Origin of the sequence: Mesorhizobium captivum (genome assembly GCF_033977165.1) — a bacterium.
Classification (GTDB): domain Bacteria; phylum Pseudomonadota; class Alphaproteobacteria; order Rhizobiales; family Rhizobiaceae; genus Mesorhizobium; species Mesorhizobium captivum.
Map to the genome: position 1 here is coordinate 1 of NZ_JAVIJB010000037.1, position 57,671 is coordinate 57,671.

At 60.5% G+C, this 57,671-nt stretch carries 50 protein-coding genes and 3 pseudogenes; 22 read left to right on the plus strand and 31 right to left on the minus strand.

Annotation, left to right across the window (positions count from 1 at the left end; all coding sequences use genetic code 11):
- Window positions 1-201: 201 nt before the first annotated feature.
- Both RFM40_RS25540 and RFM40_RS25545 read right to left on the minus strand, forming a co-directional pair.
- Complete coding sequence (locus tag RFM40_RS25540) at window positions 202-1,536, minus strand: aspartate aminotransferase family protein (RefSeq protein WP_320229067.1); 1,335 nt, start codon at window positions 1,534-1,536, stop codon at window positions 202-204.
- Complete coding sequence (locus RFM40_RS25545; protein ID WP_320229068.1) at window positions 1,533-2,423, minus strand: MurR/RpiR family transcriptional regulator; 891 nt, start codon at window positions 2,421-2,423, stop codon at window positions 1,533-1,535. The genes RFM40_RS25540 and RFM40_RS25545 overlap by 4 nt, the downstream gene beginning before the upstream one ends.
- A 79-nt stretch (window positions 2,424-2,502) precedes the next feature.
- On the opposite strand from RFM40_RS25545, the gene RFM40_RS25550 reads away from it, so the two are divergent.
- From RFM40_RS25550 to RFM40_RS25590, 9 genes are all read left to right on the plus strand, one after another.
- Window positions 2,503-3,330 carry a beta-keto acid cleavage family enzyme gene (locus RFM40_RS25550; RefSeq protein ID WP_320278540.1) on the plus strand — a complete coding sequence of 276 codons (828 nt, stop codon included), beginning with the start codon at window positions 2,503-2,505 and terminating at the stop codon, window positions 3,328-3,330.
- Window positions 3,331-3,491: 161 nt separating this feature from the next.
- The gene (glnH, locus tag RFM40_RS25555) at window positions 3,492-4,244 is read left to right on the plus strand and encodes a glutamine ABC transporter substrate-binding protein GlnH (RefSeq protein WP_320229069.1); all 753 of its coding nucleotides are present in this window, start codon (window positions 3,492-3,494) and stop codon (window positions 4,242-4,244) included.
- A 71-nt stretch (window positions 4,245-4,315) separates the two neighbouring features.
- The gene (gene glnP / locus RFM40_RS25560) at window positions 4,316-4,972 is read left to right on the plus strand and encodes a glutamine ABC transporter permease GlnP (protein WP_320229070.1); all 657 of its coding nucleotides are present in this window, start codon (window positions 4,316-4,318) and stop codon (window positions 4,970-4,972) included.
- A complete protein-coding gene (gene glnQ / locus RFM40_RS25565) occupies window positions 4,969-5,697 on the plus strand; it encodes a glutamine ABC transporter ATP-binding protein GlnQ (protein WP_320229071.1) in 729 nt (242 codons plus the stop codon). The genes glnP and glnQ overlap by 4 nt, the downstream gene beginning before the upstream one ends.
- Window positions 5,687-6,745, plus strand: a complete 1,059-nt coding sequence (locus RFM40_RS25570; protein ID WP_320229072.1) for a C45 family peptidase — start codon at window positions 5,687-5,689, stop codon at window positions 6,743-6,745. Before glnQ ends, RFM40_RS25570 begins: the two co-directional genes overlap by 11 nt.
- A 9-nt stretch (window positions 6,746-6,754) precedes the next feature.
- Window positions 6,755-7,672, plus strand: a complete 918-nt coding sequence (locus RFM40_RS25575) for a MurR/RpiR family transcriptional regulator (protein ID WP_320229073.1) — start codon at window positions 6,755-6,757, stop codon at window positions 7,670-7,672.
- Between the two features lie 498 nt (window positions 7,673-8,170).
- Complete coding sequence (locus tag RFM40_RS25580; RefSeq protein WP_320278541.1) at window positions 8,171-9,913, plus strand: adenylate/guanylate cyclase domain-containing protein; 1,743 nt, start codon at window positions 8,171-8,173, stop codon at window positions 9,911-9,913.
- A gap of 372 nt (window positions 9,914-10,285) precedes the next feature.
- Window positions 10,286-11,641: an FAD-binding oxidoreductase gene (locus RFM40_RS25585; protein ID WP_320229075.1), complete on the plus strand. Its 1,356-nt coding sequence runs from the start codon at window positions 10,286-10,288 to the stop codon at window positions 11,639-11,641.
- A 920-nt stretch (window positions 11,642-12,561) separates the two neighbouring features.
- Complete coding sequence (locus tag RFM40_RS25590) at window positions 12,562-13,068, plus strand: cupin domain-containing protein (RefSeq protein WP_320229076.1); 507 nt, start codon at window positions 12,562-12,564, stop codon at window positions 13,066-13,068.
- A 688-nt stretch (window positions 13,069-13,756) separates the two neighbouring features.
- Here RFM40_RS25590 and RFM40_RS25595 read toward each other — a convergent pair.
- The 11 genes from RFM40_RS25595 to RFM40_RS25645 all read right to left on the minus strand — a co-directional run bounded on the left by RFM40_RS25595 (window position 13,757) and on the right by RFM40_RS25645 (window position 26,373).
- On the minus strand, window positions 13,757-14,050 hold the full coding sequence (locus RFM40_RS25595) for a hypothetical protein (protein WP_320229077.1): 294 nt from the start codon (window positions 14,048-14,050) through the stop codon (window positions 13,757-13,759).
- A 549-nt stretch (window positions 14,051-14,599) separates the two neighbouring features.
- Window positions 14,600-15,055, minus strand: coding sequence for a Ros/MucR family transcriptional regulator (locus RFM40_RS25600; protein WP_320229078.1), 456 nt, complete (start codon window positions 15,053-15,055; stop codon window positions 14,600-14,602).
- A 425-nt stretch (window positions 15,056-15,480) separates the two neighbouring features.
- On the minus strand, window positions 15,481-16,455 hold the full coding sequence (locus tag RFM40_RS25605) for a branched-chain amino acid ABC transporter permease (RefSeq protein ID WP_320229079.1): 975 nt from the start codon (window positions 16,453-16,455) through the stop codon (window positions 15,481-15,483).
- The gene (locus tag RFM40_RS25610; RefSeq protein ID WP_320229080.1) at window positions 16,452-17,330 is read right to left on the minus strand and encodes a branched-chain amino acid ABC transporter permease; all 879 of its coding nucleotides are present in this window, start codon (window positions 17,328-17,330) and stop codon (window positions 16,452-16,454) included. Before RFM40_RS25610 ends, RFM40_RS25605 begins: the two co-directional genes overlap by 4 nt.
- A 3-nt stretch (window positions 17,331-17,333) precedes the next feature.
- Window positions 17,334-18,044 (minus strand): ABC transporter ATP-binding protein, encoded by a 711-nt coding sequence (locus RFM40_RS25615; RefSeq protein ID WP_320229081.1) that lies wholly within the window; start codon window positions 18,042-18,044, stop codon window positions 17,334-17,336.
- Window positions 18,037-18,837: an ABC transporter ATP-binding protein gene (locus tag RFM40_RS25620; RefSeq protein ID WP_320229082.1), complete on the minus strand. Its 801-nt coding sequence runs from the start codon at window positions 18,835-18,837 to the stop codon at window positions 18,037-18,039. The genes RFM40_RS25615 and RFM40_RS25620 overlap by 8 nt, the downstream gene beginning before the upstream one ends.
- Window positions 18,838-18,841: 4 nt before the next feature.
- Window positions 18,842-20,179, minus strand: a complete 1,338-nt coding sequence (locus RFM40_RS25625) for an ABC transporter substrate-binding protein (protein WP_320229083.1) — start codon at window positions 20,177-20,179, stop codon at window positions 18,842-18,844.
- A gap of 41 nt (window positions 20,180-20,220) precedes the next feature.
- Entirely contained in the window at window positions 20,221-21,321 is a 1,101-nt protein-coding gene (locus tag RFM40_RS25630) for a class II histone deacetylase (protein WP_320278542.1), read from the minus strand.
- Between the two features lie 107 nt (window positions 21,322-21,428).
- Complete coding sequence (locus RFM40_RS25635) at window positions 21,429-24,098, minus strand: winged helix-turn-helix domain-containing protein (RefSeq protein WP_320229085.1); 2,670 nt, start codon at window positions 24,096-24,098, stop codon at window positions 21,429-21,431.
- Between the two features lie 803 nt (window positions 24,099-24,901).
- Window positions 24,902-25,036 carry a MucR family transcriptional regulator gene (locus RFM40_RS25640; RefSeq protein ID WP_320229086.1) on the minus strand — a complete coding sequence of 45 codons (135 nt, stop codon included), beginning with the start codon at window positions 25,034-25,036 and terminating at the stop codon, window positions 24,902-24,904.
- A gap of 401 nt (window positions 25,037-25,437) precedes the next feature.
- Complete coding sequence (locus RFM40_RS25645) at window positions 25,438-26,373, minus strand: GNAT family N-acetyltransferase (RefSeq protein ID WP_320229087.1); 936 nt, start codon at window positions 26,371-26,373, stop codon at window positions 25,438-25,440.
- A 391-nt stretch (window positions 26,374-26,764) separates the two neighbouring features.
- On the opposite strand from RFM40_RS25645, the pseudogene RFM40_RS33770 reads away from it, so the two are divergent.
- Window positions 26,765-27,014, plus strand: a pseudogene (locus RFM40_RS33770) (IS110 family transposase); the annotation flags it as partial.
- 704 nt (window positions 27,015-27,718) lie between these two features.
- Window positions 27,719-27,961, plus strand: coding sequence for a hypothetical protein (locus tag RFM40_RS25655; protein ID WP_320229088.1), 243 nt, complete (start codon window positions 27,719-27,721; stop codon window positions 27,959-27,961).
- On the opposite strand, the gene RFM40_RS25660 is transcribed toward RFM40_RS25655, so the two are convergent.
- The 5 genes from RFM40_RS25660 to folE form a co-directional block, all read right to left on the minus strand.
- Window positions 27,958-28,821: a GNAT family N-acetyltransferase gene (locus RFM40_RS25660; protein ID WP_320229089.1), complete on the minus strand. Its 864-nt coding sequence runs from the start codon at window positions 28,819-28,821 to the stop codon at window positions 27,958-27,960. The genes RFM40_RS25655 and RFM40_RS25660 overlap by 4 nt on opposite strands.
- A 59-nt stretch (window positions 28,822-28,880) precedes the next feature.
- Complete coding sequence (locus RFM40_RS25665) at window positions 28,881-30,596, minus strand: ABC transporter ATP-binding protein (RefSeq protein WP_320229090.1); 1,716 nt, start codon at window positions 30,594-30,596, stop codon at window positions 28,881-28,883.
- Window positions 30,597-30,623: 27 nt separating this feature from the next.
- Window positions 30,624-30,791 carry a hypothetical protein gene (locus RFM40_RS25670; protein WP_320229091.1) on the minus strand — a complete coding sequence of 56 codons (168 nt, stop codon included), beginning with the start codon at window positions 30,789-30,791 and terminating at the stop codon, window positions 30,624-30,626.
- 315 nt (window positions 30,792-31,106) lie between these two features.
- Entirely contained in the window at window positions 31,107-31,604 is a 498-nt protein-coding gene (gene hisI, locus RFM40_RS25675; RefSeq protein ID WP_320229092.1) for a phosphoribosyl-AMP cyclohydrolase, read from the minus strand.
- Window positions 31,601-32,245, minus strand: coding sequence for a GTP cyclohydrolase I FolE (gene folE / locus RFM40_RS25680; RefSeq protein WP_320229093.1), 645 nt, complete (start codon window positions 32,243-32,245; stop codon window positions 31,601-31,603). The genes hisI and folE overlap by 4 nt, the downstream gene beginning before the upstream one ends.
- Before the next feature lie 96 nt (window positions 32,246-32,341).
- Here folE and RFM40_RS25685 point away from each other — a divergent pair, with 96 nt between their 5' ends.
- From RFM40_RS25685 to RFM40_RS25695, 3 genes are all read left to right on the plus strand, one after another.
- Window positions 32,342-32,854, plus strand: coding sequence for a Fur family transcriptional regulator (locus tag RFM40_RS25685; RefSeq protein ID WP_320229094.1), 513 nt, complete (start codon window positions 32,342-32,344; stop codon window positions 32,852-32,854).
- Window positions 32,855-32,934: 80 nt separating this feature from the next.
- The gene (locus RFM40_RS25690) at window positions 32,935-33,906 is read left to right on the plus strand and encodes a CobW family GTP-binding protein (RefSeq protein WP_320229095.1); all 972 of its coding nucleotides are present in this window, start codon (window positions 32,935-32,937) and stop codon (window positions 33,904-33,906) included.
- A gap of 206 nt (window positions 33,907-34,112) precedes the next feature.
- The gene (locus RFM40_RS25695; RefSeq protein ID WP_320229096.1) at window positions 34,113-34,625 is read left to right on the plus strand and encodes a GNAT family N-acetyltransferase; all 513 of its coding nucleotides are present in this window, start codon (window positions 34,113-34,115) and stop codon (window positions 34,623-34,625) included.
- 448 nt (window positions 34,626-35,073) lie between these two features.
- On the opposite strand, the gene RFM40_RS25700 is transcribed toward RFM40_RS25695, so the two are convergent.
- From RFM40_RS25700 to RFM40_RS25710, 3 genes and pseudogenes are all read right to left on the minus strand, one after another.
- Window positions 35,074-35,856, minus strand: a complete 783-nt coding sequence (locus RFM40_RS25700; RefSeq protein ID WP_320229097.1) for a restriction endonuclease — start codon at window positions 35,854-35,856, stop codon at window positions 35,074-35,076.
- A 189-nt stretch (window positions 35,857-36,045) separates the two neighbouring features.
- Window positions 36,046-37,146, minus strand: coding sequence for a hypothetical protein (locus tag RFM40_RS25705; RefSeq protein ID WP_320229098.1), 1,101 nt, complete (start codon window positions 37,144-37,146; stop codon window positions 36,046-36,048).
- Window positions 37,147-37,293: 147 nt separating this feature from the next.
- Window positions 37,294-37,748 (minus strand): annotated as a pseudogene (locus RFM40_RS25710) (Ros/MucR family transcriptional regulator).
- Between the two features lie 292 nt (window positions 37,749-38,040).
- Between RFM40_RS25710 and RFM40_RS25715 the strand changes: the two are divergent.
- Entirely contained in the window at window positions 38,041-38,940 is a 900-nt protein-coding gene (locus tag RFM40_RS25715) for a DNA methyltransferase (protein WP_320229099.1), read from the plus strand.
- A 12-nt stretch (window positions 38,941-38,952) separates the two neighbouring features.
- Window positions 38,953-39,777 carry a DNA methyltransferase gene (locus RFM40_RS25720; protein ID WP_320229100.1) on the plus strand — a complete coding sequence of 275 codons (825 nt, stop codon included), beginning with the start codon at window positions 38,953-38,955 and terminating at the stop codon, window positions 39,775-39,777.
- Between the two features lie 25 nt (window positions 39,778-39,802).
- On the opposite strand, the gene RFM40_RS25725 is transcribed toward RFM40_RS25720, so the two are convergent.
- Both RFM40_RS25725 and RFM40_RS25730 read right to left on the minus strand, forming a co-directional pair.
- The gene (locus RFM40_RS25725; protein WP_320229101.1) at window positions 39,803-40,747 is read right to left on the minus strand and encodes a restriction endonuclease; all 945 of its coding nucleotides are present in this window, start codon (window positions 40,745-40,747) and stop codon (window positions 39,803-39,805) included.
- 34 nt (window positions 40,748-40,781) lie between these two features.
- Window positions 40,782-42,089 (minus strand): ATP-binding protein, encoded by a 1,308-nt coding sequence (locus tag RFM40_RS25730; protein WP_320229102.1) that lies wholly within the window; start codon window positions 42,087-42,089, stop codon window positions 40,782-40,784.
- 503 nt (window positions 42,090-42,592) lie between these two features.
- Here RFM40_RS25730 and RFM40_RS25735 point away from each other — a divergent pair.
- The 6 genes and pseudogenes from RFM40_RS25735 to RFM40_RS33775 all read left to right on the plus strand — a co-directional run.
- Window positions 42,593-43,054 (plus strand): mobile mystery protein A, encoded by a 462-nt coding sequence (locus tag RFM40_RS25735; RefSeq protein WP_320229103.1) that lies wholly within the window; start codon window positions 42,593-42,595, stop codon window positions 43,052-43,054.
- The gene (locus tag RFM40_RS25740) at window positions 43,051-43,647 is read left to right on the plus strand and encodes a mobile mystery protein B (protein ID WP_320229104.1); all 597 of its coding nucleotides are present in this window, start codon (window positions 43,051-43,053) and stop codon (window positions 43,645-43,647) included. Before RFM40_RS25735 ends, RFM40_RS25740 begins: the two co-directional genes overlap by 4 nt.
- A 144-nt stretch (window positions 43,648-43,791) precedes the next feature.
- The gene (locus tag RFM40_RS25745) at window positions 43,792-44,508 is read left to right on the plus strand and encodes a hypothetical protein (RefSeq protein ID WP_320229105.1); all 717 of its coding nucleotides are present in this window, start codon (window positions 43,792-43,794) and stop codon (window positions 44,506-44,508) included.
- 85 nt (window positions 44,509-44,593) lie between these two features.
- Entirely contained in the window at window positions 44,594-44,749 is a 156-nt protein-coding gene (locus RFM40_RS25750) for a hypothetical protein (RefSeq protein ID WP_320229106.1), read from the plus strand.
- A gap of 932 nt (window positions 44,750-45,681) precedes the next feature.
- Window positions 45,682-47,796: a DUF3363 domain-containing protein gene (locus RFM40_RS25755; RefSeq protein ID WP_320229108.1), complete on the plus strand. Its 2,115-nt coding sequence runs from the start codon at window positions 45,682-45,684 to the stop codon at window positions 47,794-47,796.
- 596 nt (window positions 47,797-48,392) lie between these two features.
- A pseudogene (locus RFM40_RS33775) lies at window positions 48,393-48,512 on the plus strand (helix-turn-helix domain-containing protein); the annotation flags it as partial.
- A gap of 286 nt (window positions 48,513-48,798) precedes the next feature.
- Here the strand turns inward: RFM40_RS33775 and RFM40_RS25760 are convergent.
- The 8 genes from RFM40_RS25760 to RFM40_RS25795 all read right to left on the minus strand — a co-directional run bounded on the left by RFM40_RS25760 (window position 48,799) and on the right by RFM40_RS25795 (window position 57,094).
- Window positions 48,799-49,929, minus strand: coding sequence for an alpha/beta hydrolase (locus RFM40_RS25760; RefSeq protein WP_320229109.1), 1,131 nt, complete (start codon window positions 49,927-49,929; stop codon window positions 48,799-48,801).
- A gap of 943 nt (window positions 49,930-50,872) precedes the next feature.
- A complete protein-coding gene (locus RFM40_RS25765) occupies window positions 50,873-52,054 on the minus strand; it encodes a hypothetical protein (RefSeq protein ID WP_320278543.1) in 1,182 nt (393 codons plus the stop codon).
- Window positions 52,055-52,163: 109 nt separating this feature from the next.
- Window positions 52,164-52,256: a DUF2950 family protein gene (locus RFM40_RS25770; protein ID WP_320229125.1), complete on the minus strand. Its 93-nt coding sequence runs from the start codon at window positions 52,254-52,256 to the stop codon at window positions 52,164-52,166.
- A gap of 34 nt (window positions 52,257-52,290) precedes the next feature.
- The gene (locus RFM40_RS25775; protein ID WP_320229111.1) at window positions 52,291-52,497 is read right to left on the minus strand and encodes a hypothetical protein; all 207 of its coding nucleotides are present in this window, start codon (window positions 52,495-52,497) and stop codon (window positions 52,291-52,293) included.
- Window positions 52,498-52,657: 160 nt separating this feature from the next.
- Complete coding sequence (locus RFM40_RS25780) at window positions 52,658-53,290, minus strand: L,D-transpeptidase (protein ID WP_320229126.1); 633 nt, start codon at window positions 53,288-53,290, stop codon at window positions 52,658-52,660.
- Window positions 53,291-53,397: 107 nt separating this feature from the next.
- Window positions 53,398-54,366: an ABC transporter substrate-binding protein gene (locus RFM40_RS25785; protein WP_320229112.1), complete on the minus strand. Its 969-nt coding sequence runs from the start codon at window positions 54,364-54,366 to the stop codon at window positions 53,398-53,400.
- Between the two features lie 415 nt (window positions 54,367-54,781).
- Window positions 54,782-55,729, minus strand: coding sequence for a DUF2950 domain-containing protein (locus tag RFM40_RS25790; protein WP_320229113.1), 948 nt, complete (start codon window positions 55,727-55,729; stop codon window positions 54,782-54,784).
- Window positions 55,730-55,747: 18 nt separating this feature from the next.
- The gene (locus RFM40_RS25795; protein ID WP_320278544.1) at window positions 55,748-57,094 is read right to left on the minus strand and encodes a DUF3300 domain-containing protein; all 1,347 of its coding nucleotides are present in this window, start codon (window positions 57,092-57,094) and stop codon (window positions 55,748-55,750) included.
- Window positions 57,095-57,671 lie beyond the last annotated feature (577 nt).

The window sequence follows — 57,671 nt, forward strand, 5'->3', positions numbered from 1 at the left end:
CGCGGGTTCCTTCCTCGGGGACTTTCGTACGCCTGCCGGCGCCCGAAACTCTTCACGAATGCGGACTGTCTGTTTTCGGATTAGCTCAGTTGACAAGCGGACCAACGCAGATGGTGTTGCGCAGACGCCATGAGTGATGCGCCAGCTCTTAATTAAGTAGATTACACGCCGTTTAGCCAGACTCCTGCAAGCCGTTACGTCCTAGTCTAATGATCCGCGAAAAGCCTGATTGAATGCTTCGCCCAGCCGCTCGACAATAGCGTCGATGGCGGCCAAGTCACTGATGAACGGCGGCGCCAGCAGCACGTGGTCGCCATTAGCCCCGTCGATAGTGCCGCCCATTGGATAGACGAGAAGGCCGTTCGCCATGGCGGCCTTTTTGATGCGCGCATGCAGCTTCCGCTTCGGATCGAAAGGTTGCTTGGACGAGCGATCCTCGACCAGCTCGACGCCCATGAACAGGCCGCGGCCGCGAATGTCGCCGACATGGGGATGGTTGCCGAAGCGCTCGCCGAGCCGGCGCGCCAGATACGCGCCCATGGCTTTCACGTTGTCGAGCAACTTGTCGCGAGCGATGACTTCCTGAACGGCAAGCGCCGCGGCACAGGCCATCGGATGGCAGATATAGGTGTGGCCATGCTGGAAGAGGCCTGAGCCACTCGCGAAGGCGTCGAAGATCTTGCGGCTCAGCAGGACCGCGCCGATCGGCTGATAGCCGCCGCCGAGCCCCTTGGCGATCGTCATCAGGTCTGGAGCGACGCCGTCCTGCTCGCAGGCGTGCAGCATTCCGGTGCGGCCCATGCCGCACATCACTTCGTCGAGGATGAGGAGCACGCCGTGGCGATCGCAGATCTGGCGGACACGGCGCAGGTAATCCGCCACCGGCGGCACCGCGCCAGCCGTCGCGCCGACCACCGTTTCGGCAACGAAGGCCATGACCGTCTCCGGTCCGAGCTCGATGATCTTGTCTTCAAGCGCTTGCGCCGAGCGAGCGGCATAGTCCTCATCCGTCTCGCCGGCTTCCTGGAAGCGATAGGCGAAGCACGGGTCGATGTGATGCGTTTCGATGAGCAGCGGCCGGAACTGGGCGCGCCGCCATTCGTTGCCGCCGGTCGCGAGCGCGCCAAGCGTGTTGCCGTGATAGCTCTGCTTGCGCGCGATGATGTTGCGGCGCTGCGGCTGGCCGATCTCGACGAAATACTGCCGCGCCATTTTCAGCGCCGCCTCGATCGCCTCCGAACCGCCGGAGACAAAATAGGCATGGCTGATGCCGGCCGGCGCGTCGGCGACGAGCCGGTCGGCAAGGGCTTCGGCGACGTCGCTGGTGAAGAAGCTGGTATGGGCGTAGGCAAGCGTGTCGGCTTGCCGGTGCATGGCGGCGATGACGTCGGGATGGCCATGGCCGAGGCAGGAAACAGCGGCGCCGCCGGAGGCGTCGATATAGCCGCGCCCGTTGCTGTCCAACAGCTCGATGCCCTTGCCGCCGCTGGCGACCGGCAGCACGGCGTTGATCTGGCGATGCAGGATATGGGTCATGATTTCCTCCGGCCGCGCGGCGGCAAGATGTGGATGTCGAGTTGGGAGAGCTGGTCCTCGGTGCGGCGGATGGCGGCAAGCGCCTTGTCCCCGCCCTTGCCGGCGATCAGCGCCGCGAGGATCTCGCCGACGACGAAAGCCGGCGCCATGGCGTGGAAGAAGGACGGGCTTTCCGTCGGCACCAGCACCGACAGGGCGGCCAGCCCGACGAGCGGCGAGACCGCGCTGTCGGTGAGCGCGATCACCGGCACGCCGCCGGCCGTGGCGCGTCGGGCAAGATCGACGGTGAGCCTGGTGTAGGGAGCAACGCTGACCACAAACAGCATATCTTCGCCGGTCGCCAGGCGAATAGCGTCGGTGCCTGTTCCGGACGCACCGTCCAGCATCACCGCCTTCTCCCCGAGGAAGGACATGACGTAACTGAAATGCGCGACGACCGGATGGCTGGAGCGCAGTCCCAGGCAGAATATCCGGCGCGCCGCATGCAACCGCTCTGCCGCCGCGGCAAGCGTGTCGAGTTGTCCGGGTTCGCCAAGCCTTGCGATCTGCTCCGCCAACGACCGCACCATCTCGGCGGCCAACGCACGGTCGCCAACCTCCTGCTGGTGCGCGAGTTGCGCGCCGGCCTTGCCGGCGAAGCCAAGCTCGCCCTGCCGCATGGCATTGGCGTAGAGCGAGCGCAGCGGTTCGTAGCCGTCGAACCCCAGCCGCTTGGCCAGGCGCACCATCGTCCAGGGCTGCAGGCCGGCGCGCCGCGCCTGCTCGCGCATCGACAGCAGCGCCACGTCCTCGGGATTGTCGAGAAGATAGCGGGCAGCGTCCTGAAGCTGCGAAGGCAGGGCGTCGAAGACCTCGACGATGGCATCGGTGAGCGGCGCGCGGATCATGCCGCAACCATAGACGCAAATGTATGATCGTGCAATATATGTTGCACAAGTTGATTTTTTGCAACAAATGGAGCTATTAATGCCGTACCAAAATCGCGTTGCGATCGCCGTGGCGCCAAATGGCGGTCGGCGCACGAAGGCCGACCATCCAGCCTTGCCGATCACCCCGGATGAGTTGGCGGATGTGGCCGCTGCTTCGTTCGAAGCTGGCGCCGCCATGATCCATGTCCATGTCCGCGACCGCGACGCACGCCATTTGCTGGACGCTGAAGCCTACCAAGCCGCGACCGCGGCGATCAGGACGAGCGTCGGCGACAGGCTCGTCCTCCAGATCACCAGTGAGGCATTGGGCATCTATCGGCCCGAAGAGCAGATGCGAGTGGTGCTGGAAGTCCGCCCCGAAGCGGTTTCGCTGGCCTTGCGCGAGCTCGTGCCCGACCCGACGCGTGAAGCGGCGTTCGCCGCGTTCCTCGAAACGCTGCGCAGGGAGAAGGTCACGCCGCAGATCATCCTCTACACCCCCGAGGAGGCGACCTATCTCGCGGCGCTCGCGGGTCGCGGCCTGATCCCCTTCGACAATCTGCCGGTTCTCTACGTGCTCGGCCGCTACACGGTCGGGCAGACGTCCCGGCCCACCGACCTGCTGCCGTTCCTGGCGCCCGGTATCGCCGCCGCCAGCCATTGGATGGTCTGCGCCTTCGGCAGCCAGGAGACGGCCTGCGTCACTACCGCGGCGCTGCTCGGCGGGCATGCGCGCGTCGGCTTGGAGAACAATCTTTTCTTGCCCGGCGGGGCGCTGGCTTCCGGCAATCAGGACCTCGTCGCGGCTACAAGGCGGGCAGTCGAAGCCTGCGGAGTCACACTCGCCGATGCGGACGCGCTCAGACGTCAGTGGGCCGCCGCCTGAAGCTTCTGAATGTTCGCTGACAGCCGTTCCCCAGCAGGTTCGCCTTGTCGCAAAATGCAAATGTGTAGTGCATATTATACCTAAATGCATTTTCAATTTGCGCAACAGATTCGACGGTGCTAGGCTTCCCGGGCAATCCAACAAAAAGGGGAACCCGAAAAATGAAGTTCGCACTTGCAAGCCTCACCGCCGCCGCGGCCGTCGCGGCATCGCTCGCCTTCGGCCATCCGGCCTTTGCCGACGACCTGATCGTGGCGACGGACACCGCCTTCGTTCCGTTCGAATTCAAGGAAGGCGACAAATATGTCGGATTCGACATCGACCTTTGGGCCGCGATCGCCAAGGATATCGGTGTGACCTACACGCTGCAGCCGATGGACTTCAACGGCATCATCCCGGCGCTGCAGACCAAGCAGGTCGATGTCGGGCTGGCCGGCATCACCATCAAGGACGAGCGTAAGAAGGTCATCGACTTCTCCGACGGCTATTACGACAGCGGCTTCCTGCTCATGGTGCCGGTCGACAGCACGATCAAGGGTCCGGATGATCTCGTCGGCAAGACGCTTGCCGTGAAGACCGGCACGTCGGCGACCGACTACGCCAAGGAGCATTTCAAGGGTACGGAACTGCGCCTGTTCCCGAACAGTGACAACGCCTATCTCGAGGTCGCGACCGGACGCGCCGACGCCGCCATGCACGACACGCCCAACGTGCTCTACTACATCAAGACCAACGGCCAGGGAAAAGTGAAGACCGTCGGCCCGCAGATGATGGCCCAGCAATATGGCATCGCCTTTCCGAAGGGCAGCGAGCTCGTCGCCAAGGTCAATGCTTCGATCGCCAAGCTGAAGGGCGACGGCACCTATAAGGCCATCTACCAGAAGTGGTTCGGCACCGAGCCGCCGAAGAGCTGATCACCGGGCTTTCCCTTGGATCCCCTTGCGCGCCGGCAGGGCCGGCGTGCCTTCCCTGAAGGGTAGCTCTCATGGATTTCGATTGGTCCGTCATCTGGCAGGCCTTGCCGGAGCTGTTTAAAGGCGCCCGCCTCACGGTGCTGATCGCGCTCGCCGGCCTTGCCGGCGGCCTTGTCATCGGCTTCGCCGCCGGACTGGCGCGCGCCTATGGCAACATCGTTCTCAACGCCATCGCCATGGTCTATGTCGAGATCATTCGCGGCACCCCGATCATCGTGCAGGTGATGTTCATCTATTTCGCGCTGCCGATCCTTGCCGATGTCCGCATCAACCCGCTGGCGGCGGCCATCATGGCGATCATAATCAATGCCGGCGCCTATATCGCCGAGATCGTGCGCGGCGCCTTCCTTTCGGTCCATCGCGGATTGCGCGAAGCCGGCCTGGCGCTCGGCCTGCCGTTCTGGAAAGTGCTTCTCTACATCATCGGCCCGCTCGCCTTCCGCCGCATGATCCCGGCGCTCGGCAACCAATTCATCGTCAGCCTGAAGGATACCTCGCTGTTCATCGTCATCGGCGTCGGCGAACTCACCCGGCAGGGCCAGGAAATCATGGCGGCCAACTTCCGCGCCGTCGAAATCTGGTCGGCCGTGGCGATGTTCTACCTGATAATGACGGGCACGCTTACGCTCATCCTGAGGCTGACCGAAAAGAGGATGCGCATCCTGTGAGCATCGTGGCGTTCAAAAAAGTCACCAAGCGCTTCGGCCAGGTCACGATCCTCGACCAGGTCGACCTGTCGATCGAGCCCGGCGAGAAGGTCGTCCTGATCGGCCCCTCCGGATCCGGCAAATCGACGCTGCTTCGCTGCATCAATGCGCTGGAGGAGATCAACGGCGGTGACCTCGTCGTCGACGGCATCAGCGTCAAATCCGGCGGCCGCATGGTCCGCCTGATCCGTCAGGAAGCCGGCATGGTCTTCCAGCAGTTCAACTTGTTTCCGCAAATGACGGCGCTGGAGAACGTCGCCTTCGGCCCGCGCCGCGTGCGTGGCGAGACGCGGCAGGAGGCACGCAAGCAGGCGTTGGAAATGCTCGCCAAGGTCGGCCTCGCCGACCGGGCGCATCATTATCCGAGCGAGCTTTCCGGCGGCCAGCAGCAGCGTGTCGCCATCGCCCGTGCGCTTGCCGTCAAGCCGAAGCTGATGCTGTTCGACGAGCCGACCTCGGCGCTCGATCCCGAATTGCGGCACGAAGTGCTGCGCGTGATGCAGGCGCTGGCCGAGGAAGGCATGACGATGATCGTCGTCACTCACGAGATGGCCTTTGCCCGCAAGGTCGGAACCAGGCTGATCTTCATGGAGGGTGGCAAGATCGCCGTCGATGGCGAGCCGCGGGAGCTGCTTGCGAACCCGCAAAACCCGCGCTTGAAAGAGTTTCTCCAGCATGTTGCGTGATGCCGGCCGCCGGCTTTCCTTCATCGATGTCGCGGGGTCGCCGCAGGAGGTCGGCGCCGCCCTCGGGCGCTTTGGCCGGGCCGCCCTGCACGACCACTTCCGCACGTCCGCGGCATGGCGCGAACTGACCGCTCGCCGCGCCGATCCCCGTATCGGCACGATGGCGACGATCGTGCGGGAACGGTTTCCGCGCTACTGGGCCGAGTTGCAGGGCCTCGCCGACGGGCTCGAATTGGCCTTCGACGACGTCTTCCTTTGGAACTGCCGCGGCGACATCTGGGCAATGGCGCCGGATGGCTGTACGACGGTGCAATTGCCGGGATCCCCGCATGTCATCGGTCACAACGAGGACGGCGACCCGGATTTCGCCCGGCACTGCGCGCTGGCCCGGGTGACGTCCGAAGGCGGCAATCAATTCACCGCCTTCGTCTATCCCGGCTCGCTGCCCGGCCACACATTCGCGGCCACGTCGGCAAGGCTGGTGCAGACGGTCAACAACACCAGGCCGCTGGCCGGCGGCGCCGGGGCGCCGCGCATGGTGCTCGCGCGCGCCGTGCTCGACGCAGCGGACCTCGACGCGGCGCTGGCTCTGCTCGAATCGGTGCCGCGCGCCGGCGCCTTTCATCTCACCCTGGCGCAGGCCGGCGACGAGCGGCTGCTCAGCGTCGAGTTCACCGCCCAAGCCGTGTCGGTCAATCGCGTCGAAGCGGCGCGTGTCCACTCGAACCACTTGATCCACGCCGACACCGGACGCATGTCGCAGATCGTCACCGGTTCGTCCGGCGTGCGGCAACGACGGGGCGAAGCGCTGCTGGATCAGACGTCGCAATCGAACCCGCAAAGCCGCGCGCTCGGCATCTTGTGGGACGCGGCTGATCCCGAGCTGCCGATCTACCGCACCGATCCAGCCGACAGCGATGTCGAGAACACGCTTGCAAGCGCTGTCTTCCGCATCGGGGCTGACAAGGTCGAGTGGGCTGTCTACGATGCGGCATACGAAGCAGCGCGCTTCGACATGCGGGATGGACTTGTCCCTGTCGCGGGGTGAACGGGAACGATGCCAGAGGAAGTCGTTGCGAAGCCGCCGCGCACCATCGAGGATCTGAGGGCACTGGCGCTCTCGGTGGGCCGCGACGAAGCAGGCTTTTCCCTCGGCTCCAAGGCGCATGACGTCTTCGCCAAGCTGGTCGAGGCGCCCGAACAATCGGCCGTCCGCACGATCTCGGAACTCGCCGATCAGTTCGGCATCAATCCGTCGACGCTGACCAGGCTGGCGAAGCGTCTCGGCTTCGAAGGGTTCAGCGATTTCCAGGCCGTCTTCCGCAAGGCGATCGCCGACGACCAGCAATATTTCTACAGCCGCCAGGCCGGAAGGCTGATGACGACGCCGTCGGCAGGCGGCACCGAAGTCGAGATCTTCGAGCGGCTGGCGCGCGAAACGGCGGCGAATGTCGACGGCTTCCTCGGCCAGTTGGACAGCGCCTCGCTAAAAGGTACGGCGAGCCTGCTGGCGAGCGCTCGGCGCGTGCGCATCCACGGCGTTCGCCAATTCCATTCGCTGGCGAGCTTTCTTACCTATGGCCTGGGCATGGTGCGGTCCGACGTAGCGCTCCTGGATGCGCCGCGCCTCGGCGTCGCCGAGGCGCTGTCGCAGCTTGAGCCGGGCGACGTCGTCGTCACAGCCAGCTGCGCGCCCTATACGCGCAGCGTCGCCGAGGTCGGCCGCGTCGCGGCAGCGAACGGCCAGAGCGTGATCGCGATCACCGATTCCCGATCCTCGCCACTCGTCCCTCCGGCCGACCATGCCTTCTTCATCCCGCACGCCAGCAGCTTTTATTCGAACAGCATGGGCGCCTATGTCGTGTTTTGCGAAGCGCTGCTCAACCTCGTCGCCCGCGAGCTGGGCGACAAGGCGCTGAACTCGCTGGCCGGGCGCGAGCGGCTGATCGCCGAGATGAACATAGAGGTTGGCTGACCGGACGGCGGTCAAAAGCCCGCTTCGCCCGTCAGTCAGTCGTATATCGCAATTCTGAGCGATTCTGAGATAAATACCGCTAGCGGAAGCTGTGAATGGGGGCTTTGGCGGGAGGCCTACCCCAGAGGGCATCCAATTCGCCTGGGGTTCCTGGAAGCTTTTCGAACTTTCTGGGTCGCGCATCAGCCCGAATTGCGGATGCTTTTGGACAAAGTGGGACACTAGATTCGGTGTTTGGTTAGCTTTGGAAGGCACGTATTTTTTCCCAACAGCTCGGGTGGGCGAATCCCTAGGGTTCTACGTTGAATAGCAGCCCTGCGCGTCATAGCGGACTTGGCCGGATATGCCAGTCGGCTCGACCCGGTGGCGGATGACCCAAAGCGGAAATATTGGTGCCGGGTCGTGCGATCGATTGACTGAGCCGCCGCTTGCGCCAAAATACCGCGGCGCACCTAGGGGCACCCAGTGGTGGAATCAAGCGATGTCCGGCGACGGCTGGTGGCGGTCTTCGCGGCTGACGTTGAAGGCTATTCCCGACTGATGGGTGCTGACGAGGTCGGCACGCTCAAGGCGCTGACCGAGCGCCGTGCGATCCTCGACAAGGCCATTGCGGATCACAGGGGCCGCATCGCGAACACAGCGGGGGACAGTGTGCTTGCGGAGTTCGGGAGCGCTGTGGACGCCGTGCAGTGCGCGGCGGAAGCGCAGGCCGCCTTGGCTGAAGCGAATGCCGGGCTGTCGTCTGATAAACGCATCAACTTCCGAATCGGCATCCACGTGGGAGACGTGATGGTACGCGCTGGTGATCTGTTCGGCGATGGCGTGAACATCGCCGCGCGGTTGCAAGCCTTGGCGCAACCGGGAGGCGTTTGCGTCTCTGGTGAGACCTATGGGCAAGTCAGAAAGGTTCTGCCCATCGCCTTCACTGATCTTGGGGCACAGCAGGTCAAGAACATCGAAGAGCCGGTGAGGACGTACGCAGCGACTGGGCTCGGTGAAACTGTCGGTGTCGTGGCAATTCGATCCGAAGAGATTCTCAAGCCTCTGTCGCTCCCTGACAAACCCTCCATTGCCGTGTTGCCTTTCCAGAATATGAGCGGTGATCCAGAACAGGAATACTTTGCTGATGGTATGGTGGAAGACATCATCACCGCGCTGTCCCGTTTTAAATGGCTGTTCGTGATCGCCCGCAATTCAACGTTCACATACAAGGGACGGTCCGTTGACGTCAGGCAAGTTGGACGGGAACTAGGTGTTCGTTACGTGTTGGAAGGGAGCGTGCGAAAGGCGACCGGACGAGTAAGGATCACAGCCCAGCTCATTGACGCGGAGACCAGCGCACACATATGGGCAGATCGTTACGACCGCGCCGTCGATGACATCTTTGCCTTGCAGGATGAGATTACGCTAAGCACAGTCGCCGCAATCGAGCCCAGCGTGCGCCAAGCCGAAATTGAACGCGCCAAGCGCAAACGGCCCGAAAATCTCGACGCCTACGACCTTGTGCTACGTGCGACCCCTTTGGTGGATACTGGTATGCCGGAAGGCGCGTCGCAGGCGGTACCACTCCTTGATCGCGCACTTTTACTTGAGCCCAACTACGCGCTTGCGCACGGCCAGACGGCGTTTTGCAATGAGATACTGTATCTCCGAGCGGGAAGGCGTGAAGACAATCGCCGAGCGGCGATACGGCACGCGCATATTGCAGTGGCGCTTGGCCCCGACGATGCACCAGCTCTTGTTTATGCCGCAATCGCGATTGGTCTCGTCGAACATAACCGTACCTTGGCTCAGGAGACGTTCGAGACTGCTCTTGCAATCTCCCCATCGGCAGCGTGGGCATATTCTTGGGGCGCGTTGATTTTGGGCTGGGGAGGGGAAGCCGAGCGTGCAATCGACTGGGGCGAGCGGGGCATCCGCCTTAGTCCGCTCGATCCGTGGATTACCGCGGCGCTGCACGGCATTTGCATGGGTCACTATCTTCGGGGGCGCTATGAAGATGCCGCGGTGGCAGCGCAACGGGCCATTCGTAGCAAACCAGGGTTCAGTGTCTCCCACATGTTTCTGGCAGCGGCGCTTGCTAAACTCGGTCAAATGGAAGATGCGAAAGCGGCTGCCGAGCGCGTGATACAACTTCAACCCAACTTCAGCAGCACCGGTCAGTGCTCCGCCATCGGTTGCGCGCCGGTGCTCGCGGGACCTCTTATCGAAGCAATGCGCGCCTCAGGTCTACCCGAATGACACCCACGCGCCTGCCTCGCAGCCATCATGGCCGCAGACGTCGCTGGGTTCTCAGTGGCGATGGAGGGCGCCGCGGAAGGCACGTAGCATCCGCAAGGGCCCATCGCGTCAAGGCTGAGGTTTTTGGCGAGCGCGCTTAGATATTAAGGAGAATGTTCAAGCCTGCCGCTGAAGCCGCATAAGAACCTAGCCCGCGCGGTTCGGGCACTGGGATCCAGCGGCAACGTCAGCTGTTGCATCGGATCGTCGCCGGGATCATGATCCCCTTGGCTAATAAATTCCGACGTAGAATCGTTCGGACCGTTCGCTTTCTGCGCCGGTTTCACCGTGGCTTCCGCGGCAGTGCGGTCGCCTGACAGGAGGGGAAGCGTCATGGAAGTCCAAACAGAACTTGCTCGCAATTTTCTCGGATCAATTCTCCAGCCCGGCGCGCCCACTTTTGATGAGGTAAGGAGGATACACAATGGCCTCGTCGACCGACGCCCCGCAGTCATTGCCCGTTGTCGAGGTATTGCCGATATCGTGGATGCTGTCCTTTACGCCCAAGCGACCGGTCTGGAGATTTGCGTACGCGGCGGCGGCCACAACGTCGCTGGGCGTGCGGTGGTCGACAATGGCCTTATGATCGACCTCTCCTTGATGAAAGGAGTTCACGTGAATGCTGCCGCCCGGACGGCCGTAGTCGAGGGCGGGGTGACTTGGAGGGAGTTAAATAGAGAGACCCAGTTACATGGTCTTGCGACCACTGGAGGGGTGATTGGAAGTACTGGTGTTGCTGGACTTACCCTCGGCGGCGGCCTTGGATGGCTTATGCCGAAATACGGGATGGCGCTGGACAATCTGATCTCCGTCGATCTGGTGCTCGCAGACGGTTCCGTGGTGAAGGCGAGCGCCGACGCAAATCCTGATCTCTTCTGGGCGCTCCGAGGCGGCGGTGGCAACTTCGGCGTTGCCGCTTCCTTCGAGTTCCGCCTGCATTCCGTCGGCCCAGTCGTGTTCGGAGGGATCGTTGCCTTTCCATTCCGAGAGGCGAGACAAGTCCTCCGCGGGTTCCGGGTCCTCGCTGAAAATGCCTCGGACGACCTTATGATCGTCGCCGGCTTAACTACCGCGCCAGACGGGTCGGGCACCCCGATCGTTGCCATCGTTTCCTGTCATATCGGCTCACCCGAAGATGCGGAGATAGTTGGACGCCAGATCCGGAGCTTTGGCACAGTAGCGGTGGATGCGTTAGGCCCGATACCCTATGTGGACCTCAATGGAATGCTGGACGCGGGCTTCCCATCCGGCGCATTCAACTACTGGAAGTCCACGTTCCTTCCGCGCCTTGATGACGATGCTGTCGAGGCCCTCGTGATCGCGTATGAGCGCTGCCCGGTTCCAACAAGCTCGATCTTGCTGGAAGGTTTCCACGGCTCTGCGTCGCGCGTTCCGGTAGAATCCACCTCCTTCGCGCTCCGTGACATTGGCTTCAACACGCTCGTGCTTGGCCAATGGATGGACAAGGTCTCTGCGGATCGCACCACCGCTTGGGCGCGCGCCAGCTTCGATGCCCTCAAGTCCTTTGCTGGCAAGCGTCGCTATGCAAATTATTTGGGGGCAGACGAGGACGCCGGCGCGGCAGCGTTGGCCGCCTATGGTCAAAACCTCGCAAGGCTGCGGCAGTTGAAAACGCGCTATGACCCCAACAACATCTTCCATCATAACGTGAACATACCACCCGCCTAGGATATGGCGTTCTAGTCAGTAGTAGGGTACCGCCAATACAGCGATGCAACCCGTTTGTCTGTCGATAGGGCTTCGAAAGTGAGGTTACCAGGTTCAAACCCTGTCCCCGCAACCAATTTCTTCATAAATCCATAACCGTCCCGGTCTAACCGGGGCGGTTTTTTTGCGTTCTGGGCATGTAGTGCCAATGGGCGTCGCCGTTGGTAGACGTAACACCAGTGGAGCCGACACTCTGGAATGTGTGGCGGCTTGGTCAAGCGATGCAAATAGCCTTCGGTGGTGTTGTGCGGGCTCCGAGCCCTGGAACGTCGTTCCAAGACCGGCCGGCCCGCGACTCCTATGTCCTACAACGATAAGCAGGCTGCGGGGGTTCCCCGCCGGCGATCAGGAATATATGCCCAAGCAACCGGAGAAGGTGGCCGAGAGGTGCCGCTTGGACCCTCACGCATCCCCACGATGGCGGGCAAGTTGCGGGCATCCGCCGCGCCGCTGCAATGCGCTAATACAAGCCGCTCGAGCTGCGTGAGGTGATCGGCAACGTGACGATCCACGAAGTGCGGGATAGGCTCCGCTGCCAGCAATGCAAGAGCCGGGAATGGATGAGCGCGCAGCTATTCCACCCGACGGGGAGCAGGCGCACACGATCCGCTATCGGCGCCTAGTGGAGATCAGGTGGGAGAAGCGGGTTATCTGGTGGGATGAATAGGGGCCGGTGCCGCAGTTTGGGCGGGGGGCGTTGGAGTACCTGAGACACCGGCCGAAGGCGGTAATGGGTATCCGCCACTTACAAACATAGGTTTGGCGCGCAGTCCGCAAAATTACGTGATCGCGGTAGCGACGCCAAGCAGGCAAATGCAATTCTGCTAATATGAGGTGTCGCGCGCATTCACGCGCGTGACCACCTTCGGGAGGATGCAATCATGAAGATTTCATCACGATCTAGTGGCCGATTAATGCTCATTGTGCTCGGCTTCACCAGTGCGGCAGTCCTTGTGTCTGGAGGCTTAGCATTCGCTGCCGAGGGTCAGGAGGGCGTAAAGTCGACCCCCGTCCTAACGGCCGACAGTGCAGACCTGAAGTGGCAGGACATTGGCGACCTACCGCCCGGCGCCAAAGTCGCTGTCCTGGCGAAGTCTGGTGACTGGAGTGTTGCCCGCGTGAAATTCCCGCCCCACTACGTCGTTCCTCCGCACAGCCATCCTAATGCCGAGGCCGTGTGGCTGATCAGCGGTCAGGTCGGGTTCGGGTTTGGGGATAAGCTCGACAAGACCGGCCCGTGGCTCAAGCCGGGAGCCTTTTTCGCATTACAGCCTGGCGGCATGCACTACGTGTGGACCGGAGACGAAGGGGGCATCATTGACGTTCAGGTCAGTGCCCCCGGTGGCATCACGTTCGCCAACCCGGCCGACGCTCCGAAGAAGAAGTGAGAACCGCGCAATTTAGCGACGATCGGAACCTGCAGTTCACGAACCATGCGGTGACACCGAACAGAGGTGGACGCCGTGTCCCTGATACGGGAGCGGCCCGGCAGGCTGGCGGGGTAGGCCAGCACACGCCGGGCCTAACCGGCGGGGGCTCGGAATCGAAACACGGCGCCGGCTGACGACAAATATACATCCCTGCCGAAATGATCGGCACGCATCCATAAGGCGGAGTCGGGAGTAACGCCAAGCGCCGCTGCGGTCTCTAGGAAGCACCAGCGTCGCTAATTCCCGCGCGGTCTTGCTCTTGATCCTGGCAAGCTTTCACACGGGTTTGCGGCCAATCTGGCGATTTGCGGATCTCTTAACCGCAGGGTTTTCTTTCTTCTTTCTAGAATGTCATTGCGGCCTACATCAACGGCCGATTGGCCTTTCGCGGCGATCAGATAGTCGGCTCTATTCGTTCGATAGTCTTCCTTTTGGACGGACATCGCTTTTCCTCCCGGTCCGCGGCCTTTCCCTCCTTCCGCCGGACGGAGACACTAGTTGCCGATGCATCGCAGGAGTCTACAAATTGAGGATTGTATTAAAATGATACACTCCCACCCCGTCGGCTCACTCGCGCCGCAGCACCCTGAACCGACCCGTATGCGCGCTTCGGGATTAGCGGCCCCACGAATCGCGGCCTGGATTCCTATTCGTCGCTATCCTCGTCGACGTTTTCTTCGTCGGGTTGGCTGTTCCGGGCTGCATCATCCGCTTGCTCTTCAACGTACGCTTGGCAGCCTTCGTTGAACGATTGGCTATCACCATCGCAATCTCGCTCGTCGGTGATGTCGTTCCTTGCTGCCCAATCGTAGCCGGCCTCGTGTCCAGAGCAGTCATCCGTGCAATCATAGCCGTGGAACGTCTCCTGCGCCTTTGCCAGGCCAGCGAGAGAGCCAGCCAGCGCAAGGGCGCCGGCCGCGACAAGAATTCGGGTGATCACAAGACTGCTCCTATCGGAAGCCCCGTTGTCGGATATTTTGCGACCTTGGCGAAGATGAGGCTGGCAGTCGGGATACGATGGCAGAGACGCGTGATCTGACGGGACGAATACCGGCGTCGGGCAATACCTAGTCTGCCCAGGCCGACGGCCGACGCATACTGTTTGGGGGCGGGGGTGGGGTATATGAAAACGTCGGCCGCCGGTGTTAGGCGGAATGCGTCATCAATGACGCAGTCTCAGGTTAGGCGCGGTGGAAGCACCTTCAATCAGATTGCCTTCTCATGGTGAACAAGTGGTTACTATCCACACCCACCATCTGACACCCTCGCACGGGAGAGAACGCTCCAGAAACATGGCATGCTTGGGCCCAGGCGGCTTAGCGCTAAAATTCCGGGCCATGCGCAAGGTTTTCGATTTAGCCCGCTCCAGCGGGCTTTTTTTTATGCCCGGTCTCGCATTCGATCCGCTACTGCCGAGATCAAGTCGGATTTTGTGACGTGACGAATAATTGGAGCGCCCAAGATCAGACACTCCAAAACACTGCCGGCCCTAAGCGTTGGCCTTCCGTTTGGCCGGAGCTCGTTTGGCAGACGTTGGCGCCGACTTTCGCCCGAGACCCATCGATTTGGCCAACTGGGAGCGTGAAGCCGCATAGTTGGCCGCCACCATCGGATAGTCCGACTTCAATCCCCATTTCTCGCGATACTCGTCTGGCGTCAGGCCGTAGTGCACGCCAAGATGGCGCTTCAGCGATTTGAACTTCTTCCCGTCTTCGAGGCAGATGATATAGTCGGGGAACACCGATCGCTTCGGATTGACTGCGGGCACCAGGGCCGGCGTCTCAGGTTCGGCCGGCCCTCCGATCTTAGAAAGTGACGAATTCACGCTTTCGATAAGCTCCGGAAGAGACGCAACCGGCACCGCGTTTTTGCTAACGTATGCAGACACGATGTCCGCAGTGAGCTCGATCAGCTGGCTTCGGCCGTTCTCAATCTCTTCCGACATGCAATAACTCCCATTTCGCGGCGATACCCGAACTCTCTTAGCCGGTTTTGGCAACAGGTCCACGACTTTGTCACAAGGGTGGTCTCGACTGCTGATTGTCCACAGGCGTCCAGTCTGCCTGGGGTTCTTGGAAGCTTTTCGAACTTTCTGGGTCGCGCCTCAGCCCGAATTGCGGGTGCTCATGGACAAAGTGGGACACGAGATTCGGATCTAGGGTGGGTTGGGAGGCATCGACCTTCTGGCACGGCGCCTTCCTGACAACGTGAGTCAGCACAACCCTCAAGCGCCTCTACGGTCTGAACAGCAGCTTTGCGCCCCAACTCGGCCGTCTAAGCGTCATTACGACTGCCCAAGAGCTAAGGGTCGTGATCTTCAGGTGGCTGTTTTCGCAAAATCGCTCGTTGAGAGCGGTTCGAGGCACCTCATCAATCGCGACTGGTCGGACCTCTACGCAGCCAGCCGTTCAGCCCGTTCGGCCATGCAATGACGAAGACGGCAAGCAACAGTCCAAGGCCGATGTTGCGGTAGTCGGACAATTCCCGCATGCCTTCATCAGCCAGCATCAGCAAGGCGGCGCCGAGCAGGGGTCCCCATATCGAGCCGAGGCCGCCGATGACGATCATCGCGATCAGAAACAGCAGCGTCGAGAAGGAAAACACCGTCGGGCCGACGACGCGGAAATGGATGGCGTAGAAGCCGCCGGCGATGCCCGTAAAGAAGGCTGAGACTGCGAAGATCCAGAGCTGGTATTTGAAACGGCTGATGCCGCGCGACATTGCGTAGCCTGGATTGTCGCGCAGTGCCCGGAAGGCCAATCCGAGCGGTCCCCTGATAACGACGATCGAGATCGTCACCGCGATGGCCAGCAGCGCCAGCCCGACATAATAGTGGGCGACGTACCATTTCGACGGGAACAGCGCGCGCAGACCGATGTCGCCGAACTGGCCGATGCCGCGCACACCGCCGAACAGTGGCATGCAGCCGCCGGTGGTGGTGAAGCAGTCGGTGTCGTTGACGATGAGCACATACATGACCTGCGCGATCGCCAGCGTCAGCAACGCCACGTAGGGGCCGCGCAGGCGCAGGCAGGCGAGGCCGATCAGCATGCCGACCGCGACGGTGACCACGCCGGCCATTGGAATGGCGGCGAGCATCGGCACCTTCCAGTAGAAGCCTAGCATCGCGGTGGCGTAGGCGCCGGTGGCGAACAGCGCCATCTGCGCCAGCGAGAAGATGCCGCCTATGCCGAGCACGAGGTTCCACTGCACCACCACGATCGCCCAGATGAAGAACAGCGTCGACTGTGTAATGACGTAGCGCCCTGGCATGACGAGCGGCAGCGCGATGGCGAGAGCCAGGCAGACGAGGCCGATCAGGATGTCGCGGCGGATGGATGTCATAGGCGCACCACCTGCTGTTTGCCGAACAGGCCGTAGGGGCGCCAGATGAGCACGAGGATGACGAGAAGCAGCAAGGTGGCGAAGCTCCAGCGCACGCCGAGCACATACTGCGTGGCGGCTTCGAGCAGCCCGAGCGCGATTGCCGCGATCACCGCGCCGTAGACATTGCCGAGCCCCGCGACCACGCAGACGATGAAGGCTTTCAGCAGCGGGTCGCCGCCCATCACCGGGGTCAGCGTGGCGATCGAGCTGATCATGATGCCGGAAACAGCGGCGAGCGCGCCCGAGAGCGCCAGCACCTGCGCGTAGACGCGGCCGACCCTGACGCCCATGAGTTGCGCCGCCTCGCGGTTCATCGAAGTGGCGCGGATGGCGCGGCCGGCGCTGGTGCGCTGCAGGAGGATGGCGACGGCCACCATCAGCACGATGGCGACGCCGAGGATGAAGACGTTCTGCAGCGGTATGTGCACATTGCCGATGACGACCTGGCCCTCGACCGCGAGAGGCTGCGAGATCGGATAAGGTCCAAAACCCTTCAGCATCAAATTCTCGATGACGCTGCCGATACCGATCGTGGCGATGAAGATGTTTGTCTCGAAATTCTCGGCTCTGAGCAGCGGCAGCGCCGCGCTGAAATAGATCAGTAGCCCGACCAGCGCGCAGACGAGCGCGGCGGCGAGAAGCGCGAGCGCCGGATGGAGGCCCGCATGAACGATTGCCGCGTAGCAGATGTAGCCGCCGAGCGTCAGGATGGCGCCATGCGCCATGTTGAGCATGTTGAGCGAGCCGTAGACCAGCGACAGGCCGATGGTCGCGACCGCGTACATGGCGCCGAGTGTCAGGCCGGAAGCGACGATTTGGATCAGGACGTCCATCGCTCACACTCCGAGATAGGTTTCGACGATTTCCGGGCGTGCCATCAGTTCGGCGCCCAGGCCCGACCAGGCGACGCGGCCATTGTCGAGCAGATGGATCATGTCGGCATGCTCGGCGATCCGCTCGGCGTTCTCCTCGACCAGAAGGATAGTGCGTCCTTCGCGCCTGAGGTTGAAGATGACCTCGTAGATCTGCTCGATGACGATCGGGGCGAGGCCCAGCGAGGGCTCGTCAAGCATCAGCACCTCGCCGCCGGCCATCAAACCGCGGCCGATGCCGCACATGCGGCGCTCGCCGCCCGAAAGCGTGCCGGCGGTCTGGTTGCGGCGCTCCTTCAGCTTGGGCAGCAGCGTGAAGACGAAGTCGAGCCGTTCTGCCAACCCGCCGCTGTTGGCATAGGCACCCATCATAAGGTTCTCGTGGACGGTCATTGCCGGAAAGAGCAGATCGCCCTGCGGAACCTGGGTGACGCCGCGCTCGACGATCTGGTCGGGGCGCAGGCGGTCGATGCGCGAGCCGTCGAGGCGGATCTCGCCCGACGTCACCGGGACAAGCCCGGAAATCGCCTTGAGCAGGGTGCTCTTGCCATGACCGTTGGGGCCGACAATGGCGGTGAGCTCGCCCTTCCTTGCCGACAGTTTGATGGCGTCGAGCACGATGCGACCGGCATAGCCGGCGCTGGCGTCGACGATCTCGAGCGCCGCCTCAGCCATGCGTGTTTTCCATGAAGGAGCGCAGCCGCTCGGAAGCGCCCTGGCCGAGATAAACGTCGACGACGGTGCGGTCGTCGAGAAGCTTTGTCGGCAGGCCTTCGAAGATCTTTTCGCCGTGATGCATGATCATGATGCGGTCGGAGAGGCGCACCAGGAAGCGCATCACGTGCTCGATGAGGATGATGGTGACGCCCGCCGCCTTGATGGCGCGCACGGCATCCATCACACGGTCGACCTCACGAGCGGTGAGGCCGCCGACGGGCTCGTCCATCAGAAGCAGTTTCGGCTTCGTCGCCATGGCGCTCGCCATCATCAAGAGCTTGCGGTCTAGCACCGGCAGCTTGCCGGTGACCTTGTCGGCGCGGTCGGCAATGCCGAGCATTTCAAGCGCGGCGTCGGCGGCCTCATGCGCCGCGCGGCCGGCGCGCAGCGTCGGCACGGTCCGGTTGCTGCGGCCGAAATAGGCGCCGACCAGCACGTTCTCGCGCGCGGTCATGCTGTCGAAGCCGGCATTGAGCTGGAAGGTGCGGGCAACGCCGGCATGGCAGATCTGCTCGGGCGCACGCCCGGTGATGTCCTGGCCGTCAAGCACGATCGCGCCTTTGGTGGCCGGGTTCAGCCCCGAGATCACCTCGAACAGCGTCGTCTTGCCGGCGCCATTCGGTCCGCCGATGCCGAGAATTTCTCCAGCCCCGACATCGAAGGACAGATCGCGGACCGCCGCGAGCGCGCCGAAGGACTTGCCGACATGCCTGCACGACAGCAATGGCGTCGCGGCGGCGTCTCCCGTCACAGGGTTATCCCTTGATCCATGGCGGCATCATGAACTTGGTCGTGCCGTATGGCGCCGGCGCGATCAGGCCGGGCCCCTTGGTATAGTCCTGGATCTGCAGGAACTGATGCGGCATGCCGAGCGATGAATCGTTGACCTGGGTCGGATAGGTGTAGGCGGCGTTCTCGAGCGGCATGAAGCGGGTCGTGCCGGTCACGCCGCGCCATATCATCGAGCTCATCCGGGCCGCAACCTTGCGGTTCTGGTCGTTGTTGCCGGGTTCGCCGGTGCCGCCGGCAAGTGCTGCCGCGGTCGCCCAGACATAGGCGCTGTCATAGGGCTGCGCGCCGGAATTATGGCCGGCGTTCGGGCCGAACTTTTCCTTGTAGCGCTTCTCGAAGGCAGTGCCGATCTCGTCCTGCAGCGCGCCGACGACGGTCGCGTAGATGATGCCGTTGGCCGCCTGCTTGGCGATGTCGCGGAAGGCCGGGATCGACGGGCCGTATTGCATATAAACAAGGCTCGGCGTCGGATTCGAGGCGAACTGCAGCGCGAACTGCCCGAGATCGGCGGGCAGGAAGTGAGTGATGCAGATCACCGCCGGCGGATCCTGCCGGATCTTGGCCAGCGTCGGCCCCCATTCGGAAGCGGGCACGCTGACGGTCTCGAACAGGCTGATGTCCCAGCCATAGCTCTTGGCCTGTTCCTTGACGGCATTGGCGATGTTGGAGGCATAGACGCCGGCCGACAGGATCACCGCCATCTTGTTGTTCTTGCGCTTCCACTCGCCGTTTTCCTCCAGTCCCTGTAGGAACTTCAGGAAGCCGGGACCATACCAGTATTCGGCGGGGTCGCCCTGGAAGGAGCCCCAGTAGCGGTCCGGGTTGGACTTCACCAGATTGTTGTGGCCGATCGTGGTGTCGTAGTGGACATAGATGATGCCGTTGTCGGCGGCGACCTCCTGGATCGCGGCGCCCGAGCCAATGTTGTAGCCGTTGAGGATGGCGTGCACGCCGTGCCGGTCGACGAGGCGCTGCGCCGCCTGCACGTTGGTGGCGTCGCCCATCTGCGCGGTGTCCTCGAAGGAGGGCTCCAGCGGCCGACCGAGGATGCCGCCCAGCGCGTTGATCTCCTCGCAGGCGAGCGTCAGGCCGTTCTTGAACTCGATGCCGTCGGGCGCGGCGAAGTCGGTGGTCGGGCCGCACTGGCCGACCGGGATCGGATCGCCTTCGGCGCGCGCTTCGTTGTTCATCGAAAACAGCATGGCCGGCATGCCGGTCAGCGTCGCGGCCGTGGCGAGACTGCCTTTGATAAGGAAGTTGCGGCGGGAGCCGGCAATGACGTTCGGTGTCGGTATTTTCATATTTCGCTTCATCTCGATTCCCCTGTCGGTTCATGTTTTTGTCAGTTTATGTTCTTAACCAGTTCGGCTGCCTGATCGATCGCTGCCGTCTGATGCGGCTGCGCCGACATTCCACCCCATTGTCCCATCAACTGGTCCCACGGGTCCTCGACCCCCGTGCGATGGCCGCAGAGCTCCTCGATCACGGCTAGGCCGCAATAGGGCACGTACATTTCCGAGTAGCCGCCCTCATGCGTCATCACCAGGCGCCCGCCGCATAGTTCGCGCGCCGCGTCGAGCAGCATGCGCGCCAGCCTGCGGTAGCCGCTGGAATTCATCAGCATGCGTCCCATTGGGTCGACGCCGGAGGCGTCGAAGCCCGAGGGCACCACGATCAGCTCCGGCTTGAAGCGCATAAGCGCCGGGATCACCACGCGCTCGAAAGCCGCGGCGTAGGCGCCGGGACCGGACCCTGGGGGCAGCGGGACGTTGATGTTGAAGCCCTTGCCCTTGCCCTCGCCATTCTCGGCGATCGCGCCGGAATTGGCCGGGAACAGATTGTCCTGGTGCAGCGAGATCGTAAGCACGCTCGGATCGTCGTAGAAGATCGCCTGCGTGCCGTTGCCGTGATGCACGTCCCAGTCGACGGCTGCGATGCGCGTGAGGCCGTGCAACTGCTGCGCATGCCGGATGGCGATGGCGGCGTTCGAGAACAGGCAGAAGCCCATGCCGACATCGGCGGTGGCGTGATGCCCCGGCGGGCGGATCAGCGCATAGGCGTTGTCGACCTCGCCCGTGATGACGGCCTCCATGGCTTTGATGGCGCCGCCGGCGGCAAGGAGCGCGATTTCATAGCTGCCGGCGCCGAGCGGCGTCAGCGAGCTGGCGTCGCCATAGCCGCGGTCGCTGATCTCCCTGATCTTGGCAATATGCGCCGGCGTGTGGATCCGCGACAGCTCCTCGACGGTGGCGCGTCGCGGCTTGATGGTGACCAGATGGTCGAGGATGCCGCTCACTTCCAGCAGGTTACGGAGGCGACGCTTGGTCTCGGGATTTTCGGCATGAGTGCCGGGCTGAACCGTCAGGCTCGGCGGGAAAACCTGGTTCCAGTTCCAGGTGTTGTGCCAAAGATAAAGTTCGTGAAAAACGAAACCAGTCGCCATGCGGCTCCCACCCAGCGTATCTCGGCTGGATGATGGCGCGCTACATTAGCGCTGTCCCGACACCTTTGGGTAAAGGGTGGGTTTTTTGAGCCCACCCCTTCGGGTGGTTATCCGGCCAGTTTGCGCTCCGTTGAGCCGTCGAGCCCGATTTCCTTCAGCTTGAGAACCGCTTCCGTGCGGCTCGAGACGCCGAGCTTGCCGAAGATGTTCTTCAGATGCCACTTCACCGTATCGGGCGCCATGGACAGCGTCTCGGCCAATTGGCGGTTGGTATAGGCGCGCAGGAGCAAGGCTGCGACGTCAGTCTCCTTGCTGCTCAGCATTCGCTTTTTCCCCACGATTGCCATCGGGCGAGCGCGTTCGGGCACTGTCCTGTCCAACTCACGCAGCAGCGCGTCGACAAAAGTGGCGGTGCCGGAATTACGCGACCACGCAGGAATTCGCGCCCTGGCGAATTCGAGCACCTCGCGCATCGGGTAGCCTTCATCGATCAGCGAGCGCATCGCGTTCTGCGGCAGCGCCAGGGTGACAATATCGACCGCCGCCGCCAGGGCCAGCAGCGTTTCGCCCGCGCTGTGTGCGGCGATCGCCACAAGCGCGCGGACCTGCATGAAGCCGCGCAAGCGCCCGTCACGGCGCATCCGCTCGGCGATGCGGTCGAGCACCGCGATGGCCTTAGCCGGGTGGCCTTCGGCGATCAGCACGCGCGCGGCGCCGATATGGGCATATTCGTCGAGCGGGTGGATAGGTACCGGGCGGCTTTCGAACGAGGGCTCGGTACCACGCGAGCGCAGCGCCAGCCGCGCGGCGCGTACATCGCCGCGCGCCAGCAGCAGCCGTACGCGCTCGTTCAATGCCGCGGCCGTCAGCCGCCGGTAGCGCTTCTCGATGCCCAACCGTTCAGCGCGCTCCAGAAAGACGATGGCCTCGTCGTGTCGGCCATGCGCGGCGGCGAGCCGCGCGAGATGCAGCTTGCAGGCCATCTCGTGCACGACCAGCCCGCATTCCTCGATGATCTGCCGGTGCTGGTGCAGGATGCGCTCGGCGCCCTGCAGGTCGTTCCATTCATAGGCGAGCTCGACCTGGAAGATCGCCGTCATCGCCTCGGTGTAGGAGCCCGAACCCAGCCGCTCGCGGGCCAGCCGGCAGGCACGGTCGAGCAGTTGATGCGCTTCGGCCAGGTTGCCGGCGGAAATCTCGACCAGACCCAGCAAGAGGTCGCAATAGACAATGCCGAAGACGGAATTGGCCGTGGCATGATGGTCGCGCGCCGCGAGGCTGCGCAGGCGCGCGGCATCCAGCTCGCCAAGCGAATAGTGGCTGAAGGCACAGATGTTGGCGAGCGTGCCGCGCGCGAAGGGTTCGTCTTCGGGAAAATCGGCCAGCCAGCGCGAGGCGACGCGGGTCGCGGTGCGGGAGCGGTCCGTGGCGCTGATGACGCCGGCCGTCAGCGTCTGCAGCTCGGCCTTGAGCGAACGGGTGGTCGCGCGCTCGATCTCGCCGCGTTCGGAAAGCTGCCCGATCAGGGTTTTGGCCTGTTTGAGGATACGGACCGCCTGGCGCGGCCGGCTCATGTGGAACTGCGCCCAGACGCGCGCCAGGAGCAGGCGAGGGCGGGTGGCTATCAGCTCGGGGGGAAGCTGGTTCAGCCACTCCGTCAGCCTGGGGATGTGACCCTGCATGGTGAGCGGCATAGCGCATTCCTCGACCAGGCGCGCCGCATGATCGGCATCGCCGCTGGCGAGCGCATGGTCGACCGCGTCGGAGATATGGCCCCGCGCCGCCAGCCAGGCGGCGGCGGCGCGATGCAGGTCCCTGCGTGCCTCCGGCGTCCAGGCATCCAGCCTGTTGCGCAGGAACTCCGAGAACAGGTGGTGATAGCGGAACCATTGGCCGGAGGAATCGAGCGCGATGAGGAAAAGGTTCGAGTGCTCGATGGTCGCCAGCGCCGCCGCGCAGTCCCGTCCGGGACAGACCGCCTCGACGAGGCCAAGGCAGAAGCGGTCGAGGATTGAGGTCCTGAGCAGGAAATCCTGGATCTCGGGCGCCTGCCTGGCGAGCACGTCGTGGGTCAGGAACATCGCCACGTCGCGCTGGCTGCCGGAAAATTCGGCGATGAAGGCTTCTCTAGATCCCTCATGCGCCAACGCCAAGGCAGCAAGCTGCAGGCCGGCCGGCCAGCCTTCTGTCTTGTGGTGAAGCGCCACCACGGCCGAGACGGCGAGGTCGAGACCGCAGACATTGGCAAGGTAGTCCTCGGTCTCCTCGAGCGAAAAGCGCAGGTCGCTGTCGCCGAGGCTGACGACATGCCCCTTCATCTTCATATGGGCGAGTTCGAGCGGCAGCTCGCCGCGGGTCGCGAGCACGATCCGCAAGGCCGGCGGGGCATAGGCGACCAGCATATTGATGCAGGCGGCGATCTCGCCGGAGACGATCAGATGCGCATCGTCAAGGACGAGGTAGATCGGCGCGGTGCGCGGCGACAATTGGTTGATGATGGCGGTAAGGATGGAATCGACGGGCGTCACCGGGCTGGAGTCGATCAGCAATTCCGCGTTGCCGGCAATGTCAGGGTCGACGCGGTGGAAGGCGGCGGCGAGATATTTGAGGAAGCGGGCAAGGTCGTTGTCCAGCCGGTCGATTGATAGCCACGCGACCTGGGCGATGCTGCCGGATATGCCGGCCGCCCATTGCGAGAGCAGGGTCGATTTGCCGAAGCCGGCAGGCGAGGTCACAACGGTCAGCTTTCCCGAAGTCGCGGCGTCCAGGCTACGCAACAGCCGTGGCCTCTGGACCAAGGCGTCGCGCAAATGAGGCGGCTGGAGTTTTGTCTCTATCAGCATCTGGTTCTCGATCGGGGCTGCGGGCCACATTAGTAAACGCGGAGTGCAGCGCAGAGGCAATGATCAGCTTAGCTGGAACCGCATCGTTGCAATATCCTCAGCAATACCGAACGTGCCTCCTTTGAGCCCAGACAGACCGATGCTCGCGACATCCTGACGGTGCGCTTCTGGAAACCTTCCATTGAGATTTGACCATCCGCACCGACACCAAAGAAGTACGTCAGCTAGTTCTACAATTCGCGATCGACTTGGGGTTCTTGGAAGCTTTTCGAACTTTCTGGATCGCGCCTCAGCCCGAATTGCGGGGGCGTATGGATAGAGTGGAGCACTAGGCTCGGTTTTTGGATGGGATGGAAAGCACCGGCCAATGGCCAATGGCCGCTATGGGTGGTCACCTGAACGGCTGAAGGATATCACGAGACGGAAGATGAGGCCGGCGACAAGGCGATTACGGAGGCCTTGCTTGATGATACCGGTGTAGCTCCGGAAGGCTGGCGGGAAATCTACAGGGGCAACCACTCCTAGCCCTCGATCCCCGCCGACCGACCGGAAACGTCCCAGCCTCCGATACTTCATACGTGCGATTGTGGGTTTGAGATGGTAGCGGGAGACCGCTACATCGCAAATCCCACCATCGGGGAAGCGCTTTTCCACTTTCGGCGTTCAGCCTAGGTACGCATGTTACCGTCGGTTGCGAATTTCACGGACAGTAGGCGGAACGGAGTTGGGAAGAGGGTCTACTTTGGTTTAGCCGAGTTCCTTGTGGGCGGTATGACTGCGGCCTCGCGCCCGAGCCCATGCGACTTCGCGATTGCTGATCGCTGAGCCGCGTAGCTCGCCGCCACCATGGGATATCCGGCTTCAATCCCCATTTCTCGCGATATCGGCGGTAAGCTCCATCAATTGGGCTCTGCCATTCTCAGTTTCTTCCGACATGCGACAGCCCCTGTCCCGCTGGGCGCTACCGATAGTCTCTTAGTCCGTTATAGCAAAAGGTCGACGGCTTTGCTGTCACGCGCTCGCACCACGATGAGGGGAGGCGCCCCAGGCGATAGGGCAAGGGATTGATGCGGTCGACCTGCAGTCAAGACAACCTTTGCACAGAGGACAAAGCGGATAGCTTGCATGAAAAGGATCAATGACCCAAACACGTCCAATTTGGGTCGGATTCCGAGACGCTTCACGAAGTTCGTTCCTCGCGCCCCCGCCGAACTTTGCCAGTTTATGGGGGCTCAGGGTGCAGTCGAACCTCAGCCCTCGCGCAGCCTCATGCTCAGATTGAAAGCTTGTAGGATGAGAGCCGATCCACGACCCTGCCACCGAACCCGGCACACATTCTCAACATTGGTTGATTGGAATCATCCACAAGCATTAGGACATCCCTATATCCGCGCTCTTTTATCGCCGATAACGCTGCCTCTATCAGATATCTGCCAATTCTGAGATCTCGCCAGCCGCCCTTTACAATAGCCAGTTCAACCGTAGCCGTACGCCCCTTTACCGTCTCGCGGTCGACCACTTGGATGAATGCAATCGCATCATCATCCGCAGTGACCACGAAGGAGCAAAGTGGGAGCATGTCGGGGTCGGAAAACTCCCCGATGATAAATGAACTAGAGATATCTCCCGTTGGGAGGCACACAGGCACATCCTTAAATCCGCTACGATATAAGCCACATAGCGATTCTACGAGTGCGGGGCGCACAAGCGCTTCTTGGAAATCGACAGCAACCAGGTCGCTTCGGAGAGAACGCCCGACTGACTCGTATAGGTTCATAGGTATACTGATAAACTGTTCAGACAAACATTTACAAAATCCGTGTCTCTCAATATCTTCGCTTGTTATTCTGTCAGAGTCAGCCAACTCTATGAATAACTCGTCCAGTTCCATCACTCTAGCCTTGGTGGTAGCATGCTCTGCCAATCGATTAAAGTTATCGGAATCGGTTGATCCGTAAAATCTCAGATACTGAGATTTGGCGTTCATCGCCAATGGTGTCATTGAGATCAGGTAGCCGAAGAATCTGCCATCCTCATCACTAAAAAAGTAATGTTGCGATGAAGATCCAACCAAAGCGGATCTTACAATACGTCTCGCAAAATAAGCTGCGTCATCGGTCGGAGGCGTTGTGTTTCGAAGATCGCGAAGGAATTCGCCTGCCGACGAGGTATCTTTTGCGCTAAATATATGTGCAGCCTGCGGGGTCACGTTCACTCCAAGAGAAAAAGGTAGCTCATTGCTATAGCGCCTCAATAGGCGACGCCGGGCGCTACTATGAAAGTGCGGGTATTAATCGCTGCACATGAAGCATTCCTTCTTACTCACATTATCTGCGCGGCGGGTTCCGCCAAGCGGCGCCAGAGGTCCTGTGAACGCCGCGCAACCAGAGAAAATTTACTATCGATCTTTTCAAGAACTTCCGATTGCCGAGTCTTATCATACTTCAACGACAGATAGGCCAGTTCCCTCCAAGAGGCGATGAGCGCGTCAAGGTCATCCCGGCACGGTCTTTTATACCCGCCGGTCAACAAAGCGCGCCTTACGTGGAGAAGGCTCGGAACTACAAAATATGTATTAATGTGACCGAATAGCCTTTTTTTACGAGGCGGTTTCGGGGCTGATGACGCGCTTCAAGGGCTCCGACAAGGTCAAGAACTGGGGCCAGGCGATCGCCAAACGCTCCTGCCACCGCAAGGCGTGTGTGTCGCCGTGGCGCGCAAGCTGGCGGTGATCATGCACGACATGTGGAGCGACGGAACGTCTATGTCGGCGATTCCGCGGCGAACCGAAGCGATGCCGTCCAGCGCGCTCATCGCAAGGATCGCAGGCTTCTGGGAGCGCATCGATGAACGGTGCGAGCGCAGTTCAAACGCATGGCGTCCGTACGGTGATGGGCGCCATCTGACACAAGAGATCCGCTCCGGCGGATGAGGACCGATGCAGACCAGGAACGACGGAACGCACGTTATCTTGCCTGCGGCCGCGCCGATCGCGAGACGGCCGGACCGCGCCGGATTGCCTGTGACGATGCTCCGTCAGTCCGATGAAAAAGGGCGCCACGACGGTTCCAGTGCTGCAAATAAGCAGCGCAACTTTCCCGTCGCAGAGCGCGGAAGACTGCACGGCGCATCGGAACTCCGCGCTGCACTGCAATATCTGCGAGACGCTCGACATACCGGACCAGGCGTTGCTGGAGAACTCGTTGCACTTGCGGCAAATTTTGTACCCCCACGTTCGCGGATAAAAATGTACTGGGCGGTCAACTGGCCGGACTGAAGCGAACCAAGGGCTCCTGAAATTTTGACACCAAGTTATCGAAGTGTAGCGACGGATTGGGCGTCGGATTGGTCGAAAGCGACCCTCAAGGATCATGTGCTGAATAATAGGAGTTGGGCAGAAGCCGAGGCGTATGACGCCTGGTGGCCCCAGCCATATTTGCCGCTTGCAGACGATCTGGAGGAAGGATCACCAGACATTTGTCGCTACCGCTTTGGGTCAGCCGCCTGCAAGAAGGTACTCACCAGCTCAATTAACGGAATACCATTGATTTAAGGTGTCTGTAATCGAGTTATTCGATGAATACGATCGCCGCTATCTTCATAGAGAAAAGCAGTATTTCAGATCTCTTGCCGCCGAGATTGATGATGTGCCAAGCGACGCACCCTTTGCCGTCGATTTGGGGCTGTTTGACCAGAATGCGCTCAAACGAGAGACTGACACGGCAACCAGAAAACTGGTACGCTCAGTCGAACGCTGGCTGAGAGATGCGTCCGAACAGGGCGTGTTGTTCACCTAACGCTTGAAATCATACGAGAACAGACGATCGATCTCCTTGAAGCCAACGGTGTCGTAAAGGCGGTTTGCTGCTGTCCTGTTTCTCTCGCTACCGGGGACTCTATCGTCGTCGTCGACATACAGGATTATCTCGCCTGCACCATGGGAACGAAGTTGCTTTATCGCTGTTCCGAGTAGCTTCCTTCCAACACCTTGTCCTCTGTATTCTCTCTCGACTTCTATGAGCCAGATTACGCCTATTCCTTGAAACAGCGAACCGGCGCTTACAAAACCGATCTCTCTATTCCCTTCTTGGGCGCTGATGCGCCAGCCATGGACTGATTCATCGACCTTGATGATTGCACTTTCCTGTGTGGAGAGTTCTCTCGAGGGAGTCGTGAAATGCATGTATCGCCAAAGGTCCGTCGCTGAGAACCCTTTGCCGACCAAAGTGGCGTGTGTCGATGGCCGCGCGGCGACGGGTAGAGCCTCCAAACCAGAGGTGAGCGCGGTGGCGAATTGAAAAGCTTGGATCGTCGGTGCCGTCGTGCTCGAAAGGAACTTGTCGACCAAGGCCGAGATGGCGTCATCGTTCTCGCGGGCGTGAAGCCAGAGCAGGTGGGCTATTTCTCCATTCTGATGCTCTGCATATGAGATGACGCCGAGCACCTTGGATCCGCGCTCAAGAACCTCAATGACCGGAGACTTCAGTTCCATCCACCAGCCTGAGTCCACCTCGGACCGCCCACTTTGCGCCAACCGCAGCATGCTAAGATCGCAGTATGGTTGGCCGATGAGCCTATCGGCATTGATCAGTTCCAGCACTGCCGCAGCATGCAGGTCTTCATTGTAGCTAACTATCTGATTCAAACTCTTACCCATGAATACCACCTCTTCCAGAGAGCGGGACAATCTGAATCTCGCTTTGAGCAGTCGGTTGGCTAAGGAACGAATGTTTTCCTTTGCGTCTTGCTGTTCGCTTGCGGGTCTGTGGTCTTGCGATCGAGTTCGATGACCGTATCCGTATCTGCGATGACCGTTCTGCGATGTGTGATCGCGAGGACCGTCACCGCAGTACTAAGCATGCGGATGTGTTCCATGATGTCGCGCTCCGTCGCCTCATCGAGCGCCGAACTCGCCTCGTCGAGAAAGAGGATCGCCGGATTGCCGTAGAGGGCACGGGCAATGGCGACACGCTGCCGCTCACCACCCGACAGCTTCAAACCCCGCTCGCCGACCTTTGTCTCTAGACCGTCGGGCAAGGCTTCGATGAAGGATAGGATCGCAGCCTTTTCGATGGCACTGCGCAATCGCGTCTCGTCCCGTGGGCGGCCGAGCAGAATGTTGTCCGCCAGACTTTCATTGAGCAACACGACGTCCTGTGGCACGACGGCGACCGCGCTGTACCAGTCGGCGCGTTCGATGCAGGCGAGATTGACGCCGTCTACGCGGATTTGGCCTGAGTTAGGTTCGATCGACTTCAATGCGAGCTTGAAGACAGTCGATTTGCCCGAGCCGGTTTCGCCGACGATGAAGGTAATGCCGCCGCGCTGTGCCGTGAAGTTGACGCTGTTGACACCTCGGGCATTGTCGTAGGCGTAGGCAACATCCTCGAAGTCCATGCGTCCTTCGCTGGGGACAAAAGTCGGTGCATGCGCGCCCTGTCGCTCTTCCGGAGCGTCCCACATGGCGGCCAGCGGTGCCAGCGATGCGCGCGATCGGGCGACATCGTCGATGGCATGAGCGATCATCTCAAAGGGCATATTGAGCTGGAGCAACAAGGTGTTGAACAGCACTATCCCGCCAATTGTCAGTTCACCGGTCGCGTAGCGCGGCAGCAGTAGCAGGAACGTGACGGCAAACTGGATCGTCAGACCCAGGCCGAGAATAGCGACATAGGCTACGCGTCTCAGCGCATAGGCACGCCAGTTGTCGCGCACCTCTTTTGCTTTCGTGTTAAAGCGTCCGCTCAGCCAGCCATGGCTACTAAAATATCTCAGCGTCTCCATGGCATTCATAGCATTGCCGACGAAACGAGCATTCTCCTGACCAGCTGCGACGGCGGCGTCGAGAAGCGCGCGAGTGCGTCGGTTGGCAAGGATGGTCAGTGCGATCGAGCCTGCTCCGTACGCAATGACAATTGCGACCACCTCAATTTTGATCAATGCGCCGAGGGTGATAAGCGAGAGCAGGATCTGGGTGACGCCCGGAATGAAGACGATGAGGGCCAGTTGCACCAATATCGTCAACGCATCGCGCCCCTTCTCGCCCGCTGCCTGGATTTCGGCCGGGTTATTTTCGATGAAGAAAAGGGCGGTCTTCTTCAGCAGGCGTTCGAAAAAGCGCGTGCTGGTGATAAAGCCCAGATTCTCAGCGCTCATGAAGGAGAGATACTGAACCATGTGCTGCAGCGCCGACGACACGCCGAGCAGCACGGCGTAAGTAACAAATCCCCAGATCAACGCGCTGACGGCCCCAACATGCGGCAGGCTGTCGACAAGACGTGAGAAGAGGTACGGGGCAGCCACACTCGAGGCACTTGAAAGAAAGACCACCGCTGCAACCACCATGAGGGTCCAACGATCGGACGCCCAATACGCGCGAAGTATCTCGGAAATCGGGGCGATGAAAGCGACCGTTTGCCTCGATTGGTTCATGATCGTGAAACAGAGCCTCCCCGTTCGTCACGCTATCATCAGGACCTCGCCGGATCCGGCGTCGGTGGTCAGGACAGGGATCGGACCATCGGCGTTGGATCTCGGCGCGAGAATCGCGCCTTCTTCGACCGCTTCGACTGACAGCCGCGGCGCAAGTTGAATCGTTTGGCCAGGATTAGACACGCTCTTCGTCATCCGAAGCTCCCCCGCGAACCCGAGATCGAGGTGAGAGAGTTGATGGAAGAACGAATGCATCGTGAATATTTGTATCCGGAAATAGGCCAAAATCCGACGATCATCAAATGATTTGACATCGCGCGTCCTTTGAAACTCAGAGATAATTACGCAAATAAAGCTGGAAATTTCTTCCTCGCTCTTGCGTTGACCCCTCCTTCTCATAAGCAAGACAATTCAATCAAGTTAGATACTGTCTGGAATCTAGATATATTTTCGTCCCGCACGTCATTGGCTCGCCGCGAAGCTGGTGCGGATATATTCATTCGCAACCCTTCAGAGGTGCGTGGGGTTTGGTGCGTCCCCATAGACGGCCACGGGATCGAATACCTTCTCCGTCTCCTCGAAGACGAAGGGGATCGGGGTCTCCCCGAGAGGTTCAACGGGAATGGAGCGATAGAAGCAGGATCGGTAGCCGACATGGCAACTCGCGCCACCCGCGACTTCGACCCTGAGCCAGATCGCGTCCTGGTCATCGTCCACGCGGATCTGCACGACTCTCTGAGACAGCCCGCTCGTCGTGCCCTTGTGCCATAGGCATTGCCGGCTACGGCTCCAATAATGTGCTTCACCCGTGTCGATCGTTCGCAGCAATGCTTCAGCGTTCATTACGCCCATCATCAGAACCTCGCCCGATGACGCGTCCGTCGTCACGACAGGGATCAAACCCTCGGCGTTGAATTTCGGCGCGAGAAGTGCGCCTTCCTCGACGGCTTCAACCGAGAGCCGCAGACCGAATTGAGCGGGACGGCCGATATTGAGGAGGCTGGTCATCCGAACGTCTCCCGCGATCCCGAGATCGAGGACAGGAAATCTCGCTTGAGTTCCGCATCCGTTTCAAACGCGCCAATCAAGCGCCGCGTGACCATGGTGACACCAGGCTTCCGGATGCCCCGCGTTGTCATGCACATATGCGCCGCCTCGATCACGACAGCGACGCCCTTCGGCTTCAGCACCTCGTTGATGGTGTCGGCGATCTGCGCCGTCAGCGTCTCCTGAATCTGCAACCGCTTGCCGTACACCTCTATCAGACGGGCGAGCTTGCTGATTCCGACAACGCGATCAGAGGGGAGATAGGCGACATGCGCCTTCCCAATGATCGGGACGATATGGTGCTCGCAATGTGACTCCAGCCGGACATCACGCAGGATGACCATTTCGCCATAGTTCTGGGTCTCCTCGAAGGTGCGGCCAAGCAGATCCACCGGGTCGATCCGATAACCTTCGAAAAACTCCTCATAGGCCCGCACGACGCGATCCGGCGTGCCGACGAGGCCCTCTCGATCCGGATCATCACCCGCCCATTCGATCAGCGTCCGCACGGCCGCCTCTGCGGCCTCTCGCGTCGGACGCCTTCGTGGCGCATGAGACGGTCCCAAGCCCACGATGGGCTCACTCAACAAAACATCACTCATGATTTCTCCGGTCGGATAGTTGCGGATAATCATGCAACGTTATAACGTACCACTCAAGAGACAATCTCACTCGACATGGTGTGATGGAGAAATCCCATGGCCCAGCAAATGCCGCCGCATCGCAGGGAGCCCGTATCACAAGCGCTCGTAGCCGCGGCGGTCAAAGCTGTGGCCAACACCTGCCTCGAGCGTGGTCTGCATTTCACGACAATCCGCCGGCAGGTGATGGAAACCCTGATCCGTGCCGGACAACCGCTCGGTGCTTATGAGCTGATGCCTGCGCTCGAGCGCACGCTCGGCCGGCGCCTCACGCCTCCGACGGTCTACCGTGCACTCGAATTCCTACAGGAGCAGCACTTCGTTTCTCGCATCGAGAGTCGAAACGCATTCGTGCCCTGCGCGCACCCCAATCATCCGCATGCCTGCGTATTTTTCATTTGCGACAATTGCGGCGCTTCCGCCGAGGTCGAAGACTCCACGATCGAGAAAGCCGTTGCCCGCGATGCGGCCTCACTCGGCTTCCGCATCGCCCGCCGCGTGGTCGAACTGCAGGGCACCTGCGCGACCTGTATCGCCACCGGCAGTCACGCAACCGCCCATCATCCCTAGAAACACTGCCCTAGTGACGCAGCAGACTTAAGGCTGCGTCCGATGCGGCTCCCCGCGAACCAAAAGGAGACTCTCGCAACATGCAGTCCGCTTTGCCACAGACGCCGGTCACGGTCCTCACCGGATACTTGGGTGCCGGGAAGACCACGCTCCTCAACCGGATTCTCACCGAGAAACACGGCAAGAAGTACGCCGTCATCGTCAATGAATTCGGCGAGGTCGGCATCGATAACGATCTCATCGTCGACGCCGATGAAGAGATATTCGAAATGAACAATGGCTGCATCTGCTGCACCGTGCGTGGCGATCTCATTCGCATCATCGACGGGCTCATGCGCCGCCGCGATCGCTTCGACGCCATCCTGGTCGAGACGACAGGCCTCGCCGATCCGGCTCCCGTCGCTCAGACCTTCTTCGTCGATGAAGACGTCCGCTCGAAGACCAAGCTCGACTCGATCGTGACGGTCGTCGACGCCAAGCACCTGCTCGGCGAAATCGACGAGGCACACGAAGCGCAAGAGCAACTGGCCTTCGCCGACACGATCCTGATCAACAAGACCGATCTCGTTTCTGCCGACGAACTCAAGCGGGTCGAAGATCGCATTCGGCGCATCAATCCGACTGCGACGCTCCATCACACGCAGCGCTGCAATATCGATCTCGACCAGGTCCTTGGCCGTGGCGCATTCGACCTCGATCGCGTTCTGGAAGTCGAACCGGACTTTCTCGATGAGTTCCACGAGCACGAACATGACGACCATGTCTCAAGCTTCGCCCTTGTCGCCAAGGAGCCGCTCGATCCCGCGAAATTTATGCGTTGGCTCAGCCTGGTCGTCCAGCACTTCGGCATGGATATCCTTCGCCTGAAGGGCATTATCTCTTTCAAGGATGATGACGACCGCTTTGTCGTGCAGGCCGTCCATATGCTCCTCGACGGCGATCATCAGCGCCCGTGGAAGCCCGACGAGGAACGGGTTACCCGACTCGTCTTCATCGGTCGCAACCTCCCGAAGGAGGTCATTGAAACAGGCTTCAACGCATGCCGGGCGTAATCGCTGCGAGAGCCTTTTCGGGAGCCCCGCCGCATAGGTGGCGGGGCCTCCGACATTTTCAGCGTCTCCTTGGGGAACCGAACTGTTGCGACGTGGATGCCGCGAGGCGTTCGGCCTTGGCTAAGGCGTTTGGGTTGGGCGCAAAACGCAAGAAGAGAGCAGCCTAGAAACGGGCGCCGGGCCGCCGCATGATGCAAAGGGATGCTATGAGAGACGACGCCAGTGTATCGCTTGTCGCGGTCACTCCGGACGATCTGCGCGAGGTGGAAAACATATTCGGCGATCTCACCACCTACTCCCAACGCGTTGATGGCGTCCGGAGACGTGACGGTGCGGCCTACGCATTCGCGACGGCTCTCCCCCCTGGATATAAGCCAAGTGACAAACATGCGTTCTTGGTAAAGCGCGGGGATGTGCCGGTTGGGTTGCTTGACGTTATCAACGGTTACCCCTCACTCGGAACAGTCTTCATCGGTCTTCTGGCGATCCGAGAAAGTGCACAGGGATCGGGCATTGGTCGAGCACTTGTTCACGAAGCGGAACAGTTCGCTCGCTACAACCTCAAGGCCCGAACGATCCGACTGGCTGTAGTGGAAACCAATCCGGTCTTTGGCTTCTGGACGAAGATGGGGTACAGAGCAACCGGGGAGGTCAAACCCTTCGAGGGAGAGACCATCTCATCGCGTGCCGTCCTGATGGAAAAGAAGCTCCCGAAGTAGGTCACGCGTTGTTCGAATGTGCGGACGTCGCTTGTTGAAGCAGTTTCTTCGCCGCCCTTCCAAACTGAGACCGAAATCCTGATGAATTTGGTCGCGCGACAGCGGTGATTCTCTGCACGAAGTCGAACACGCTCTCGGACCTGCCGTCTTCTTCGGCCAGCCCTCCAGGCAGCTGCAGTTTTGTGCTGCCGGCAAGAAAGCCATTAGTTTCAATGTGCTAAGCCGCCGACTGAAAAAGCAATTTGAGATGGTTGCGTGCCCCCGCAACCAATTCTATCATAAATCTATAACCGTCCCGGTCTGAACAGTCGGGGCGGTTCTTTGCGTTTGAGAGGAACGCCGACTTTCATCCCCCGGCCATCGAGACGTGGCACGGAAAGCCGGCTCCGCGAATATCCAACGTGGCTTGGCGGGCCTATTCTATGTCCACTAGTCGGCGCCCAAAACTCTAGTCATCGCGAGTGACCGATTCTGACGGTGTTCCGCGCGTGATAGGGTTGACCGCGCGGAGAGCCGCGAGCCCTTTCTTGGCGTGGGCAACCAGGAGCCGAAAGAACTCGCGATATGCAGCTGCGACCTTGATATCATCGGGTACAATTAGGCCGCGTGCTTCTATCTCGGCAACATTGAATGGAAGCGGCGGCAGAGGATAGGGACGAGCGATTCGCAAATAGGGCGAGAATGGCTGCAACATGAGGCCCGCGAAGGCGTACTTCTCGAAAACGGCGTCGTAGGCCGCTCTCTCTTCGTCGTTCGCCAGCTTGCTGTAGCCCGGTGGCCCCAATGGTTCATAATAGGTGTTGAAAGCGCCTATTTCCTCTTCGATGGCCCAGAGTTGGGTCTTAATCCACTTTTCGAAGTGTTTTTCTTGAAATTCAGCGAACGTCACAAGCTCGATGTTCGTGGAATGCGCAGCGAGGATCGCCCCGGATTGAAAGCCAACTTTCGATACAATGTAGCCCCGGTGAGCCCCGGTCTCCTGCATCACTGTTCGAAAAGCATGAACGACATCCTTTGGGATGTTGTGCTGCCAATTTTTACATTCGCAGATCGTCCTGTGGATGATGCCGTCGACATTTTCTTCTGCCAACACATCCACATCGACAGTTCCACGAGGAAGGTCCAGCGCTATCTGGCGCCGGGCCTCCATCCCGCACTCACTCAGTATAGCTGTCACCAGAAGTTCGAGCTGTTCCCAACTCTCAGGTATCTGTGAGGTAATCAAGGGCATCGCTGTTCACCGTTGTCTCCAGCCCGCCTTATAGGGGACGAGAAGCCTCTGAGCGCAAAGGGTTTACATGATATGTGCCAGTATTTCTCTAATGCGTTCGATTGCTTGTGCGAAAATCAGAGAGCAATGACAGCGGTGTGACGGTCACACGCTATGTAGACTGCATCCACCCCGAAGCACGTAGTACCGTCAACTAGACGGTTCACCTGGAGGTGGCGGCGAGCGCGCAAACAGTTCATACCCATCCGCCCGCAAGCCGTCATCCACAATCCCGTCCTTGTCCATGCACTGGATAACCAGATCGACCTGCTCCTTTGAATTCCGGGGCAGCTTATAGACTTCATCGAGCTGGGGCGGTGTGAGGTATCTCGGCAAGTGAGCGTGTGGGTCCGGTGGTATTTTCCAGTTTCGCAGCCAGTTGCCGGTCAGGGCCTTCCAGAACGTGCGCTGATCTGCGATCGCCTTTCGTTTGTTGAGGGCATCATAATCGCGCAACGCTACCAAGGTGTCGGCTTGCAGCTCCCTTTTCATCCAGCCGTTAAATGCAGCCATGCGGGCGCGGTAGTCGAGGAATACCTCGCGGAGATCGAGCTCGGCTGGAGACGCGTCGATGTAGGCTTTGAGAGCGGTGATACCTGCGCCAAAGCCGCCCGAGGAAGATTCCACTGCACGCCGCAGAACATCCTTACTAAAGACGAACGTTGCACGGCTCGTGCCCTCGATAAGCCATCCCGGTTGTACCGCGTGCAGGTGGTGAAGAATAACTCGCAGGCCAATGACGAACTCATGCAAGCCGTCAGTCCCGAAACATTCAACACGCTTGTCAACGTAGCCGGGGAGTGGCTGAAGCTTGTGGACGCGCCGCCCATGGTCGACCAACGACGCTGCGGCGTTCGCCGTGGCAAATAACTCCTTTTGGATCCTGCGCTCGGTCCTGCCGGATTCGTCCTCGCCGCCAGGTGCAAAATAGTTCGACTCTTTCGAAAGTGCCGCGTTCTCAAAAACGTTGATCGCGACCAGCAAATCCTGGAGGCATTGCTCCATAATGGCGAGGCTGGTCAAAAAAGAATCCCGCCGCTCCGCAAGCGCATAGCCCGAATGGCCTCGCATAATCGTGCGGGTATGACGGCTATTTTGTTCGATGACGGCTTGCGCCAGCTCTTCCGGCAGTGGCACTTGGCTCGAAGCAACGGCCTGACGAAGGGATTCGCGCTCTTGCGCTTGGCGTTCTTCCTGCCGCTTCCAGAGCCTGGCAACTTGCTCGCGCGTGAGTTTGGGAACATTAATCATGGTTTGGTCCAGCCTTCATGGATTCGGCGCTGGTCGACTACGGACCCCACTGGCAAGGTCTGTCATGCGCAGCTGGTGGCGTGCCACTATTTCTGAAACGACGGGAGAAGGCTTGTCAGTTTGCCGAGGCCAGCCCTCATCCCATCGCTAAGCCTTAGCCTTCCGTTTGGCTGGCGCCTTCTTGGCTAGGGTTGGCTGAGCCTTGCGCCCAAGGCCTGATGATTTCGCCAGCGCTGATCGTTGAGCCGCGTAGTTAGGCGCAACCATCGGATATTCGGGCTTCAATCCCACTTCTCACGGTACTCGTCGGGTGTCAGTCCGTAGTGAACGCCAAGATGGCGCTTCAGGGATTTGAATTTTTTCCCATCTTCCAAGCAGATAATGTAGTCTGGGAATACTGATCGTTTCGGGTTTACCGCCGGCTCCTGCTTCGGCTGCTCAGCCACGGTTGGCTGACCGATGCCGGACAGAGACGAATGAATCGAAGCAATGAGTTCGGACAGTCCGGAGACGGGAACTGCGTTCTTGCTTACGTATGCCGAGACAATATCCGCCGTCAGTCCAACAAGATCAGCGGTTTCAGGTTCGATTGCTTCGCTCAAGTATTCACTCCTGGGTTTTGGATCTGCACCCTACCTCCCAGCCATCGTGTACAGCAATTTCAATTTATGTCGAGATAGATAGCGGCGCCTCTCAGCAAGTCATCGCCCCGATGTTGGATCGATCAGTTACCGTTCGCATATTTGCCCTCTCAGACGTCGGAGACAACATTCATGAAGGGGCGACCGTCTCGATCATGTCGAGGCGCTGCCTCTATCCGGGGCGCAGTTTTTCATGGTTAACACAATAGAAGGGAGATGGTGATAAGCATTTCCTGCCGATAGAGGGATAACCATGGCCAATCAACTGTGGTTTGGGGACAATCTGAACGTCTTGAGGGAGCAAATACCGTCTGAGAGCATAGACCTCGTGTATCTGGATCCGCCGTTCAATTCAAACGCAACCTACAACATCCTGTATAAGACACCAGTGGGTGGAGACGCGCAGGTCAAAGCGTTCGAGGATACGTGGAGCTGGGAAGACGGCGCGTCGAAAGCTCTCGATGACCTGAGCCGCGAAGACATCACAACGTTCAATATGCTCCGTGCGCTACAGTCATTTCTGGGGCGTAGCGATATGATGGCTTACCTCGCAATGATGGCAGTTCGCTTGGTCGAGCTGCGCCGCATTTTGAGATCGACGGGCTCGATCTATCTCCACTGCGATCCGACTGCTTGCCACTACCTCAAGATCTTGATGGATGCGATCTTCAAGGGCGAAGGGTTCGTCAATCATATCTCTTGGAAACGATCGCACGCTCACAGTGACGGTCGCCAAGGGGCCAAACACTTCGGGCGCAACTCCGATACCTTGCTATTCTATGCCCGCTCCTCAGACCGCGTTTTCAATGTGCAGTATACTCCATACTCAGATGAATACATGGATCGAGACTATCGGCGACTGGACCCGGACGGTCGGCGGTTTCGGCTGGACAACATCCAAGGCCCGGGCGGTGCCGAAAAAGGCAATCCCTCCTATGAGGTCATGGGGGTAACCCGGTACTGGCGATACTCGAAGGCGAAGATGGCCGCTCTGATCGACGAGGGTCGCATAGTGCAGACACGTCCGGGGGCAGTTCCACAGCTCAAGCGCTATCTAGATGAAATGCCCGGCGTGCCGGTGCAGGAAATTTGGACCGACATTCCGATCATCAATAACCGCTCGAAAGAAGCGCTCGGCTACCCTACTCAGTAGCCGCTTGCCCTTTTGGAACGGATAATCTCCACGTCGTCAGATCGCGGCGACGTCGTATTGGATCCTTTTTGCGGTTGCGGGACCGCTATCCACGCGGCGGAGAAGCTAGGACGCTCGTGGATCGGGATCGACATAACCTACCTTGCGATCCAAGTGATCGAAGATCGGTTCAAAACATGGCTTCCAGCTGCATCGTATAAGTTGAATGGTATCCCTGCGGATGAGATGTCGGCGAGAAAGCTTGCTGCGCATGATCCATACACGTTTCAGCAATGGGCCGTAGGTCGCGTTGGAGGACAATCTCGCGGAAAAGGCGCCGACGGGGGCATAGACGGCGAGATCGTGTTTCAAACCGGCTCACAGAGCTATGGCCGCGGCTTAGTGTCCGTCAAAGCTGGTCGCCATGTTGGACCGGACATGATCAGATCCCTTTGCGCCGTTGTGCAGAGGGAGCAGGCCGATATCGGCATTTTCGTATGCGTAGACGAGCCGACGAAAGATATGAAGTCTGAAGCTCACGGGTTTGGGCGCATCAATCTTCCAGGCGGCGATCGACCACGAATCCAAATCGTGACCGCTGCCGATCTGATACGCGGACCAAATCTCGGAATTTTGACCGCCCTTAATATCGTCGCATCTGCCCAGGCAGCGCGCGCCGTCGCCCGGAAGCAGCCGGCAAAGCGGCCATCTCCTGATGATCTCCGGCGACAGCCTGAGCTTCCACCAATGCCAATCGCGGGGGGCAAAACTTCAAAGGTCCAGCCTTCGTTGCCGCTGGGCGAACCGCTTTTGTCACATCCCCAGCCGGGTCGAAGGCATCGAGCGAAACGAAGCTAAAGCGCTGCCACCGGCATCTTTGCTCTTATTCGAAGAAATCCTCGTCGATTTTTTTGACGTGTAGAATCTCTTCGACGCGACAGCCGACATTGTAGCGAATCATCAGGCGAGTCAGTTGCTCGCCGTCGATAAGCACGATGCGTTTGCTCAGATAATCGGCTGTTTCGTGGGCGCTCTCGGTAAAGGTCGATGTCGTTACGAAGATTCCTTTGGCGGCCTTGTGCCGATCTAGGCTACCGAAGAAGTCGCGGATCGCACCTGATCCCACGCTGTTGCCGGCCGTATACCGCTTAGCCTGGATGTAAACTCGGTCAAGGCCTAAGGCGTCTTGATCGATGACGCCGTCTACACCGTCGTCCCCGCTGCGGCCAAGTGCGCGTCCGGCATCGGCTGCTGAGCCACCGTAGCCCATTGCCAGAAGAAGATTTACGATCAGCCGTTCAAAGAAATCGGGGGGCGCGGCGCACACTCGGTCGAGCAGATCCTCGGCAAGAGCGGCGTCGATACGCCGATGTGCTGCGCGCATGATTTCATCTGGCGTCTGGCCGATAGGGTCGTCGATAGCTGCGCTTGCGATGGCATCAGCCTCGTTCGCCCGATTGGTGAACTGCCGGAATTCGTCGAACCGACTTAGAAACCGGTTGTCTATCCGATCTGGATTGGAGGCTAACACGTCCGCCCCACGCGGGGTCAGGCGGAAGTGGCCGCGCTTTGTGGCTTCGACCAACCCTGCCTTGGCGAGATAGGTCTTTGCCCAGTGGACGCGGTTCGTGAAGATCGTCTGGCGACCTGACGCCAGCAGTGCTGCGCGCGCTACGTCGCTGAGGCCCAGATCGTCGGCAAGGCGCTGCGCCACGGCGCCGATGCGCTGTTCGCCGACGGCGGCGGCTTTTAATACTGGCAGCATCAAGCTTTGATAGTCGGGAACCGTGGCACCAGAATCTGGAGCGGTCATCGCGATGCCAGTCATCTAACCGCCGATTCTTGCTGCGGCATTGTCCTGATCATCGTCCTGCGAGCAAGTTGGGCTTGACCCTGCTCTTCAGGGCAGGATGGTCCACCTCGAGCAAAGCGCCCGCTTGCTCGGCACGGAGCCTGACATAGCCCCGGATCATCTTTTCGGTGAACTCGTACCATCCCTGGCGCGTGCCGGTTAGAATGGTGGAGTGGCTCGGCTGCTTGAGGCTGTTAATGCGCTGGTTGAACTTGTCGCGGTCGAGTGTTTCCTGCGGGCGCTCCCTCATGATCCGCTGGTAGGACTCGTAGATATCGGTGCTTCGCCGGCGCAACTCATGGCCGTCTGCGGCCGCCCAAAGCACTGCCTCGTAGTCATTATTGTATTTTTGAGTGGCCGTTTCGTACGGACCCTTCAATTTCATGTCCATCGCCTCGGCCGCATCCGACATCGCCAACTCGAACAGCTCCGGCGTGACAATGCCATCATTCTCGGCCTCGAACACGCGCCAGAACAGTTTTTCCGAGATGAAGTGGACATAGTACGGGAACCCGTCGCTGATGCGCGCGATCCGGACGACGGTGTTCTCCTCGGTCTCGATGCCGAGCCGCTCCGCGGCCCCCGTAACGATCTCGAACCGCGCCTCCCAGGGAAGCTGCCCAAGTCCCACGGTGTGGAAATAGCGGTCGGCGCTGCCGTGCGCGGCCATCAGGGCATCAACGCTTTCGCCGATGCCGCAAAAGATGAACCTAGCTGGAACGTGGCGGTCCGATATCTGCTTGATGAAGTTGGCGAAGAACTCCTGCTCGTCCTTGCTGCCTATCTGGTCGAACTCGTCGATGACGAAGACAGGGTTCGCCGAGAAGGACTCGCACAGGAACTGGACAAGCCTGACGGCCTCGTTCACCGAACCCGGCTCGCTCGCCTGAGCCTCGTGGGTGGTGACCTTGCCTCCGATGTTGATGCCCAGTCTCGTGAAGCCGCCCCCGACCTCCTTGACCTTCTTCTCGATGGTTGGGTTCTTGTTCACGGCTTCGTCGAAGATTTCCCGAATGACGTTACCGAAGCTGCTCTTGTTATCACATCCAATGATTATCGGGTCCATGCCTAAGGAGAGACCATAGGCGGCAGTCTGCGCCAGCGACGACTTGCCAACGCCGCGCAGGCCATGGATCAGTACGTGCCGACCGGATTGATAAAGGGCGCGCTTGATGCCTGCGAGTTGCTCCTCGCGTCCGCGCAGGAACTCTTCTGAATGCAGCGGCTGGGACGGCGACAACACCTTACCCAGTGCTACGCCGAAATCATGTTCTGACGGCGCCAGAACGGCGCGCAGCCCCCTGATGTGATTCGCCATCCAACCAATTTACACGCGCACCTGCCGGTCTGAAAAGCTGGCTCCCCGATAGCCCAAACATTAAGCGTCATCAGCACAGCCCTACCGCATATGCGACGCAGTTAGACCTGGAGCACGGAGACAAACTGCTCGGGCTGGACCTCAAGCGCCTGACCCTTGTTGCTGATGCGGATGACGACCCTCTTCGCTGGCGCAAATATAGGCAGTGGAGAGAAGCGGAGAGAATTGGGTCGGCTATCACGTTGCCGCTCACTTAATTCGACCAGCTAAAGTTTTCCGGGTTCCAATTAAAGGCTGACGGGCCCGGATGTCTTTGGCCGGATGACAATGGTCATTCCGGAGACCACACGGCCGAGGCAACCGGGTTCTGAACTATGGATTCGCGCATTCATCAACCAAGCCGTAGCCTGACACCATTTTTAAAAATCAGATTATAACATGATCTTGCTACCGAAGTGATCATGATATAGACTGATCGGCTGTAACCAAAATCAGGCTTCAATATGAAAAGAGATACGCGCCAACGCGCCAGGCTTCGCCTCGATGAGAGGCTTTCCGTCCTCAAGCCGGAAGACCGCTTCCGCCCGCCACCGAAAGGCTGGATGCGCGCGATCCGCGACGCGATCGGCATGACCGGCGTTCAGCTCGCCGCGAGGCTTGGCGTGCGCCCGCAGACGGTCGAAGCCATCGAGAAATCCGAAGCGAGCGGTTCTGTCCAGCTCAGCACGCTGCGCCGCGCCGCCGAAGCGATGGACTGCACCCTGGTCTACGCGCTCGTTCCGAACAGCTCGCTCGAGAACGCGGTCCATCAGCGCGCCCGGAAAATCGCAATCCGCGCTCTTCAACGTGTCGCCCATACGATGCGGTTAGAGGCGCAGGAGACCGGCGATGCCGGAATGGAGGCTCGTATCGAGGCCTATATCCGCGATGTCCTCAAGGATCGCGACTTGTGGAACGAGCCGTGACAGACCTTTTCCAGGAGCCGGAAGACGCAACGCCGCTGGAGCCGGAGGAGCGCGAAGGGCTCCTGCAAAGCTGGATCACACACCGCAGCGATCTCAACGAAGCCGAGCAGGAGAATATCATCAAGGGCGCGGCCTGGGCGCGCGGCGGACGCGGGCGCAAGCCGGCCGTCCTGCTAGACGTCGGCTTCGCGCTGGCACTGCACAAGCGGATGTTCGGCGAGGTGTGGAGATGGGCCGGCACCTTTCGCCGGACTGCGCGGAATATAGGTATCGACGCCTACCGGATACCGATGGAGGTGGCGGCGCTCTTCGATGATGTGCGTTACTGGATAGAGCACGAAACGTATTCGCCTGATGAAATAGCCGTGCGGCTGCACCATCAGTTGGTTTCGATCCATCCGTTTCCGAACGGCAACGGTCGCCATTCACGGCTGATGGCTGACCTGCTCATCGAGGCGCTCGGGGGCGAGCCGTTCAGCTGGGGCGAAGGCAATCTTGCCGATACCGGCGAACTGCGCACCCGCTATATCGCGGCCTTGAGGGCGGCTGATAACCACGACATGGGGCCGCTCCTGGAGTTCGCCCGGTCGTAATCAGTGTGCTTTCTTGGTCTTCTGTAGCTGCGAGAGTAGCCCTCCATTCGAAGAGATCTCTGCTTGCACCTGAATATATGATCTGATGTTCACCGAAACGGTCTTCCAAACTCTTCGCCACCCATGTCTAGCACGTCCGACGCCATGCCGCCCAAGCTGATCAGTCTTTACCAAGGCGAGGAATTTTTGCGTGGCAAGGCTGTTGGCATCATTTCCGCGGATGAGCGGTTGCAGCTGCATTTGGCTATCACCGAGGCGGCCATGGATCTCGCTGATGTGCTCCGCCAGTTCGACACGGCGGACGAAGACCTCAAGGTAATTCAAATCCTAGGAATGCGTATCTTCAACGCGTTCGGTGCCAGCTTAAAACTCGCGCTCTCCGGTTACAGCCAGAACAGCGCACTTATAATGCGCGACGTGCTCGAGACAGTCTTCCTCATTGATTATTTTGCGGGCGATCGGAGCCTTATTGAGCGTTGGCGTGTTGCCGATGAAAGGGCGCGCCTGAAGGATTTCGGGCCAGTGAAGGTGCGCGAGGCGCTCGACGCTCGGGACGGCTTCACAAGCCAAAAGCGCTTCAAAACTTACAAAATGTTCTCCCAACTCGCCGGCCACCCCACCATGAAATCCGCTCTCATGATGCGGCCGCAGAGCGACGGTGACGCGGTCATCGGACCCTTTGTGGAAGCGACGACGATCGAAGCAGTAATCTCGGAGACGGGGCGCCTTGCGGTGCAAGTCGGCGAACAGCTCAACCTCTTCTTTCCGGCCGATTGGAGCCAGAGCCTTCCGAGCCGCCGCGCTTTCGCCCGGCTCAAGCAATGCTGGATGGCGACCTTTTATCCGTTTCCGGCAGCATGATTGGTCGCAAAAATGGTGGCGCGCAGCCAGCCGTGTCGGGGCTTCGTGGCCATCCCCGGGGTCGACCAGATGACGGCTCTCGTCCATGACCGCGGTCTACGGTCCGTCGCGCTTCTGCCGCTTACGTGGCGTGGGGGCCTACTTCGGGCTGACGTCGCGGCGCTGGCAGCCCGCTTTCACGATCGACGTCCAGGGCGCGGATATCGAAGGGGCTATGCGGATGTACAGTCGCGCGCTCTAAGCGGCGGCATCGGGAATGCTGACGCTCTTCAAGGGCAGGGACAAGCTCAAGAGCTGGGGCCCAACCGATCGCCGTAACGCACCTGATCAGCGCAAGGCTGCATTGCAGTAGCGCGCAAGCTAGCGGTGATCATGCACGCGCTCTGCAGCGGCGGCACGTTCTACGTCGGCGATCCGGCGACAGCCGCGGTCGACACCGCGCAACTCGCGCATGGCAACGCCGGCAAGTTTCTGGGTGCGCATCGATGAGCGGTGCGGCGACAGTTCAAACGCGTGGCAGCCCCAAGGTGACGGCGCCAACTGTGACAAAGGAGATCCGCTCCGGCGGATGAGGACCGATGCAGACTAGGAACGACGGAACGCACGTTGTCATGCCTGCGAGCGCACCGATCGCGAGACGGCCGGACCGCGCTCGATTGCTTGTGACGATGCTCCGTCAGTCCGATGGAAGAGTGCGCCGCGATGATTCGAGCGCTGCTTTCGTGCAGTCGGAACACGCCGTCGCAGAGCGCGGAAGACTGCACAGCGCATCGGGACTCGACGCCAAAATGCGGGATCGTAGCCAAGAGAATAGATTCGTATACTATCGCAGAATAGATGATTTATGACGATGAGCATGAAGTCTAGCAAAGCACGACCACACACGACCGGACGATGGCAGGATAAAACAAGCTAGCGCTCGCGCCTCGCTGTGCTCGGTAAGTTGTGGTCTGCACATTATTTTCGCCTGCGAAAACGGAGATCTAGTAGGACTTTGAGATGTGTGAGCGATGGCTGCATTGCTGGCAACGCACTAGTGGTGCTCGCAAATTCGCCATGCCCCCGCAATGTGTGATCCGCCGTTTCCGCGACACCGCCTGTCTTTGCACGCTGGAGCGCGATAAGCGTTTGAATCGCCTTGCAGAGCCTCAATCCGCCACCGATCCTGCCGCCATGGTTGATCGCAACGACAGAGATTTCCGCGTCAGACCGGGGCGGGTGCGAAGCGGCGGCACGCGCGTTAATCCACGCTCGCTGCCGTTCACGACGCAGGTGAAGATCGCCGTACGCAAGGCCGGCGGTAACCCTGGCGGGATCAGTGGTTCGGCGGCGAGCAAAGGCGGCGGCCGGTTTAACACCAGGGGCCGTGGCGCCGGCATTGCCGCAGGCCTGCTCAGCGAGGGTGGTGGGTTGGGCCGGGAAGGGGGTAGCAGCCGCTTCCGGGCGCGGCGGGTCATGGTCAAGGCTCGCGTGGTCAGGTTTGTCTCGTCACGTGGCGCGCGCGGCCCGAAGCTGCGTGCCGTCTCAATCCGGGCGGTCGATGCGCATATCCGCTATCTTGAGCGCGACGGGGTGGCGCGCGACGGCGAGAGGGGCCGCGTCTATTCTGCGCCCGAGGACGGTCGCGACAGCGACGAGGGCAGGGCGTTCGTCGAGCGCTGCCGGGGCGACCGGCATCAGTTCCGCTTCATCGTCGCGCCAGAGGATGCCGTCGAGATGGCGGACCTGCGCTCCTTCACCCGTGATCTCATTCGACAGATCGAAAGCGATCTTGGAACCCGGCTCGACTGGATCGCCGTCGACCACCACAACACCGGTCATCCCCACACCCATGTCCTGGTGCGCGGTGTCACCATTCAGGGCAAGGTGCTCAACATCGCTGGTGACTATATCGCCAAAGGCATCCGCCATCGCGCCGGCGAGCTGGTGACGCTGGAGCTCGGCCCGCAGACCGAGATCGACATCGCCCAAAAACTGAGAGCAGAGGTGGAAGCAGAACGGCTGACCCGCCTCGACCGGATGCTGCTGGCAGAGCAGGAAGGGCGCGGCTTGGTCGACCTCAGGCCCGGCGCAAGCGAGAGCTACACGCTGCGCGCCAATCGCCATCTGCTGATCGACCGGGCAAAGCGCCTGGAACATTTCGGCCTCGCCTCGGAGACCGGACCAGGACGCTGGATGATTGCCGATGATGCCGAGCACGTCCTGCGCGATCTCGGCACGCGCAACGACATCATCAAGACCATGCACCAGGCACTCGCCGACCATGGCATCGCCGACGAGCGTGGCCCCAGCCAATATGTCACCCATGGCAAGGACATCACCGAGCCGGTGATAGGACGAGTGCTGGCCAAAGGGCTCGCCGCGGACGAACTGGATGGCGGGCTCTATCTTGTCATCGATGGCGTCGACGGACGCAGCCACTATGTCGAGACCGGAGATGACACCAAGCTCGACGAGGTCCGGCGCGGCCACATCGTTGCCCTTGAGCCGGTTTCGACAAAGGCTGAACCTCGCGCCGCCGATCTCAGCATCCGCGACCTGGCAGCAGAGCACGGCGGCATCTACCAGCCGAGCGAGCATCTCAACGCAGCCCGATCGCGGATCGAGCGCATGAATGGTGATCCCGATGCTTTCATCCGCTCTCATGTACGCCGGCTCGAAGCGCTGCGGCGGGCCGGCATTGTCGAGCGGATCGATGCCGACCGCTGGAAGATACCCAAGGACATCGCCGAACAAGGTGCTGCCTATGACGCTCGCAACCGGGGCAGGGATTTTACTGTCCGCACGCTCAGCTTCCTCGACCTTGACAACCAGGTGACGAGCGACGGCGCGACCTGGCTCGATCGAGAGTTGGCCTCGGCAAACCGGACACCGCTGGCACAAGTCGGGTTTGGTCGGGACGTCAGTGACGCAATGGACAGGCGTCGCCAAAGCCTCGTCGACATGGGCCATGCCACACGCCTGGACGACGGGCGCATCCGAGCGTCAAAGGACCTGCTGCAGCGACTCGAGCAGGCCGAGGTCGCCCGCGTCGGCCGTATGATGGCGGCCGAGCTCGGGCTGAGCTTTATCAAGGCTCAGACTGGCGAGCATGTCAGCGGCCGGCTGGTCGGGACGGCTAATCTCGCCTCCGGCCGTTTTGCCATGATTGACGACGGTGTCGGCTTCCAGCTCGTGCCTTGGCAGCCAGCGCTAGAAAAGCGCATCGGCCAGCACATTACCGGCATGGCCCGTGACAGCGGTAGTATCGAGTTGAGCTTTGGCAGGAAGCGCGGGATGGGGCTTTGAGCGTTGCGGCCTACCCAGGTAAATGTCAGCCAGACGATGCGTCGTTAGCGGCCCGACGAAAGCGCTCTTCCGATTCGAGGACGACGTACGTCTTCCACGAACGAACGGCAGCTTCGCGCCTCAATGCCGTCGTTCGGTGAACCTGACGATGATCCTGAAAAGCCCCGTTCATCGGCGCGGCGGCTCAGGCGCGGCCGTTATTCAGGCGTGGCTGCCGTATTGAAACGGCATGTCCTAGCGCCGCGCCCGTGAGCTCTGCAACCCCGACCAGCTTCGCCTTTGGGCAATCATTGAAAGCAGCACGTCCACATGGGCAGGCTTTTTCAGACGTCCTGAACCGCAGCCCACATTGCGTCCAATAAGGTCGATATTGACTTTTTTGGGCGTATTTGACTCTGTCGGCTCTAGGGGATCGAAAGGAATTCGACCGCGCCCTGAGGTTCCTAGGGCGATACGCTGGCGATCACGAAGATTGATCGCCTAGCGCACAACACGCGCACCCTGGGCGACCTTGTCGATGGTCTGCATGGACGGAGTATAGTCAAGCCGAAGGCGGCGAAGAATACAAAGGGCGAAAGCCGACAGAACGGGCAAAGGCGGGTGAGGCGGTCGCCCTGTTTCGGCAGCAGAAGACCGTATCGGAGATCGCCGCCTCTTTCGGAATAGGGCGAGGGTCGGTATATCGGGCGCTGGCGGCTGCCGGCCTCAGAAGGTAGTGTGCTGAGAGTTCTGCAAATTCGCTGAGAGAGGGCGGTCATGGCAGGCTGGTGATTGTTCATAGCCCGACCCCGAACCGTCGAAGCAAATGCGGCGAACATGGCGAAACTGGTGCGCCAGCGGGCGCAGCATCGCTACCGACTGGAAGGCGCACGTTGGCGTCATCGCAGACATAACCGCGTTGAGCGGCCATTTCTCGTCGACAGCAGCAATCTCAGCTCGGATCCGCCGCCAGAGGAGGCCATATCGCTGGCAACCAACAGCTTTTCGAAAAGCGTAAGCACCCTATTGTCCGGCGACCGCTTCCAGCGGCACGGTCAGGACCGTGCCGGCGGTATCCACGACAAACACGCCGGTGCGCGAGATCGGGTTGCCTGCAGCCACCATCGAATCGTTCCTGGTAACCTCCCTCAGCGCCGGCAGGATCGACACGAATTTGCTATGGTGCATGGAATCAATGCTCTTGCTGTCCGACATGTCAATCACGCGTAGGCCATAGTGCTTGATTGCATCCTGAGCCTGAGGATTGCTGACCAGCACGGCGCCTACTCTCGGCACGCCGCCTGCCAGGCGCCGGGAGATGCGGAGCGCGCGGTCATCGCGTGAAACGCCCACGGTAATCGGTGGGTTCAGCTTGCCGATCACGTCGAGTTGGGTGCGGAAGACGTCGACATCGATGTCCGGCGACATAAGCAAGACCTCACCGAGCTTGGGCAGGAAGCCAGAACGGCCGCGTATCTTGGCCTGGCGCAGGGTCTCGACTGTCAGCCAATTACCCATGGAATGGGCGACGATGTGGATGCGCCTCACGCCCGGCGCGCGCGCGAGGTCGTTGAGGAATTCCTCGAAATAGTCGCGCGAATAGGTGCTCGCCTCGCGGTCGGCGACATAGCCGGTGACGGTACCGAGAGAAGGCCAGGCAAAGCCCACTACGATGTTCGGGGTGGTGCTGTCCTTTATGAGTTGGCCGACGCGATAGACTGCCTCCTGGTAGTTGGTGTTGTAACCATGAACGAAAACGATGACATCTCCGCCGCGCTTCTTGGCGCCGAACAGCGCCCGGTTGAATTCGCTCTCATCGAGCGGGCTGGCACTGGTCACCACGAAGTTACGGGTGGGATCGCCTGGTGGAGAACTCGGCCATTCGATCTTGCCCGGCACGTGATTGGGGGGAACCGAGATCGAATACTGTTCATAACTCAGCCCGAAGTTCCGACTGCTGGTGAAATCCTGGTTGTTGGCGTTTGACCGCTTGCGCGTCGTTGCCATAAGGACTTTCATCGGCGTTCCCACGCCGGTGGTCCCCGCTACCGGATGCAGCAGACTGGGCCCCGGCCGACTGGCACAAGCCGCAAGGCTCGTAGCCAAGGCCAGCACCGCAGAGAGATGCAGGAGCATTCTAAGAATGGACGCCATGCACTTCCTGATCCGTGGAACGCACAGCTTAGCCGGTCTGATTGTGGCAGAGAAGGGCGAAAGTACTAAACGAGGTTAAGGTACAAGGGGGCGGGAAGTCTAGAAGCATGGATATCTTTGTTCGTTCGCTGCCCTCCAAAGGCGCAATGCTAACCCGGCCAGCCGGTTCTCTCAAATTGACCCGACGTGTGCTCGATATCGCGGTCGGCAAGCCGGCGCGATGTGGCACGGTCGTTGTGGTCTCTGCACGCAAACTTCTTCGGCTCGGCGTCTCTTGACTATCGATGTGGATGGGAAAATGAGCCTTGTCTTACTTGCCATTTTGGCACTCCCGTGCACCATCTGACCCAACTTGGACCCATTGCGGTTGAATGGTTTTCCACAACCGCCCTTGTCTTCCAGGCGGCGGCAACCCCATTCCAAAGTCCGCCGGTCCCACCACATTCCCCAAGCTGCTAAAAGACAGGGCTTGGCTTGGCTCTCAAATTGCCAGGACTAATGAGTGTCGGTCGGAGGTTGCGTGTTCCCGCAACCACGTCTGTCATAGTACGCTAACCGTCTCGATCTGACCGAGACGGTTTTTGCGTCTTGTGACCGTGAATAGTGTGACGATGCGAGAGAAAGTTCTCGGCAATACACTATGTCCCGTGTACGCCCAAGAACCGACATTATTCAATCGCGCGATTTCGAGCTATGCCCCGAGCGCGCGATGTGGGGAACGCATAGAACGCAAGGACTACAAGCAAGAACCGACTGTCGAGGAAAGTTTTCTTAGACTATTTGCTTACAAAGCCACAAGCACGTGTCGGCAAGATAGTGCAAGGTAACACGGGGCAGCACAAACCGTTCGCTTCGACGTTGATACGGCGGGCCGGTGTCACGGATTTTGCGCCATCGCGATACGGGCTCCGGAGCATGGCATGTTACGCTCCTGCGTATGTGCTCACAGCAAGAGCAGCTTCTTCAAGATGATCGCGACGTCCTTATAGGGCAGCTGTGTTGCAGCAACTGCGGCGAGCGGAAGCAAAGCGGCAACAGCGACAGGAACCAGCGTGGAGCGTTTGAAGAGCCAGATCGACAGCTTGCCCGTGGTTTCAAACTGCTTAGACGGATCGGCAACATCGACCTGCTCTTCGGCCGTCTCTCCCGCGGCAATGTTGTGCCCAAGCGTCTTTCGTTCCCACTCTCGATGAAACTGCGTCGCCTGCGCGCCGGTCGCCGCGAGCGTCTCCTTTTTCAGCCGTGCGAGCGGGTTGGAGAACGCCGTGAGCGGGAAGCAGAGCAGTCCGAAGACGACCAGAAGCCAACCTGCCATCACCGCAGTAGCCGTTGTTGTAGTGAGCTGTTGGTCGAGGCCGTGGCGCGCTAGCGCCGCGCCGACCACGCAGCTCACAGCGAAGACGAAGAGCGTGTATGCATTGGGAACCTGACCAACGAACCCAAGGCCACCATTTCCGTCTGGATGCGTGGCAACCAGGCGCAGCTCCAAGCCCGCCAGTCGCCTCAGCAGCTCTGACCATACAAATCCACGCCAAACGGTGCGCAGCAGCAGGAACCAGAAGATCGGGCCGCTGACTATAAGGCACCACCAGGCGGCGAGCGTAAGGCGATTGTGTTCGCCGGGCGATGCCTCCACCGCCCAGGAGGAACCCGGAACGCTGGTCAGACGGCTGTATGAAGCTACGGAAATCAGCAACGCCAGCAGCAGGCAGACAGCCTCAGCAGTCCGCGAATCCCGCCCCCGGCAAGCCCTGAGCACGGCGTTCACAGCGTCATCAATCGAACTCGGCGCAATTACCGGCGCGCGCTCGAATTGTCGCAAGGTGGCGCGGTGCGCATCTTCAGTCATCTGCTCAGCGAGGACGAAGGCTCCGACGGCGACGAAGAACCTCGCCCACGCGATCATGTCGAGCAGGAACGGACTCCGGTCAGCGGGGCCGAGCGCGCGACCTGCGACCGCGCTGAGAACCAGGGGCACGCCCCATGTCATTGCCACAAGGATCAGGGCCCTGCGGCTTACGCACAGCGAGTCGCGTCGCAAAAGGCCGATGCGAAGCTGTAGATCGTAGAACGGGGCGCCGTGCGAGGCTAGATACTCGCCGATTTGGCTTGCAGCTTTCGTCACGCCGTCCTCCTAGCGGAGGTTACCCTTGAAATGGTGTCCCGCGGAGCGGACCTGTCGCACGTTTGCCGACGAAGATCCTCCGCGACCCACCCTAGTCGCCGGTCACCTCTCAGCTGTCGTTCGGGTTGAACAGCTTGATGGCGTCCGCCTTCTTCTCCGTGTCGGGGCCGAGGTCGGCTTCGTAGACTATGCCCCTTCCCAGCTAGCAGCGCGGCATCTCGCATCGGTCAGAGGCCTTACAGCGGCTGAACGGATTTGACGTTGCCGTCGGTGTCAACAAGGCAGCTCGTCTTCTTGCTGCCGGCGTTGAGGTCGACCTGATAGGTCTTCGAGTCGATCTGGTTCGAACTGACCGGGAGTATCTTGTCGGCCTTTAGGCCGCTGGCTTTTGCTGCGGCATTTGCGCAAAGAAGTTGCAGGTCAGCGGGCGCGGTCTTGGCCACCGTGCGCGACATCTGGTCTGGCGGAGGAGGAGGCGCGCTGACGCAGGCGACCGAAACGATCCCTCCCAACAAAACCGCTGCGATCGCAAACCGATGTCTTCGAACCCGATACTTGCTTGATATCGACATGGAATTCCCCTCTTCAAATTTGGTTCATCTGTCAGACGCCCTTGTATAGTGCTGCCCCCTGCATCAGGACGATCACCTTGGCTCCCACGTTCACGCGGGACGCCAGGTCTATGATGTCCTTGTTGTTCATCCGGATGCATCCGGACGAGACGTCGAGCCCGATCGTCCATGGCTCCGGCGTGCCGTGGATCCGGTAGATCGTGTCCTTGTCTGCTTCGTAGAGGTAAAGTGCCCTGGCTCCCAGCGGGTTATCCGGCCCGCCTGGCATTCCCGCGGCGTACGGCACGGCTTTGGGGTCCCGCGCAACCATTTCCGCCGGCGGCGTCCACGTCGGCCATTCCGAGATGCGGCCGACACGCACGATCCCTGCCCAGCCAAACCCTTCGCGGCCGACACCAATGCCGTAGCGCATCGCCTGCTGGTCTGGTTGCACCAGATAGAGAAAGTGCTGGTTGCCGTCGATGATGATCGTGCCCGGCACCTCGGCTGTTCGAAACTTGACCATCTGCATTCGAAATGCCTCGGGCACCTCCTTATGCGCCGCATAGTATTTGAGAGCTTTCTTGCGGTCGTAATCGACCCACTTATGGGTGATAGGATCGAACACTTGCGTAGCCGCCCCCGGTGGTACCGCGGGCGCGAGTCCTATTGAAACCGCAAGCATGAAGGTGGCGATTGCGGCTCTACTTGCGTACCGCTGGATTGCGGTCGGCTCGAACAGGGTCCTGTTCGCTCCGCTGGCCGGGCTCTGCTTCATCATCGGTAACCGTTTCATTTGCCTGCCCACCCGTGGACCCGGACACCATGCGTCGCGACCCATTGGGTAGCGAAGGCAAAGGGGGCCTGCCGTTCCACCTGGAGCGCATAGCCCATCTCTGAGATTTCATCCTCCTTGAGGTCGACATGCTCGAGGAACTTGACCACCTCCGGGTGGCTTTGGCGCAGGGAGGTCGCATAGCCGACGTGGAAATGCGCTGCATTCCACGCGACGGGTGCCCTTGATTTCGACAGCCAGAGCGGATCCTCCGAAGGCAGCACGATTTTCCATTTTGCCCGATCGTAGGGCGGCTCGGTAAGTCGGACGATATCGTGCAGCTTGAAGATGTAATGCGGAGCATAACAAGCAAATACCATGGGACGGTCGGTGGCTTCAGCCGCATCCACGGCAGCCATGCCGACGTCCTCAGGCATCTCCAGCAAGGTCATCGTCTTGGCGTAGCCGTAGCTGTTGGCCCTGATCCGTTCTATTGCCGTCGACGCCCAGGTCTGGGCACCGATCCACAATTCGCCGCTGCCATCCCCGTCCGTGTCGAGCGCTACGGTCTTCTTCGGGTCGTTCAAATCCGAGATATCGCGAATGCCATATTTGTCGGCGGTCACCCGCGTCTCGCAAAGCCCCTGCCAGGCCTGCACTCCGATCGGGCTAAGCACGATGGTGCCCGCCTTTGTAACGTACTTTTCGATCAGGCTGTCGAGGTTTGGCGACCAGACCTCCGGGTGGATGTCGACCTCGCCGGAGTCCAGGCCCGCAAAGGCGATCATCGAACCCATCTCGCGCACGTCCGCGTCGAGCCCGAATTCCTTTTTCAGACCGACCTTCAAGATGTTCGCCGTCGCCTGGCCTGACGGCCAGTTTGGCATGGCGATGACCAAGTCACGGGATTGAACGGGAATAGACGTAACTGCCAGGACCAACGCCGCCAGCGCCGCTTTCTGCAACGAACACCGAATTTTTGACATCTGCGTCTCCTATGGAGTGACAGAGCCTGACAGTCCGGCATCTATCTCTCCGATGATGCGATCGCTGGCTGAGGTGTTGGTCGGCAAGCCCTGGGCACGGCGTTCACAGCGTCATCAATCGAACTCGGCGCAATTACCGGCGCGCGCTCGAATTGTCGCAAGGTGGCGCGGTGCGCATCTTCAGTCATCTGCTCAGCGAGGACGAAGGCTCCGACGGCGACGAAGAACCTCGCGTCGCAAAAGGCCGATGCGAAGCTGTAGATCGTAGAACGGGGCGCCGTGCGAGGCTAAATACTCGCCGATTTGGCTTGCAGCTTTCGTCACGCCGTCCTCCTTGCGGAGGTTACCCTTGAAACGGTGCCCCGCGGAGTGGACCTGTCGCACGTTTGCCGACCAAGGTCCGCCGCGACCCACCCTAGTCACCGGTCACCTCCCAGCTGTCGTTCGGGTTGAACAGCTTGATGGCGTCCGCCTTCTTCTCCGTGTCGGGGCCGAGGTCGGCTTCGTAGACTATGCCCTGGTGGCTCACCATGAACGTTCGCACGCCGGTCTCGCCATATTTCACCGGCCGGGCGATTGCCGCAAAGCCGGCGATCATGTTGCCGTTGATCACGTAGTCGTAGGCGCCGCCGGCGACATTGTTTCCCTGGCCGGTCAGGATGCGGAAGCGGTAGCCGAAGTAGCCCTCGCCCTTCTTGGCCTTGTCGAGCGCGGCCTCATCGGCGAAGCCGCCGGCAGGACTCACTCCGTTGTCCTCGCTGGCCGGCCAGTAGAGACCATCGGTCTTGCCTTCGCTGCTCGACAGCTTCTGCGCATATTCAAGCACTCCGTCGCCATCGTGGTCTTCCGCAGCATAGTCACGCTGGGCCTCGACATAGGCGCGCATCGTAGCGATCGCCTCGATCTCGTTCTCGCCGACGCGCCGGTTGATGATCTCCTCGAGCCCGGCATAGGTGTCGAACGCCCATTTGCCCTTCTCGACTTTGACGACAGGGAACGGAAAGGGCCAGAGATCATTGCCGATCTTGAGCAGCTCGCGGTCGGCCAACTCTTCCACGATGACCTTCTCTGAAGCGCCAGCCCGGACCTTGTCGAAGGTGTCCATGACGCCATCGCTCGTCTTGAGCTTGGCGGGATCGAATCCCAGCAGTTTCGCCAGTGCGTCGAAGTCATTGTCGGCGAGGGCCTTCTTGAAGGCATCGACCGCAGCCGTCGTGCTGTCGAACAGCGGCGGCTCGTCGGCCGAGACATAGTCGGTGAGGCTCTTCGGCTCGTCGGCCGCAGCACGCAGCGGAGCAAACGCCGAGAGCGCGAGGAGCAACGCTGTCGCGAGGAATCGGAAGAGAATTCGAAAAGAAGTCATTATCGCCGTCCTCCCCTCTCAACGCCGGCCGCCGCCACGGCGGATGACGCCGCCGCCACGTCCACCACCACGATGCAAGGCCATGTTTGGCCTGCCGCCGCCATAGAAGCCGCCCCCCATGCTTCTGGCGCCGCGATGAGAAGCAATCATCTCGCGCCTGCCCGGACCGACATTGCCTAGTCCACCGAGGTTCTTCGGCCTGTTGTCGAGCCGTGCCGCCGGTCTTGGCTTTCCTACCGGCCTGTCGATCCTGGCAGCCGCCTTGCCGGCGGCGGGTCGGGTAACCTTGGACGTGCTGCCGCCCGGCTTTTTGACGTCGCGCTTGATGCTGCCTGCCTGGGGCTTCGGGAGCTTGTCGTTGCGGATATCGGCCACCTTCGCACCCTTATTGGGCAGGGCGTTCGGGTGGTCGCGCCTGATATCGGCGGCCTTGCTGCTCAGCTGGTTTCGGTTGCCCTCCGCCTTCACGCGGTCCCGCATCCCGTCGCCGCTAAGCTTCCCAAATTGATCCTTGTCGATCTTGATCTTGGAGCGGTCGACCTTTCGCCAGTCGACGTCGTTGAAATTGACCTTGCCCTTGATGTTGTTGAAGCAGTTGTTGCAGTTGATATCGATGTCGCGGCCGTTCCAGCGGCCGCCCCAGACGCCCCAATTGTTCCAGTCCACGGCGGCCGCCCAGATCGCGCCGGTCACCGCGCCAGCAAAGAAGGTGGCGGTCGGATACCAATAGGGCGGATACGGATCGGGATAGTACGTTACCGGGGTCATCGCGTAGCTCGGGGCGTAAAGCATCTGCGGCTGATATTGCGGGACATAGATGACCTCTGGGCTTGAGGAGTGGATGACGACATTGTCGTTCTCCTTGGTCACCTTGAGCTTGTCGTCGCTCTTGATCGTGCCGGACGCTACAGCCTTGTCGCGCAGCGTCTGGATGGCGATCATCACGTCCTTCTGCTGGTAGGTCAGTGCATCCCCCAGCGTCTGCGTCCAGTCGATATCGTCGCTCATCATCTTCACGATCTCGGGATAGTTGAGCAGCGAGATCACGCTGCCGTCCCAGTCGGGCTTGGGCTTCAGACTGGGGTCCTTGGCGCGCTTGTCGAGGAAGCGGCTCGCCTCGACGATCTGCAAGGGGTAAAGCGCCGCTTCCGAAATGACAGCGACCATCTCGTCCGGATAAAGTGCGATGCGCGCCACCAGCACCTGCAGCTCGTCGTCGGAGAGTGGCTCTGGGGCCTGGATGGCTGCGGCGCCGGCGTCGGCGGCCGCGCTCTGGTCCTGGGCAAAGGCCGAGGGCGCAGGAGGTCCGCCGAGAAGCAGCCCCAGGGCTAACGCAACGAACGTTCCGCGAACTTTCGATCGCATGGCCAGCTCCTTCACTCACATGAGCGGGTGCAGCAATAGTTTCAGCTCAATACCGAAGGAAGCGAAGTACGTTACAGTTACAGAGATGCTCGAGGGGCGAAACTATCGCGTCCGCAACCGACCTACGCCTCGGCAAGAGCCGGCGCACGCGCTCGCCAGGTCCGGTCAGAAATTCGAGCAACCGCCCGACGGTGCCAGACAATTGAGAGACGCGAACAGCGTTAGCTGCTACATTGGCCGGACATGAGGGCCGCGGCATGGGTGCGCCTCAAACTCGACGCCTCGTTGCGATCCTATCCGCTGATATTGTCGGCTACAGCCGCCTCGTGGCGGAGGACGAGGAAGGAACCTTGCGTACGCTCGGCACATACCGAACGGCTATTTCCGATCTCGTGCGCGAACACAACGGCCGAATCTTCGGCACGGCAGGCGAAGTGTCATTGTCGGGTTAGCTGTTCAAGCCATCCGAGCGGCCGTCACCATTCAAAGGGCTGTTCAGCGCCGAAATGCCGACCTGGCGCCGGACAAGAGGTCGAGTACCGGATCGGAATCAATATCGGCGACGTCGTGGCAGAGG

Excerpts from the sequence above, each read along its gene's own strand:
- RFM40_RS25540 (WP_320229067.1), bottom strand. The coding sequence starts at position 1,536 with ATGACCCATATCCTGCATCGCCAGATCAACGCCGTGCTGCCGGTCGCC.
- RFM40_RS25545 (WP_320229068.1), bottom strand. The coding sequence starts at position 2,423 with ATGATCCGCGCGCCGCTCACCGATGCCATCGTCGAGGTCTTCGACGCC.
- RFM40_RS25550 (WP_320278540.1), top strand. The coding sequence starts at position 2,503 with ATGCCGTACCAAAATCGCGTTGCGATCGCCGTGGCGCCAAATGGCGGT.
- glnH (WP_320229069.1), top strand. The coding sequence starts at position 3,492 with ATGAAGTTCGCACTTGCAAGCCTCACCGCCGCCGCGGCCGTCGCGGCA.
- glnP (WP_320229070.1), top strand. The coding sequence starts at position 4,316 with ATGGATTTCGATTGGTCCGTCATCTGGCAGGCCTTGCCGGAGCTGTTT.
- RFM40_RS25570 (WP_320229072.1), top strand. The coding sequence starts at position 5,687 with ATGTTGCGTGATGCCGGCCGCCGGCTTTCCTTCATCGATGTCGCGGGG.
- RFM40_RS25575 (WP_320229073.1), top strand. The coding sequence starts at position 6,755 with ATGCCAGAGGAAGTCGTTGCGAAGCCGCCGCGCACCATCGAGGATCTG.
- RFM40_RS25585 (WP_320229075.1), top strand. The coding sequence starts at position 10,286 with ATGGAAGTCCAAACAGAACTTGCTCGCAATTTTCTCGGATCAATTCTC.
- RFM40_RS25590 (WP_320229076.1), top strand. The coding sequence starts at position 12,562 with ATGAAGATTTCATCACGATCTAGTGGCCGATTAATGCTCATTGTGCTC.
- RFM40_RS25600 (WP_320229078.1), bottom strand. The coding sequence starts at position 15,055 with ATGTCGGAAGAGATTGAGAACGGCCGAAGCCAGCTGATCGAGCTCACT.
- RFM40_RS25605 (WP_320229079.1), bottom strand. The coding sequence starts at position 16,455 with ATGACATCCATCCGCCGCGACATCCTGATCGGCCTCGTCTGCCTGGCT.
- RFM40_RS25610 (WP_320229080.1), bottom strand. The coding sequence starts at position 17,330 with ATGGACGTCCTGATCCAAATCGTCGCTTCCGGCCTGACACTCGGCGCC.
- RFM40_RS25615 (WP_320229081.1), bottom strand. The coding sequence starts at position 18,044 with ATGGCTGAGGCGGCGCTCGAGATCGTCGACGCCAGCGCCGGCTATGCC.
- RFM40_RS25625 (WP_320229083.1), bottom strand. The coding sequence starts at position 20,179 with ATGAAAATACCGACACCGAACGTCATTGCCGGCTCCCGCCGCAACTTC.
- RFM40_RS25630 (WP_320278542.1), bottom strand. The coding sequence starts at position 21,321 with ATGGCGACTGGTTTCGTTTTTCACGAACTTTATCTTTGGCACAACACC.
- RFM40_RS25640 (WP_320229086.1), bottom strand. The coding sequence starts at position 25,036 with ATGGGGATTGAAGCCGGATATCCCATGGTGGCGGCGAGCTACGCGGCT.
- RFM40_RS25660 (WP_320229089.1), bottom strand. The coding sequence starts at position 28,821 with ATGGGTAAGAGTTTGAATCAGATAGTTAGCTACAATGAAGACCTGCAT.
- RFM40_RS25665 (WP_320229090.1), bottom strand. The coding sequence starts at position 30,596 with ATGAACCAATCGAGGCAAACGGTCGCTTTCATCGCCCCGATTTCCGAG.
- RFM40_RS25670 (WP_320229091.1), bottom strand. The coding sequence starts at position 30,791 with ATGACGAAGAGCGTGTCTAATCCTGGCCAAACGATTCAACTTGCGCCG.
- hisI (WP_320229092.1), bottom strand. The coding sequence starts at position 31,604 with ATGACCAGCCTCCTCAATATCGGCCGTCCCGCTCAATTCGGTCTGCGG.
- folE (WP_320229093.1), bottom strand. The coding sequence starts at position 32,245 with ATGAGTGATGTTTTGTTGAGTGAGCCCATCGTGGGCTTGGGACCGTCT.
- RFM40_RS25685 (WP_320229094.1), top strand. The coding sequence starts at position 32,342 with ATGGCCCAGCAAATGCCGCCGCATCGCAGGGAGCCCGTATCACAAGCG.
- RFM40_RS25690 (WP_320229095.1), top strand. The coding sequence starts at position 32,935 with ATGCAGTCCGCTTTGCCACAGACGCCGGTCACGGTCCTCACCGGATAC.
- RFM40_RS25695 (WP_320229096.1), top strand. The coding sequence starts at position 34,113 with ATGAGAGACGACGCCAGTGTATCGCTTGTCGCGGTCACTCCGGACGAT.
- RFM40_RS25700 (WP_320229097.1), bottom strand. The coding sequence starts at position 35,856 with ATGCCCTTGATTACCTCACAGATACCTGAGAGTTGGGAACAGCTCGAA.
- RFM40_RS25705 (WP_320229098.1), bottom strand. The coding sequence starts at position 37,146 with ATGATTAATGTTCCCAAACTCACGCGCGAGCAAGTTGCCAGGCTCTGG.
- RFM40_RS25715 (WP_320229099.1), top strand. The coding sequence starts at position 38,041 with ATGGCCAATCAACTGTGGTTTGGGGACAATCTGAACGTCTTGAGGGAG.
- RFM40_RS25725 (WP_320229101.1), bottom strand. The coding sequence starts at position 40,747 with ATGACTGGCATCGCGATGACCGCTCCAGATTCTGGTGCCACGGTTCCC.
- RFM40_RS25730 (WP_320229102.1), bottom strand. The coding sequence starts at position 42,089 with ATGGCGAATCACATCAGGGGGCTGCGCGCCGTTCTGGCGCCGTCAGAA.
- RFM40_RS25735 (WP_320229103.1), top strand. The coding sequence starts at position 42,593 with ATGAAAAGAGATACGCGCCAACGCGCCAGGCTTCGCCTCGATGAGAGG.
- RFM40_RS25745 (WP_320229105.1), top strand. The coding sequence starts at position 43,792 with ATGCCGCCCAAGCTGATCAGTCTTTACCAAGGCGAGGAATTTTTGCGT.
- RFM40_RS25750 (WP_320229106.1), top strand. The coding sequence starts at position 44,594 with ATGACCGCGGTCTACGGTCCGTCGCGCTTCTGCCGCTTACGTGGCGTG.
- RFM40_RS25755 (WP_320229108.1), top strand. The coding sequence starts at position 45,682 with ATGGTTGATCGCAACGACAGAGATTTCCGCGTCAGACCGGGGCGGGTG.
- RFM40_RS25760 (WP_320229109.1), bottom strand. The coding sequence starts at position 49,929 with ATGGCGTCCATTCTTAGAATGCTCCTGCATCTCTCTGCGGTGCTGGCC.
- RFM40_RS25780 (WP_320229126.1), bottom strand. The coding sequence starts at position 53,290 with ATGCTTGCGGTTTCAATAGGACTCGCGCCCGCGGTACCACCGGGGGCG.
- RFM40_RS25785 (WP_320229112.1), bottom strand. The coding sequence starts at position 54,366 with ATGTCAAAAATTCGGTGTTCGTTGCAGAAAGCGGCGCTGGCGGCGTTG.
- RFM40_RS25790 (WP_320229113.1), bottom strand. The coding sequence starts at position 55,729 with ATGACTTCTTTTCGAATTCTCTTCCGATTCCTCGCGACAGCGTTGCTC.
- RFM40_RS25795 (WP_320278544.1), bottom strand. The coding sequence starts at position 57,094 with ATGCGATCGAAAGTTCGCGGAACGTTCGTTGCGTTAGCCCTGGGGCTG.